Origin of the sequence: Streptomyces aureocirculatus (assembly GCF_000720475.1) — a bacterium.
In the GTDB taxonomy this organism is placed as follows: Bacteria; Actinomycetota; Actinomycetes; order Streptomycetales; family Streptomycetaceae; genus Streptomyces; species Streptomyces aureocirculatus.
The window spans coordinates 1-57406 of the sequence record NZ_JOAP01000016.1 but is presented as its reverse complement, the minus strand read 5'-3'; the positions used below and the strand labels follow the sequence as shown (position 1 = coordinate 57406).

Sequence of the window (57406 nt, the reverse complement as noted above, 5' to 3'; positions counted from 1 at the left end):
CTGGCGGAGGCCGGAGTCCCCGGAAGGGGAACTTCGCGGAAGCGGTACGAAGGTGACACGTCCGCGCAGCGCCTGCTTAACACTCGCCTGGGAGCGTTGTGGGTGTCGGCGTCGGGAACTTCCGGAGCGGCTCCCGGACCTCCCTCGGCGCCCTGGACGCGGATGCCCGGCCCTGACCCGGCCCGCGCCCCTCGCGGGGACCGCCGCCGTCCCGCCCTCCGGGGGTTCCCCTCCGCAGGTGTCGGCGGTCCCCGCGCCTGCCCTCCGGGACTGCGGCCCCCCGCCGCCCGGCGGCCGCTCCGGAGGCCCGGAGGGGCGGTGATGGTGAGCGGGGGAGAGAGCGGCGAGGTCGGGTCAGTCGTCCCAGGTGGAGGGTTTGCGGTTGGAGGGGCGGAGGAGGGAGAGGATTCCCGCGCCCCGCGCGGCATGCACCGCGTTGACGCCGACGATGCCGAACCAGGTGACGAACAGACCCGAGAGCCCCGCGTTGACCACACCGATCGCGGACAGCGGAATCGCGAGGATCAGCGAGACGATCCCGAAGCCGAACCGCTCGCCCCAGGAATCCACCCCGCTGTCGGGAGTGCGGGCACCACGCGCCACGACCATCTGTTGCTCCGCCATATGCCGGCGCATGCGCCGGTCGATCGTGCCGTCCAGGCGCTGCTCGACCTTTTCCAGGAAGGAGTCGACCAGAGCGGACTCGTACTCTTCGCCGAGGTCCTTGCGCGCGTGCAAGGCGGCGTCGAGTTCCTTCTTGAGTTCGGCGTCATGAGGGGCTTCCATAGACCGTACGGTACGCAGCCCCCGCCCCGCCCGACACTGGGGCTAACCCCCCATTATGGCCTGGGCCGAACCCCACACCCCCAGGTCAGGGCGGTTCCACGGGGATCGTCACCTCGGTGACCGGCCCAGCAGCCGCAGCGCCTCCTCCAAGGGCGCGGAGCCGTCCGGCACCGCGAGGGCGGGGCCGAAGGCGGAGCCCGGTGCGCGGTACTCAGGGTCCGCCGGTACCAGGCGGGCGACCGCCAGGGCGGCACCCCGGACCTCGTCGCTCAGTCGCAGGTCCACCCCGAGCGTGACCGCGACGTCCCAGGCGTGCACCACGTAGTCGATGAAGTGGAAGGCGATCGCCTGGAGACCGGGGAAGGTCCGGCCGAGATCCGGCAGGACGAACTCCCGCTCCGTGACGCCCGGTTCGGCGAAGGCGTCCAGAACTTCCGTCGCGGCTTCCAGGTGCACCCGGGCCGGTTCGCCCATGTCCTGCGGTTCGCGCCAGTGGGAGGCCTCCTGTCCCGCGCCGTGTGCGGCTGCCGCGAAACCGCGGTGCTGTGCGGCCATGTGTGCCACGAGCCTGCGCAGGTCCCAGCCCGCACAGGGGGTGTCCCGCTGCCAGTCGTCGTCCTTCGCCAGATCCACGACGCGCACGGCTTCGAGGACGGCGATCCGATCGAGCTCGACGAAGTCCGTTCCGGTTGTTGTCATGAGCCGAGTATAAAACTATCCGAACGGTCGTGCACAGTTAGTTCGTCGGTTTTCTCAGGTTGGCCCATATCCGACGTCTCAGGACTGGGGTGACGGCCTCTTCAGGACGGGGGGACCAGCCTGGGATCCACCGCTGTGCCGCGCAGCCGCGCTCCGATGCCCGCGCGGGCCCGACGGTAGGCGGTGTCGTCGTCATCGTGCAGTACGGAGATCATGTTGGCCGTCTCCATCAACGCGACGAGCTCGAACGCGAGCTGGCCGGCGTCCGTGTCGGGGAGCAGTTCGCCGACGGTGCGGGCCTCCTTGACGGTGCCCTCCACATGGGCCGTCCAGTCGCGCTGGGAGCGCACGACGGCGTCGTGCACCGGGCCGGAGCGGGCGTCGAACTCGGCGATGACCTCGTAGAAGAAGCAGCCGCCCGGGAAGACGCGGCCGCGCGAGTACTCCAGCCAGAGCTCGCAGAGCTGCCACACCCGGCCGACGCCGGGCGGGCTCGCGAGGGCGGGGAGTACGACCTGCTCGGTGAAGATGCGGGCCGCCTCGCGCACGGTGGCCAGTTGCAGCTCCTGCTTGGAGCCGAACAGGGCGAACACCCCGCTCTTGCTCAGGTCGAGTTCGGCGGCGAGGCGTCCGGTGGACAGGGCCTCCAGCCCCTCGACGGAGGCGATGTCCACAGTGCGGCGCAGCACCAACTGCCGGGTCCTGTTGCCCCGTTCGATTCTGCCGTCGGGCCGAGACATGGTGGGCGTCCTCCTGGTGCAGGGACGTGTGGTCGGCGACCACGCTGCGAGACTGGTGTGAGAGCGGGGAGGGGCCCGTGCCCCGGCACCGTGCGAACGGAGGCGTGGCGGTGGGCTCATCGGTGCTCAGGGCTACCAGTCTGCCAGGCGGAAGATCGCCACTGCCCCTTCGCGGGTGCGGACCCCGGACGCGGCGGCATCGGCTGACGCGGCGGCATCGGCTTCAGTGGCCCGCCCTGTCCAGGCGGGCCCGGCCGCCGTTCGCGGAGGGGTGGGCGACCGCGGGCGGTGGGGTGGAGCCGCGGGGGAGGCCGACGGCGGTGACCAGGACGACCAGGAGCCAGGCCGCGATGCCCAGGACGAAGGTGAGGGTGAACTGGCTCTCGGCGGGCAGGGCGGGTACCCCCGACGGCAGCCCGTCGAGGGTCTTGGCCGTCATCAGCGTCGTGATCACCGCGCTGCCGATCGCGCTGCCGCCGGAGCGGGAGATCGAGTTGATGCCGTTGGCGATGCCGGTCTTCTCCGGCGGGACCCCGCTGACGATGAGTGCGGGCATCGCCGCGTAGGCGAAGCTGATCGCGGTGCCGTTGACGGCGCTGGCGGCGATCACGGAGGCGGTCGTGTCGTGGGCCACGGCCAGCCAGGTGGAGCCGAGGGCGCCAAGGACCCCGCTCAGCCCCAGGACCAGTCGCGGCCCGTGGCGCTTGACGAGGATGCCGCCGAACGGAGCGGCCACGAGCGCGAAGGCCGTACCCGGCAGCAGGTACTGGACCGCGGCCCGCAGCGCGGAGGCGCCGAACCCGTACCCGGCCACCGACGCGGGGATCTGGGCGAGGAAGGACAGCGCGATGAACTGGGCGAACATCACGAACCCGACGAGCAGTCCGGCCACGTTGGTGCTCAGCACCGGACGCAGGACGAACGTCGGCAGGTCGATCATGGGCTCGCGCACCCGCTTCTCGACCATCCACCAGGCGATCGCCGCGAGCACCGCCGCGGCGAAGCAGCCGAGTGTCCGGCCCGACGTCCAGCCCCACTCCCGCCCCTGGGAGACGGGCAGCAGCAGGAGCGCCAGGGAGGCGCTGAAGGTGAGCGCGCCGAGCAGGTCGGTACGGCCACCCGGGCCGTCACGGTCCGCGGGCACCCAGAGCACCGACGCGACCAGGATGACGGCGGCCAGGCCGACCGAGAGCCAGAACACCCGCCGGTAGTCGGCGTCGGCGCCCTGGGTCAGCAGACCGGAGAGCACCAGGGCCAGCCCGCTCCCGATCCCGAGCATTCCGCTGACCAGGGCCATGGCGCCGGCGAGCCGTTCCGGGGGGACCTCCCTGCGCAGGATGGCCAGGGCGAGCGGGAAGATCGCCGTGGCGCTGCCCTGGAGCACACGGGCCACGATGAGCAGCGGCAGCGACTGCGTCAGGGCCGCGAGGAGCGAACCGGCCAGCAGGACGACGATCACCGCCACGAGGACGCGTTTCCGGCCGTGTTGGTCACCGAGGCGGCTGAGCAGCGGGGTGAAGACGGCCGCCGACAGCAGTGTGGCCGTGTTGACCCAGCTCACGGCGGAGGCCGAGCTGTGCAGCGAGGTCTGGATCAGACCCAGGATCGGCACGAGCAGCGTCTGCATCATGGACACGACCATCGCGGCGGCGGAGAGGCTCACCAGGAGGGCCGTCCGGCCCGCGGGCGCACGGGACGTGGCGGACGGAGCGGGCTGAACAGGTAGGGGCATGTCGGAAACCCTTCGCTCCTGGGGGGCGGCTGTCGGCGGTGAGCTGCCCGGGTGGTGGCGCGGGTGCGATGTGTGCGATGTAGGCGATCCGCTAGATATTAGCACGGCCGGTCGTATTAATATGCCCTCCAGTGTGGTAAACAATATGCACGGTCGTGCTCCTTGTGGGAGTGGGCGGCCATCCCGCACGCACGTGAGAAGGGAAGGCCGCACACGTGATGCGCAACGAGAGCGAACTTCGCGATAAGCGCGATAAGCCCGAGAAATCTGAAAAGTCCGTGAACCCCGCGGGGACGGATGCGGAGCGCCTCGATCCGTACTGCCTCAAGGAAGGGGAGGTGGAAGAGCTCCTCTCCGGCCACCCCTGGCGGCGGTTCGTGGCACTGGGGGACAGCGTGGTGGAGGGACTCGGTGATGCCGTGCCGGGCTACCTCGACGAGCCCTGGGTCGACAGACTCGCCGGCGCCCTGCGACAGCACGCGGGCGACCTCGTCTTCCGTAACCTGGGAAGGCGCAACACCCGCGCCGCCCTGGTCCGTTCGACCCAACTCGACAAGGCGCTGGCGTTCGAGCCGGACCTCGCGCTCGTCGCCTGTGGTGGGTACGACACCCTCGTCGCTCGATTCGACGAGCACCGGGTCGCGTCCGAGATACGGGCCATCGTCGGCGCGTTACAGGACCGCGGCAGCACGGTGATCACCGTGAGCATGATCGACAGCTCGCGTTCACCGCAGTTGCCGCCCGCCGTCCGGGAGCGGTTCGCGAGGCGCCTGCGGGCCCTGTCCGACGCCACCTCGGTGATCGCCCGCGACCTGGGCACGCTGCACATCGACCTGTTCGACCACCCGGTCGGTGACGCGGACAACCTGTTGAGCGCCGACGGCAAGCACGCCAACCGGCGCGGTCACGCCATCGCTGCCGCCGAGGCGGTGCGCGCCGTCGGCGCCCATCTGGCCCGGCCTGAGCTGAGGAACGGTGCGGCATGACGACGACTCATGACGAGCGGACGGACACCGCCCCCTCCATACGTGACCGGATGACGCTTGCGAGCATCCTGACCGGGGGCTGGCTGGCCCAGGGCTGCTACGCGCTGGCCAAGTCCGGCATCCCGGACCTGCTCGCCGACGGGCCCCGTCCGGCCGGCGACCTCGCCGCCGCGGCCGGCGCCGACACCCGCGCGGTCCGCCGTCTGCTGCGCGTCCTGGCCGCCGTCGGCCTGTTCGCCGAACCCGAGCCGGGAGTCTTCGCGCTCACGCCGGCCGGACGGCTGCTGTGCACCGACACTGTACGGTCGAGCCGATCGGCCGCGATCATGTTCGGCGAGGAGGTGTACCACTCCTTCGGCGAGATCACCCACACCCTGCGCACCGGACAGCCGGCGTTCGACTCGCTGTACGGCATGCCGTTCTACGACTACCTCGACAGCGACCCGGAGACGGCCGCCGTGTTCACCGCGGCGATGGGCACCGCGCCGGTGCCCGCCGCGCTGAACAGCGTGGACCTCACGGGCGTCGGCACCCTCGTGGACGTGGGCGGCGGCGACGGCAGTCTGCTTGCCAAGGTGCTGCCCCGGCACCCCGGGATGCGCGGGGTCCTGACCGAGCTGCCGGAGGCCCTCGAAGGGGCCCGCGAGCGACTGGGCACGCTGGGTCTGGCCGACCGGACCAACTTCACCGCGGGCAGCTTCTTCGACGCGCTGCCCCCGGGCGGCGACGTCTACACGCTCTCTCGGGTGCTGCACAACTGGAACGACGACCGGGCCGTGCAGATTCTGCGCCGGGTCCACGAGGCCATGCCCGAGCACGGCAGGCTGCTCGTTCTCGAACGACTGGAGAGGCCGGTGTCCGAGGGCGCGACGCGCTCCCGGCAGGCCGCCCAGGGCCGCCTCGTCGACCTGCTGATGCTGGTGATGATGGAGGGCTGGGACAGATCCGAGGAGGAGTACCGGGGCCTGCTCGACGCCGCCGGTTTCACGGTCCGGGCCGTGCATCCCGCCCCGTTGCAGTCCGACCGCGCCGAGCACGTCATCGAGGCGGTACCGGCCGCACGGGGCGGCGCGGCGGCGGGGGCGGCACGATGAGCGCCCCCATGATCGGCGCCGCGCCCGCACGAGCCGCAGCCGCGGCGGACCGGCTGCTCGTGCTCAGCGTCGGCTCCCGGCCGGAGTTCCACGCCGCCGTACGCACCGCGCTGAGTGACGCGGGCGACGGCCCGGGACACGGTGACGGCTGGCCGGAGCTCTACCAGGAGACCGCCCGCCGCGCGCACCGCTTCCTGGCCCGCACGCTGGAGGGCGACGAGACCACGGTCGTGACGGTCGGCACGCTCCCCGAGGCCGCTGCCGCCCTGCGCGCGGCGGCCACGGGCTCCACGACCGCCACCCTCGCGCTGCTCCTGGTGGACGCGCGGGCGGCCGGGCTGAGCACCGACCCGCTCGCGGACACCATGGACGCCGCACTGGAGGAGTTCCTCGCCTCGCTTCCCGCGGCGGTGTCGGCCGACCTGTCGGCGTACACCGTGCACGTCTACGACGAACTCGACCGGTCACCGGTCCGGCTCGGCCGGTCGTACGCGCTCAAACAACTGCCCGAGGAGCCGTGGCTCCTCGCGGCGGACGTCATCTGTGCCTTCGCGGACCAGACCCAGTTCCGGCACGTCGCCCAGGTCATCCGCGCCGGGTCCGCGCCCCGGCGCGTGCTGGCCCAGTGGCTGCACTCCTTCCTCACCGCCCGCGCAGAGGACACCTGGGGGCTGCACTACTACACGGGCTCCATCGTGACCGGGCTGATCGGCGAGCTGGAGCGGACCGCGGAGCGGTCCGGGAACCCGGTCCTGCGCGGCCCGAGCGAACACGGCCTGGCCTGCGGGGCGATGGCGCGCTGGCAACTGGACGAGGCGCCGTTCCTCATGGTCGTCACCAACGGCATGGTGGACGAGTTCAAGGGCACGCTGGCCAATCTGCGCGAGACGCACGCCCGCGGCTTCATCGTCTGCGCCGATCCCGACCCGGGCGGCTGGTTCCCCTTCCAGGGCACCGTCCACCAGGGCGAGGACGCCCGCGAGGTGTTCCGGGCCCGCGGCCTGCACACCTTCCACCTGGACGATCCCGGCCGCCTGGCCGAGGACCTCGCCGCCGCCCAGCAGGCCTACGACGCCGACGAGGGCCCGGTCGTCCTGCTGACCACCGCGGCCGTCCTGGACACGCCCGCCACCGGCGCCGGGCCCGCACCGGCCCCCGCCCCACCCGCCCGCGCCCAGGTCACCGAGAGCGCCATCGAGCCGGTGCTGCGCATGGTCAACGAGGAGCCCGCCAGGCTGCTGTGGCAATGCGGCAGGCTGGACGCGGAGGAGCGCGCGCTCACTTACGCCCTCGCGCGGACGGCCGGTATCGCGCTCGCCGACTCGCTGACCCGACCCGGCACGGTGAGCCGCTACCACGAGGGCGCCCACGTGCCCGAGTACCTGGGCACCCTCGGCATGATGGGCTGCTCGGCGCGGGTGCACGCCTTCCTGCACCACGAGGGGCGGCTGCGCGGCAGGACGGAACAGGCGCTGTTCATGCTCAAGAGCAAGATCGCCGAGCTGTCCACGCCGTTCACACCGCGCGCCCTGGCGCGCCAGTTGCGGATCGTCCAGGTCACGCACACCCCGGAGCACATGGCGCCGTACACCGACCACCCGGTGGTCGCCGACGCCCGCGGCTTCCTGCGGGCCCTGCACAACGGCCTCGCGGTCGACCCCGAGGTGGTGGCGGACCGCCGCGCGGCCATCGCCGCCACCCGGGACAGCGCCTCCGACGTGTTGCACCGACTGCCGCTGCGGCCCATGAGCCCGAACTACTTCTTCCACCAACTGGGCGACTGCCTGACCGAGTTGATCACCCGGCACGGCTACACCTACACCGGTCTGTACGACGTGGGCCGCGGCGGCATCTCGGCCGTACGGAACCTGCCGCGCACCGGGCCCGGATTCTCCGGCTGGTACGGCCGGGCCCTGATGGGCGACGCCCTCCAGGCGGTGCCCGCGGTCGCCCTGACCCGGGACGACAACGTCCTGGCCTTCGTCGGTGACGGCGCCAACGCCCTCGTACCCGACATCGTGCCGACCCTGGTGCAACAGGCGGTGCAGTACGGCAGGCGTCCGGCCGGCAACGTCAGCGTCTTCCGGCTGATCGACGGCGGCCACTCCGTCATCCGTACGTACCGCGAGACCCGGACCGCGGTGGCGGCGGACCGACAGACGCAGGTGCTGCATCTCCAGCAACCGGAGTGGACGTGCGACTACGGGCCGCTGACCGTCTCCCACCACCACCTCACCGACGTGCCCCGGGACGCGTTGCGTGAGCGGCTGCTGCGGCGCGGCACCGTCGACCTGTACTCGGTGGAGCTCGCGCACAACAACGAGGGCGACGGCATGAGCCCGGCCGGTGCGCTCGGCTGGCAGCGGGACGAGCTGGCCGAACTCACCTTCACCGTGGCCCGCACGGCTCGGCGCAAGGCCGAGCGCACGGCCCGCTGACGGAGCCGCGACTATGACGGCGACGGCGACGGCGACGGCTATGGCGATAGCGACGGCCACGGCGATGGCCATGGCGACGATGACGATGGCGACGATGACGACGATGACGACATGGACAGGATGACCATGGACCAGGCCACGGCACTGACCGGCAAGGCTCTGAACACCCTCTGCGTCGTGAGCCCCTGGCTGGCGGGCGAAGCGGCGTACCGGCTCTTCCGGCTCCCGCTCAAACGCGCCACCGTTCGCGACGAGGAACGCCTGCTGATCGACCAGGCGCAGGTCGAGAAGGTCCGCGTGGGCGGCGAGACGGCCGTCACCTACCGCTGGGGCAGCGGGGAGCGGCCGGTGCTGCTCGCCCACGGCTGGCAGTCGCGCGGCACCTGCTTCGCGCGGTTCGTGCCGGGGCTGCTCGACGCGGGGTACAGCCCCGTCGCCTACGACGCGCCCGCCCACGGCGACGCGACCGGCGGCACCACGCATGTGCTCGCCTTCCGTGACGTCATCGCCCATCTGGCCGCCGAACACGGCGAGTTCGAGGCCGTCATCAGCCACTCGGTCGGTGTCATGGCCGCCGTGCTCGCGCTCCGGTCCGGGGTGTCGGCGCGGCGTCTCGTCGCGATCAGCCAGGTGGGCGAGTTCACCTTCCTCTTTGACCAGTTCTGCGGACAGCTCGCCCTGCGGCCGCGGCTGCGCCAGGAGCTGCGGCAGCGGATAGAGAGCCGTATCTTCCCCGGCGAGAAGGACATCTGGCGGCGTTTCTCCACCACGCACGAGCCCGCGGGCATCACGGCGCCGATCCTGATCTTCCATGACGAGGGCGACCGGATGGCGGGCGTGGACCAGGCGCGGCGGATGGCCGAGGTCTTCGGTGACCAGGCGCGCCTGGTCGTCACCCAGGGGCTCGGCCACCGCAGGATCCTGGACGATCCCGGCGTGGTCGAGGGCACGCTGGACTTCGTGACGGCCGCGCAGAGCGGCCCGGCCGAGACCTGGGTGGCCGGTCGGTGAGCGGGCTGCTCGCGGGCCGGCGGGTGCTGGTCACCGGCGTACTCCTCGACTCCTCGATCGCCTTCCACACGGCCCGCCTCGCCCAGGAGGAGGGCGCCGAGGTGCTGCTCACCGGCTTCGGGCGCCTCAGCCTGGTGGAACGCGTCGCCAGGCGGCTGCCCAAGCCCGCCCCGGTGATCGAGCTGGACGTGACCGACGAGGAGCACCTGACGCGGCTGCCCGAGCGGATCGGCGAGTACACCGACGGGCTCGACGGCATCGTGCACTCCATCGCCTTCGCGCCCCCGGACGCGCTCGGCGGTACGTTCCTCGACACGCCCTGGTCCTCCGTCGCGACGGCGGTCGAGGTGTCGGCGTACTCGCTGAAGTCGCTGACGCGAAGCTGTCTTCCGCTGTTCGGCCCGCGCGGCGGCTCGGTGGTGGGGCTGACCTTCGACTCGACGGTGGCCTGGCCGGCGTACGACTGGATGGGCGTGGCCAAGGCGGCGCTGGAGTCGACGTCCCGTTACCTCGCGCGCGATGTGGGCCCCCGGGGGGTCCGCTGCAACCTGGTGGCGGCGGGGCCGATCCGGACGATGGCGGCCACGTCCATCCCCGGCTTCAGCAGGTTCCGGGACATCTGGGCCGAACGGGCCCCACTCGGTTGGGACGTGACCGATCCCGAGCCGACCGGCCGTGCCGTGGTGGCCCTCCTGTCCGACTGGTTTCCCAGGACCACTGGTGAGGTGGTGCACGTGGACGGCGGGGTGCACGCGATGGGGGCCTAGACCTCGCCACGGTCTGCTCCGGGGCCCGGTGCGTGGTGGCGCACCGGGCCCCGGGCGTGTTCCGGCATGCCGAGCGGACGTGTTCAGGCGTCCGGAGCCGAGGACTGGGCGTCGATGAACGCGGCGAGGCGCCGGACGCCCTCCTGGATCCGCGCCGGGTCCAACGCGCTGCACGAGAGCCTCAGTTGACGGTTCCCGCAGCCGTCGAGGAAGAAGCTGTCCATCGGTGTCCACAGCACACCGAAGTCACGCGCCGAGCGCTCAAGGGCTTTGACGTCGGCAATGAACGGCACGTTGAGGACCAGGAAGAAACCGCCGTCGGGCCGGTTCCAGGACAGGCCGAGGCGGTCGCGCTCGGCGGCCGGGAAGGACCTCTCCAGAGCGTCGAGCAGGGTGTTCATGTTCGCCGCGTAGTGGTCGGTGGCGGCGGTGTTCGCCTCCCGCAGCCGACAGCCCGACTCGACCAGGATGCCGCCGATGACGGCCTGGCTGATGGCCGAGGTGTTGACCGTGGTCATGCTCTTGATCTTCGAGAGGCCGTCGGCGAGCAGACCTCGGGAGCCGTCGGGCGCGAGCACCTCCTGGTCGGCCAACACATAGCCGACCCGGGCGGCGGGCAGTGCCGTCTTGGAGAACGAGCCCAGATAGACCACACGGCGGCCACCGAGGGCCTTGAGCGTGGGTGGAGTGCCGCCGGTGCGGGAGAAGAACCCGTACGGATTGTCCTCGAGCAGCAGCACGTCCTCCCGCTCGGCCACGTCGAGGAGCCGGTGGCGCCGGTCCAGGGGCATGCTCGTCCCGGACGGGTTGGCGAAGTCCGGCACGAGATACAGCGCCCTCGGCCGCCCGCCCGCCGCGCGCACCGCCGCCGCGGCGGCCGCCACCGCGTCGGGCTCCGGTCCCTCGGGGCCCTCCGGCACCGCATGGATCCTGAGGTCCAGGAGCCGGGCGGCGCCGGTGATGCCGACGTAGGCCGGTGTGCTGATCAGCAGGGTGTCCTCGGGCGCGGCGAACAGGGCACGCAGGACGAGCAGCATGGCCTCCTGGGCGCCGGTGGTGACCACGACCGCCTCGGCGGGTACGTCGATGCCCTCGTCGTTGTGCAGGGCGCGGGCGATCAGCTCGTGGATGACGCCGTTGGTGCGCCCGTACTGGAAGAGCTGGGTGCGCACCCGGGCCCGCGACCACCCCAGCTCCCCCTCCAGGTAGTCGGTGTAGGCGCGCAGATGGCGGGAGAGGTCCTCGGGCTCGAAGTCGCCCTCCCAGGGGCGGCCGGGGGCGAAGGACAGGGCTTCGGGGAAACGCGAGACGACTTCGTTGAGGAAGTTCATCGCGTCGAGGACGGGGTCGGTGAGGCTGGCGTGCAGCCCCTGGAGCACCGGGTCCGGGGCCGGTGGGCCCGGTGGGACCGGTGGGCCCGGTGGGGCTGATAGGACCGATGGAGCTGATGGGACCGATGGCAGGCCGGTGCGGGAGTCGGTCATGAGGTCTCGTCCTTGGTGTCCGTGTCGGTGTCCGTGTCCGTTGCCGGATCCGCGTCATCGGTTGCGAAGGCACTGCGCAGGAACGCGGCTGCCTCCTCCTGGGCCCGGCGACCGGCGTCCAGGGTTCCGGCCATCGCGAAGAAGCCGTGGATCATGCCGGGGTAGCGGGTCAGCGTCACGGGCACGCCCTCGTCCCGCAGGCGCGCGGCGTACTGCTCGCCCTCGTCGCGCAGGGGGTCGTGTTCGGCGGTGATGACCAGGGCCGGCGGGAGACCGCTGAGGTCCTGGGCCCGCAGCGGTGAGGCGAGCGGGTGGCGGCCGTCCTCGGGCCTGTCGAGATAGTGGTCCCAGTACCAGGTGACGGACTTGTCGTTGAAGAACGCCGGATCCGTGTTCTCCCGCCGGGACGGCGTGTCGGCGTCCCGGTCGGTGTTGGGGTAGACGAGCAACTGGGCCACCGGACGCGGGCCCTGCCGGTCCCGGGCCAGCAGGGTCACCGCGGCGGACAGGTTGCCCCCGGCGCTGTCGCCGCCGACGGCGATCCGGCCGGGGTCGGCCGCGTGCAGCGGTCCGGGCCTGCCGGACTGCGCGGCCACCCAGGTCAGGCCGGCGTAGGAGTCCTCGACGGCCGCCGGGAACCGGTGCTCGGGAGCGAGTCGGTAGCCCACCGACACGGTGACGCAGCCGACGGCGTTGGTGAGGGTGCGGCAGATCGCGTCGCAGGTGTCGATGGTGCCCAGCGTCCAGCCGCCGCCGAACAGATAGACGAGGACCGGCAGCGGGCCGTCGGCCGCAGGCCGGTAGACCCGGCCCGGAAGCGGTCCGTCCGGTCCCGGAATCACCAGGTCGGTGACCTCGTGGACCGGTTCGGGCGTCCCGGAGCCCGCGCGGATCGAGGCCAGGTCGGCCTCCCGTGCTTCCTTCAGGGACATGGTGTAGAGGGGGCGGGCGCCGTGCGCGGCGCTCTGGGCTCGGAGGGCTTTCACCTGTGGATCGAGGGAATCGAGTGCCATGGGAAACACGGTCTCCAGCTCGGTCAGGGGGCGTCGGGCAGCAGCTCGGGGTCGGTGGCGGCGGTGCGCAGCCGGTTCAGGATCGCGGTCGAGGCGTGGCCGTAGGCGCTGTCGTCCCCGTTGAGCAGGGATTCGCCGTTGGCGGTCTCCATGAAGGCGGTCAGCTCGAACGCCAACTGGCGCCTGTCGGTCTCCGGACGGATCTGGCCGGCCGCGCGCGCATCCTCGATCAACTGTTCGATGAAGCTGCGCCAGTTGGCCCGTGCCGCGGCGACCTCGTCGCGGACGGGCCCGGGGCGGGCGTCCAGCTCCACGGAGACGGAGTAGAAGAAGCAGCCGCCGGGGAAGACGCGGGTCCGTGAGTAGTCGAGCCACCTCTCGCACAAGTGGCGGATCTTCGCGACACCGTCGGGGCCCCGGCGGGAGGGGATCACGACACGGCTCAGGAAGATCGCGATCGCGGCGCGCACGGTCGCGCGCTGGAGCTCTTCCTTGGACCCGAACAGGGAGAAGACGCCGCTCTTGCTCAGTTCCAGCTCGTCGGCGAGCTGACCGAGCGACAGTCCTTCCAGACCGCGCACGGAGGCCACGTCGACGGCGTGGCGCAGGATCAACTGCCGGGTCTGGTTGCCTCGCGCGATACGGCCGTCCGTGCGCTTCCTGGCCTTGCTGGCTGCGGTGTTGTCGGCTCCCATGTCACATCCCCGGGTTCTGGCAGTGGTGGTCGCCGAGCCGCGGCCACAGAAATTTCCGCACGACCGTTTAGTATCCGCACGGTCGTATGGTTGAGATGCTATCTTACGAGCGATCGACCACAGGGAGCGCGACGGGGGTACCTCGTGAGTCGTCCGGCGTTACGCGAGTTCGAACAGGCGGCACGTGCCCGCCTGTCCAGTCATGTGTGGGACTTCATCGCGGGAGGCAGTGGCACGGGGTCGATGATCTCGGCCAACCGCCACACGCTCGACCGCATCAGACTCCGCCCGCGCGTCCTGATGGACGTGTCCCGGGTGGACACCGGCACCACGCTGCTCGGGGATCAGGTCCGCGCACCCGTGGGCATCGCTCCCATGGCCTATCACCAACTGGTGCATCCCGAGGGGGAGGTGGCCGCGGCCCGTGCCGCGGGGAAGGCCGGGGTGCCGCTGACGGTGAGCATGTTCGCCAGCCGCACGCTGGCGGACATCGCCGCGGCCGCCACCGGGCCGCTGTGGCTGCAGCTCTACTGGCTGCGCCGGCGCGATGTGCTCCTCGACCTGGTCCGGCGCGCGGAGGAGGCGGAATTCCGTGCCCTGGTCCTCACCGTGGACGCGCCGCGGATGGCCCGGCGCCCGAAAGACGTGCGCAACGGCTTCGCCATCCCGGACGGCATCCGGGCGGTCAATATCGACGAGACGCTCATGTCCGCCTCGTACGGCGGACAGGTGGGTGAGTCGGCTGTCGCCCGCCACGCGCGCGAGCAGTTCGACGCCTCCATCGGCTGGGCCGACCTCGCCTGGCTGCGCGAGCGGACCTCGCTGCCCCTCGTACTGAAGGGCATCCTCACGGCCGAGGACGCGCTGCTCGCGGCCGACCACGGTGTCCGCGCCGTGATCGTCTCCAATCATGGCGGACGTCAACTGGACTCCGCCCAGCCCGCCTTCGCTGCCCTGGCCGAGGTCGCCGACGCCCTCGACGGCCGGATCCAGGTGTTCGTCGACGGCTCGGTCCGGTACGGCACCGACGTCGTCAAGGCGCTGTGCCTCGGCGCCGACGCCGCTCTGCTCGGCAGACCCTTGCTGTGGGGTCTCGCCGATTCGGGAGACGAGGGCGCGTCCCTGGTCCTGGGAGGCCTCGCGGAAGAGGTCGAGGAGGCCATGGCGCTCATGGGCGCCTCCGGCGTCGGCTCGCTGACCCGGGCCGGAGTGGTCTGTCCACGCGCTGAATAACACTCACAAATCAATCCTCCCGGCTTTGTTTTCGAAATAAGCGGGGAGGTTGACCAGTGCTGCCCGAAAGATAATCCTCCGCTAGAGGATTCCTCGTGCCATAAATCTGCCAGAAGTTTTTACTTGTGCCGCTCCTGCGGGTCTGCTGTGATGGAGACAAGGTTAGCTCTCAGTGATCGTCCGTAAGTGATGGGGAATCGCTGCGCACCTCCAACGGGGAGTAATTCTTGTGAATGGCGAATGGGTCGACGAGTTTCTGCTCTCCGGTCCGGACCACGAAGCGGTGCTGACATTGGGTGCCGTCGTGACCAGGGGTGAACTGCGGGCGGAGGTGCAGCGGCGCCAGCAGCCGCTCAGGTCCGCGGGGCTGACCTCCGGAGGCGTCGCTGTACTGCGACTTCCCCCTTCTCTGACGCTGGTTGCCACGCTCCTCGCCGGCTGGCGCGGCGGGGCCCAGTGCGCTCTCGTCGACCATCGGCTCACCAGCAGCGAGGCCGACGCGGCGATCGAGAGAATTAATCCGCAGGTCGTTGTCACGGCCGACCGCGAGATTCGCGGAAGGCTGCGCGGCTATTTCGAAACGGATTCCGTGATCACCGCCCGGGAAAGTGGTGAACCGGCACACACGGAACATGTGCTGTTACAGCTCAGTTCCGGATCGACCGGCCCTTCGAAAGTGATCGGGCGGACCGCGGAGAGCCTCATGGCGGAAGTGGAACGTTATGGGCTGCTGACTGCCTATCCGAAAAACGGTGGGCGTATTGTTGTCCTCGCCTCGGTTATCCATGTGCTCGGCCTGGTCGGTGGACTGCTGTACGGTTTGCACAACCGGATTCCACTGACCCTGCCGAGCAGTCACACCGCGGACTCCCTCCACGGCGCGGTGGCGGCAGACCCCGCACCGACCACCCTGCTCGGTGTTCCGTCGCAGGCGGCCCTCCTTGCCACGGTGCAGTCACCGCCCCGACTGCCGCAGCTCACCGGCATGATCACGGGCGGCGAGACCGTCAAGGCGAAGACGTGGGAGTTCTTCACGACCCGGTACGGTGTCCCGCTCGGCGGCATGTACGGCATGACCGAGGCCGGGATGATCGCTACGGACCTCCTCGGCACCACCCGGCCCGGCCTCACCCCGGCCCCCGGTATGGCCGTCGAGATCGCGGACGGCGAGATCCTGCTCCGGCTGCCCGCCAGTCCCTACGTCGGCCGTGCCGACCCGACGCGCTACGCCGACGGCCGGCTGCGCACCAAGGACGCCGGGACCCTGGACCCAGGGACCGGGCTGCTGACCGTGCACGGCCGTCTCGACCAACAGGTGTCGGTCGGGGGACTCAAGGTCGACCTCACCGAGGTCGAGGAACTCCTCAGCAGGCTGCCGGGGGTCCGTGAGGCCGTCGTGGTGCAGGGCTCCGGCATCGAGGCCTACGTGGCCGTGACCGACACGATGGTCACCGGCGAGGAGCTCAGCCGTGCGGCCGCGGTCCGCCTCGCGGCGTACAAACGCCCCCGCCGCCTGACCGTACTCCCAGCGATTCCCCGCACCCCCACCGGCAAGCCGCTGCGCAGCCCCGACGCGCTGCGCGCCGCGGCCCGGGCACAGGTGGCGCGATGACCCGGCCGACGTCAGCCGACGACCGCGGGCCGATGCCGTACGCGGACCGACAGCCGCTCGAACAGGTCGCTGTCGTCCACACCCCGCACGGCCACACCCACCACGTGCCTGCCACCACCCACGAAGGCCGCCGTACAGGCCGTGGCGGCGTCACCCGGCACCGCGACCGGCGCCCGCGGACCGCCGTCGGGCGGCGGCCACACCGCGGGCAGGGGCATCGGGCGACTCATCCCGCCCGCGCGCAGCCCGAGCCCGAGCGCCTTGCCCACCGCCTCCTTCTGCGTCCACAACCACAGGAACGCCCGGCTGCGTTCGGCCGCGGCGAGACCGTCCAGCCAGTGCGCCTCGGCAGCCGCCAGGTAACCGTGCGCCAGGGCCCGTGCCGCCAACGGCCGGACCGTCTCCACATCGACGCCCAGATGGACACGAGGAGATCTGCATAGCGCGACCGCGGCCGTACCCCGGCCGTGACTGACACTCACCTGCGTTCCCCGGCCCGCCCCGTTCAGCAGCGGCCGGCCGCTCGCAGCGTGGGACATCCACACCTTGGACGGCTCGACGCCGAGCAGCTCCGCCGCGCTCCGCACCGCCAGGAAACGCGCCACGCGCCGTGCGTCACCGTCCGCCGCAGACCACAGCACCGTAACCGAGACCGGGTCCGAGCCCGGCTGACGCCCCATGAGATCGGAGTCAAGCACATGCAGAAGGACGAGGTCACGAAGTTCATCCTCGACGCCCTGTCGACCATGAACTACGACGTGTCCGAGGTATCCCCCGACAGCCCTCTCGGCCCTTCCGGGCTGGATCTGGAGTCTCTTTCCGTGGCCGAGATCGCGATCCAGATCGAGGACACCTACGGCGTGCGCTTCGAGGAGGACGAGATGGAGAGCCTCGCGCTGCTCACGATCTCCGGTCTCGTCGACGAGGTCGTCAAGCGCGCCTCCGCCGCCGCCACCGCCGCCCACTCCGGCTGAACCCGGCTCTTCACGCCACCGAACCCGGCACACGAGGAGTCGCCCGGATGAAACGCACCAACGACCGCGCCCAACTGGCGGCCGATCAGGAACTCGGCATAGGCAACGTGCTGACTTCCCTGGCCGGCCGCGGGACGGGCCTTGACCGCCCGGCCCTGACGTTCGACACGGACGTCGAGGACCATCCCGCCTGGCAGCCACTCACCCTGCACGAACTGGACCAGCGGGTGGCGGCACGCGCCGCCGCCCTGCACGCCCTCGGCATCGCCCCGCGCGACTGTGTGGCGGTCTTCGTCAGCACCGGCGCCGACATGGTCCTCAGCTATCTCGCCCTGGCCCGTATCGGCGCGATCCCGGCCCTGATCAACGCACGGGTGGCGGGGGCGACGGCGGCCGAGTACATCCGCAGGCTGCGCGCCACCGGAGTGCTCGCCGACGAGGCGCACCGCGCCGAGCTGGCCCCGCACGGGCTCGACACGCCCCTGCTCGCCGACGTGGCCGACCTCGGCAAGGGGGATCCGGCGAAGGCCCCGCCGGTCTACCGGCACCACGCCGACGAGCCCGTGGTCATCACGCACTCCTCGGGCACGACCGGTCTGCCGAAGGCCGTCGGCCACTCCCACCACGCCCTCTTCGCATCCATCCGGCACCGTCTGACCCTGCCCAAGCCCCAGGGCCTCGACCGTATGCTCGCCGCCCTGCCGACCGCGCACGCGGCCATGGTGATCGCGGTGAACCTCGCCCTGACCAATCGGGTCGAGCTGGCCGTGCTCTCCGAACAGAGCGGCTCCGGCGTCCTTCAGGCCATCGAACGCTGGAAGCCGCAGAGCGTGCTCGGCTTCGCCGCCACCTGGTCGGAGCTCGCGGGCGAGGACCTGTCCCAGTGGGACCTCGACTCGATCAGCGTCTGGTGGAACACCGGTGACTGCGCCCACGAGGCGCACATCCGGCGCCTGGTCGCGGTGGGCAGCCGCAGGTCGCTGACCCCGCAGGGCATCAAGCGGACCAAGGGCTCGCACTTCGTGGACGGTCTCGGTTCCACCGAGATGGGCCACTCGCAATTCTTCATCACCCACACCCCCACCACAGACCGCTACGGCCGGTGCATCGGGCGCCCGCACGCCTTCTCCACGGTGGCCGTCCTCGACGACGACTACGAGCCGCTCGGCCCGGGTGAGGTCGGCCAGCTCGGCATCAACGCGCCGACGCTCTCCCTGGGCTACTGGAACGACTCGGTGACCACCTACCGGACCCGCAGGAACGGCTTCTTCCTCACCGGGGACCTCGTCTACCAAGACGAGGACGGCTGGTTCTACCACGTCGACCGCGCCGTGGACGCCGTCGAACTCCCGGACGGCCGGAAGCTGTTCTCCGCCATGAGCGAGGAACGCGTCCTCGCCGCCTGCGACGACATCCGGGAGTGCACGGTCGTCGCCGTACGGGAGGGCGGGAGGGTCACCACCACGGTGCTGCTGATCCCGGTGGACAAGGCCGACATCGAGACCGACCGGACCGCTCAGGTCCTGGCCGCCCTGGAGGACCATGTGGCCGCCACCGTGGACCGGATCGTCGTGGTCGACCCGGAACTCATCCCGCTCGGCCCCACCGGAAAGGTGCGCAAGGTCCTGCTCCGCGAGCGGTTCCTCGCGGGCGAGCGGTTCGAGGCCGGGGGGTCCCGCACCGGTGACGGGGCGGTGCTCGCCTCATGAGCCCGACCGCCGCCCGGCACGGCGCCACCGTCACCGGCCTGGGGACGTTCACTTCCCTGGGCCGGGGCGCCGCCGAGATGTTCGACGCGCTGTGCAGCGGGAAGTCGGGGCTCACCACGCCTCCCGCGGCGCACCTCCTGTCCGGCACCCTGGACGTGGCGGGCATCGCCCCGGACCTGGACCCGGCCGAGGTGCTCCCGCCCGGGGAGCGGATGGTCGACCGGTACGCGCTGATGGCGCTGGCCGCCGCCGCGGACGCCGTCGCCGACTCCGGCCTCACCATCGGCAGCGACGTCGACCCGACCAGGGTGGCCGTGGTGCTCTCCAGCGGCGCCGGCGGCCTCACCACGTACGAGGAGCAGGCGCACGCCCGGCGCGACCGGGGCCCCACGGCGGTCAGCCCCTATCTGCTGCCCGGCATGCTGCCGAACATGGCGGCGGCCCGGGTCGCCATCAAGTACGGCATCCGTGGCTGGAGTTCGGCGATGGCCACCGCCTGCTCGGCCGGTGCGCACGCGGTCGTCGAGGCCGCCCGGCTGATCCGCCACGGCGAGGCCGACGTGGTGATCTGCGGAGGCGCCGAGGCACCTCTCAACCCGACGTCCGCCCTGGCCTTCAAGCACGCCAGGGCCCTGGCGCACGGGTGGGAGGATCCGACGGCAGCCAGCCGCCCGTTCGACACGGGGCGCAACGGCTTCGTCCTCGCGGAAGGCGCCGGAGTGCTCGTCGTGGAGCGCACCGACGTCGCCGACGCCCGCGGCGCCGCCGGCTACGCGGACCTGCTCGGCTGGGGCGTCTCCACCGACGCGTACAAGCCGACCGCGCCGCGGCCGGACGGCGAGGGCGCGGTACAGAGCATGCGGTCCGCCCTGGCCTGTGGCGGCCTTGCCCCCGACGACATCGGCTACGTCAACGCGCACGGCACCGCCACCAAACTGGGCGACATCGCCGAGGCCCGTGCCGTGCGCACCGTCTTCGGCACGGACGGCGGCCCCGCGGTCAGCGGTACGAAGTCGATGACCGGCCACCTGCTGGGCGGCGCCGGAGCCGTGGAGGCGGCCGTGTGCGCGCTCGCCCTCAGCACCGGGCGACTGCCGCCCACGCACAACCTCCAGGACGTGGCCCCCGACTGCGAACTGGACCATGTGCGCGGCGCCGCCCGGCCGAGCGGGACGGAGGCCGTGCTCTCGAACTCCTTCGCGTTCGGCGGGCACAACGTGAGCCTGCTGCTCGGCCGGGCCCACACCCGCAGCAAGCGTGGGCGATGACCCCGCGACCAGGCACGACGCCATGACCGAGCAGAAGACCAGTGACGCGAAAGGACATCTTGTGAACATCGACGGCATCGACCATGTCGAGTTCTATGTGGGAGATGCCCAGCAATGGGCGTTCTCCCTGTGCACCGCCTTCGGGTTCCGACTGGCGGGCCAGGCGGGCCCGGAGACCGGGCTCGACGGCCGCCGTTCGCTGCTGCTGAGCCAGGGCGGCACCTGGATCGTGCTCACCTCCGCGCTGACCGCCGACGATCCGGTCGCCGACTACGTCAGCCGGCACGGTGACGGAGTCGCTGGCATCGCCTTCGAGGTGAGCGACGCGGCCGGGGCCCACGCCGAAGCGGTGCGGGCGGGCGCCGTCTCCGTCACGGCGCCCGCCGTCCACGCCCGTGGCGCCACCGAGGTCACCACCGGCACGGTGGCGGGCTTCGGCGACATCACCCACACCTTCGTGCAGCGCGAGGGCGACCGGGCCGAGTTCCTGCCCGGCGTGATGGACATGTTCGCCGCCGACCCCGACGGGCCCGAGGCCCTGATCAGCGTCGTGGACCACGCGGCGGTGTGCCTGCCCGCCGGGGAGCTGAACGAGACCGTCGCCTTCTACGAGAAGGTCTTCGGCTTCTCCCAGATCTTCGAGGAGTTCATCGAGGTCGGCGAGCAGGCCATGGACTCGAAGGTGGTCCAGAGCCCCTCGGGGAAGGTCACCTTCACCCTGATCCAGCCGGTGGTGGACCGTCGCCCCGGCCAGATCGACGACTTCCTCGCCCGTCACGGCGGCGCCGGAGTGCAGCACCTCGCGCTGCTCAGCGACGACATCATCGCCACCGTGGAGACGCTGCAGAACCGCGGCGTCCGGTTCCTCGAGACACCCGCGGGCTACTACGACGAACTTGAACAGCGCCTTGGCCGCACCGACCTGCGCCTGGACGACCTGCGCCGGACCAACGTCCTGGTCGACCGCGACCACTGGGGCCAGGTGTTCCAGATCTTCACCCGCTCCATGCACGTGCGCCAGACGTACTTCTGGGAGGTCATCGACCGGCACGGTGCCCGCACGTTCGGCAGCGGCAACATCAAGGCCCTCTACGAAGCGGTCGCCCGCGAGGAAACCGCCCCGGTCTGACCGGCACCTTCCCCACTCTGGAGCAGAACTGTGATCCATCAGGAACCGAGCCGCTTCGCGCTCACCGAAGCGGAACGCGCACTGCTGCCCACCGAGACCGAGATCGACCACTACCTGGATCACGGCTGGTACCTCTCGAAGAAGCTCCTCACCGACGAGGAGACGGAAGCGCTCGTCGAGGCCAGCGAGCGTTTCTACGACGGCCACCGTGACCGCACCCTGCCGGCCCGCCCGCCCAAACTCGCCTACTGGGAGCCGTCGGCCGGACCCGTGCAGCGGCACAACGACTACATCCACTACGAGGACGACACCATCGGCCGCATCCTGCGCAAGCCGCTGATCGGGGCCGTGGCCGCGAGGCTCGCCGAGGCCGAGGAGATACGGATCTTCCAGTCCACCCTCATCCTCAAGCCGCCGCGGCCCGAGGAGCAGAGCAACGTCGTGCCGTGGCACTTCGACCGGCACTACTGGGCCACCTGCACGTCCGAGAACATGCTGACGGCGTTCATCCCGTTCCACGACTGCGACGAATCCCTCGGCACCATCACGATGGTGGACGGCAGTCACCGATGGAAGGAGACCTCAACCAACGACCAGACGTCGCTGCACTTCGCCGAGCGCAACCGGGACGAACTGGAGGCGATGCTGGAGGAGAACGCCGCGTTCAACAACGCCGAGGTCCGCAAGGTCCCGATGAACATCCCGCGCGGCCACATGAGCTTCCACCACTGCCGCACCTACCACGGCAGCGGCGCCAACCTCGCGGACCGCCCGCGCCGGGCCGTCTCCCTCCACTTGCAGGACGGCGCCAACCGCTACCAGGACTTCCGTCGTTCGGACGGCTCGTGGGTCTCGTACAACCACGATGGGCTGGTCCGTCGTACCGCCGACGGCAGGCCCGACTACTCCGACCCCGAGTACTGCCCGGCGCTGTGGCGCTCCTGACCGCCGGCCCGCGGGAGAGGACCGTGTTGCGCACCGCCGTAGTGGTCGGGACCGGCATGATCGGCACCTCGGTGGCCCTCGCCCTGCGGTCCCGGGGCGTGACGACCTACCTCGTGGACCGGGTCGCGGAGGCGGCCAGGACCGCGGAGACGATCGGCGCGGGAATCGCCGGACTGCCGCCCAGGCCGGTGCAGTTGGCCGTGCTCGCGGTACCGCCGAGCAGTACGGCGGACGCGCTCGCCGAGTGGCAGGGCCGGGATCTGGCCGAGAGCTACACCGACGTGGCGAGCGTCAAGGCAGGACCGCACCGGGAGATGACCGCGACCGGCTGCGACCTGACCCGGTTCGTCGGCGGACACCCGATCGCCGGCAGTGAACGGTCCGGTCCGACGGCGGCCCGGGGCGACCTCTTCCACGACCGGCCCTGGGTGCTCACCCCCTCCCGGCAGTCCGGGGACGCCGCCCTGTGGCGCACGCGGCAACTGGTGCGGCTGTGCGGGGCCCGGCCGCTCCTGATGGACCACGCCGAGCACGACCGCGCGGTGGCCCTCGTCTCACACACCCCGCACCTGGTGTCCAGCCTGCTGGCCGCCCGCCTCAATGACGCAGGCCCGGCCCAGCTCCAGTTGGCGGGGAAGGGACTGCGGGACACCACCCGGATCGCCGCGGGCGACGTCGGGCTGTGGACGGACATCCTCGGCAGCAACGCCGAGGCCGTGCATACGGTCCTCACCGGTCTGGCGGCCGACCTGGGCGAGGTCCTGGCCGTCCTGGACCGCCTCGGCCCGGGCGGGGCGGAACGGGACACGGCCGTGGCCACCCTGCGATCCGCCCTCGCCCGTGGCATCGAGGGCCGCGAACGGCTCGACCCGCGGGCACCCGACACCGCGACCGCGGTGCCCGGTGCCAGTGACGGCGGCCCGCGGGACGCCGGTCGCGCACCGGCGGAGCCGTTACTGACCGTCCCGGCCCTGCACACGTGACACCCGAACGGCCCGCGCCACGGCAGAGGACCACCGGGGAGACCCCGACGCCCCCCAACCCAGTGGAGAAAGACCCATGAACACCCGACGGTTAGACGTCTGCCTGATCGGCGCGGGCCCCCGCGGGCTCGCGGTACTCGAACGGATCTGTGCCAACGCGGAGGAGGTCGCACCCGGTACCGAGGTGACCGTGCACGTCGTCGACCCGTTCCCGCCCGGCGCCGGGCGGGTCTGGCGCACCACCCAGCCCCGGCGGCTGCTCACCAACACCGTGGCCTCCCAGACCACCGTGTTCACCGACGAGAGCGTGGAGATGGCGGGGCCGCTCGTGCGGGGCCCCAGCCTGTACGAGTGGGCGCGTTTCCTCGCTCTCGGCCTGGAGGACGAGGACGGCCCCGACTGCCCGGAGTCCGTGCTCGCCGAAGCCCGTGCCCTGACCCCCGACTCCTATCCCACCCGCGCCTTCTGCGGCTACTACCTGAGGTGGGTGTTCCAGCGCGTGCGGAACACCGCCCCACGACAGGTGACCGTGGTCGCGCACCGGACCAGAGCGGTGGCCCTGCGGGACGAGAGCCCCGGGGGCACCCAGTGGGTGCGCCTGGAGAACGGCATCGTCCTGACCGCCCTGCACGCCGTCGTGATGGCCCAGGGCCATCTGCCGCTGCGCTCCACCACCCGCGAGGCGCGGCTCTCGGTCTTCGCCGACCGGCACGGCCTGCGCTACATCGCCCCCGCCAACCCGGCGGACGTGGATCTGTCGGGCGTGCGCTCCGACGACCGGGTCGCCCTGCTCGGGCTCGGTCTGAACTTCTTCGACTACATGGCACTGTTCACCGAGGGCAGGGGCGGCACGTACCGAAGACGCGAGGGCAAGCTCGTCTACGTCCCCTCGGGTCTGGAGCCGAGGCTGAGCGCCGGATCCCGCAGGGGGCTGCCGTTCCACGCGCGCGGCGAGAACCAGAAGGGCCCGCACGGCAGGCACATTCCCTTCCTGCTGACCCCAAAGACCCTCGCCGACCTGCGGGCGCGGGCCGAGACCCGGGGCGGCCTCGACTTCCGCGCGGCGATCTGGCCGCTGGTCGCCAAGGAGGTCGAGACCGTCTACTACGCGACCCTGCTCACCGCCCGCGGCCGCGCCGAGGAGGCCGAGCGGCTGCGGGCGGCCTACCCGGCCGCAGCCGCCGGGGGAGCGGAGGAGGAGCGTCTGCTGGCCGCGGCCGGGATCGGACCGGGCGAGCGCTGGGACTGGGAACGCCTCGCCCGGCCCTTCGACGGACTGTCCTTCGCCTCGCCGGAGGAATTCAAGGACTGGCTCCTCGGCCATCTGCGCGCGGACGTGGACGCGGCCCTGGCGGGCAACGTGGACGGCCCGTTGAAGGCCGCCCTGGACGTGCTGCGCGACGTGCGCAACGAGGTGCGCCTGCTGGTGGACCACGGCGGACTCGCGGGCGCGTCCCACCGCGACGACCTCGACGGCTGGTACACGCCGCTGAACGCGTTCCTCTCGATCGGCCCGCCCGCCCGGCGCATCGAGGAGGCCGTCGCACTCATCGAGGCGGGGATCCTGGAGGTGCTCGGCCCGGACACGACTGCCCGCGCACATGCCGAGGAGGGGGTGTTCGTCCTGGAGTCCGCGCGGGTGCCCGGCTCCCGGCGCGCGGCCAACGTGCTGGTCGACGCCCGGCTGCCGGCCGTCGACCTGCGCACTACCGCCGATCCGCTGTTGACCTCGCTGCTTGAGCGGGGCCGGTGCCGTCCGCATGTGCTGACCGGTGCCGACGGCGTGCGGTACGAGACCGGCGGCCTCGCCGTGTCCCCGCGCCCCTTCCATCTCCTGGACGCCGGGGGCGTGCCCCATCCGCGGAGGTTCGCCTACGGCGTGCCCACCGAGTCCGTCCACTGGGCGACGGCGGCGGGCATCCGCCCCGGGGTGAACTCCGTGACGCTGGCCGACGCCGACGCCATGGCCCGCGGTCTGCTCGCGCTCGGCGGCGTGGGCGATGTGAGCGTCGAGACCGCGGAGGTGGTGGTGCCGTGACCGGAACCGCTCGTGACCGGCCCCTGGCCACCGGCCTCGACGCGGGGCTGCTCAGCCCGGTGTCGGCGGGCACCGCGGCGGCGGCCGCGACCACCGACGAGGCCTGGCTGCAGGCGCTCCTGGACGCCGAGGCCGCGCTGGTACGGGCCCAGGCGGCACTCGGGGTCGTCCCCGAGCGGGCCGCCCGGACGATCACCGAGCTGGCCCGGGCCGAGCACCTGGACCCGGTCGCGCTCGCCCGGCAGGCGCGCGGCGCGGCCAACCCCGTGGTGGCGCTGGTCCGGGCGTTCACCGAGGTGGTGGCCGCCAAGGACGCGGCGGCCGCGGAGTATGTGCACCGCGGGTCCACCAGCCAGGACATCATGGACACCGCGGCGATGCTGGTGGCCCACCGGACGCTGGGGCCGCTGATCGACGACCTCGACGGCGCGGCGGTGGCCCTGCGGGGACTCGCCGCCGCCCACCGCGACACCGTCATGCCGGGACGCACTCTCGCCCTGCACGCCGTCCCCGTCACCTTCGGGCTCAAGGCGGCGGGCTGGCTCCGGGGCGTGGTCCAGGCCGCGGACCGGCTGCGGGCGTTGCGGACCGAGCGGCTGCCCGTCCAGCTCGGTGGCGCGGCCGGCACCCTGGCCGGGTACGCCGAGTACGCCCGCCTCGACGGCGCGGGCGGCTCGGAGGCGTTCGTCGCGGAGCTGTTCGCGCGGCGGCTGCCCGCCGAGTACGCCCGCGAGACCGGCCTGGCCGAGCCGGTGCTGCCCTGGCACACCGAGCGCACCCCGGTGGCCGCGCTCGGCGCCGAACTCGCCCTCACCACGGGCGTGCTGGGTAAGATCGCGGTGGATGTGCAGAGCCTGTCGCGCACCGAGACGGCCGAGCTGGCCGAACCGGCCGCGGCCGGCCGGGGGGCGTCGTCGGCCATGCCGCACAAGCGCAATCCGGCGCTGGCCACCCTGATGCGCGCCGCCGCGCTCCAGGTTCCCGCCCTTGCCTCGGTGCTCGCTCAGGCGATGCTCTGCGAGGACGAGAGGTCGGCCGGCGCGTGGCACGCCGAGTGGCTGCCGCTGCGCGACTGTCTGCGCCTGACCGGGGGCGCCGCCGAGACCGCCCGTGAACTGCTCGAAGGGCTGCGGGTGTTCCCGGACCGGATGCGGGACAACCTGGACCTGACCGGCGGACTCGTCGTCTCCGAACGGCTCGCGGTGGTGCTGGCCCCGCAGCTCGGCAAGGTGCGGGCCAAGGACGTGGTGAGCCGCGCCGCGCTGCGGGCCGCGGCGGAGCGACGCCCCTTCGCCGAAGTGCTCGCCCAGGCCCCGGAGGTCGCCGGGGCCCTCACCGGGGAACAGATGGCGGAGCTGCTCGACCCGGCGCACTACACCGGGGTGGCGGGGGAGTTGGTCGACCGGGCGCTGCGGTGCGGGCCGCACGGCGCCCGGCAGCCCGTGGAGCACTGAAAGGGGGGGCACGTGCGGGGCCGCGAACGAGACCGGTCCCGCACGACATCACGAACACCTAGGGGACGGGGGGAGACACCCAATTCCCGGTACGTACGTACGGCCGGGATGACCCAAGGAGTCGTTATGCGCACAGCTTTGGTTCTCGGTGGCGGTATGGCGGGCCTGGTCGCGGCCCGGGTGCTGGCCGACCACGCCGAGGAGGTGATGGTGCTGGAACCCGACGACGTCGCGGTGGATCAGCCGCGGCAGCGGCGTGGTGTGCCGCAGAGCGCGCACGCCCACATCCTGCTCGGCCGTGGCCGGCAGATCCTGGGGGACCTCTTTCCCGGACTGTTCGACGTGATGATCGGTCACGGCGCGGAACTGCTCGACTTCGAGCGGGACGGTGGCTGGTACGCCGACGGGCTGCGCCGGGTGGCGGTGCCGGGTGACGACATGCTGAGCATGACCCGCCCCTTCCTGGAGTGGCATCTGCGCCGCGACGTGCTCAGGTCGGGGCGGGTACGGTCCGTGCGGGCGAAGGCGACCGGGCTCACCCTCACCGGCTCCCGGGTGGACGGGGTGCGGATCGCACGGGTGGACGGCGGCGGCGCGGGGACCCCCGGCGGGCCGGGGGAACGGATCGCCGCCGATCTCGTCGTCGACGCCACCGGACGGTCGAGCCGACTCGGCGACTGGCTGCGGGAGAGCGGTTTTCAGGAACCGCCCCGCCGCCGCGTGGGCTCGGACATCGGCTACGCGACCTGTCTGTTCCGCCGTGAGCCGGGGCAGCGCCTCGCCGGTGTCCGGGCCGCGCACTCCACCCGGACGCTGCGCTCCGGGCGGCCGGGGGCCAGCTCCCTCAGCCCCGTCGAGAACGGCCGGTGGATCGCGCTGACGACGGGCTTCGCCGATGACCGACCGGGGCGCTGCTACGACGAGTTCGTGGCGCGCTGCATGGCGGACGTGGAGCCGATGCGGGAACTCGTGCGTGCGTGCAAGCCGATCGGGGAGGTGGCGGTGTACCGCTTGCCGGCCAGTGTCCGCCGGGACTTCCACCTTCTCGGCGACGGCTTCCCGGCCGGACTCGTCGTGTTGGGCGACGCCGTGGCCTCGTTCAACCCGGTCTACGGCCAGGGCATGACCGCGGCGGCGCTGCACGCCGAGGCGCTCGGCCAGTGGCTGCGGTCCGCTCCGGACCTGCGCCGGCCGGCCGGTGCGTACTTCAAGCGGATCGCCGCCGTCGTCGACAACGCCTGGGAGACATCCGCCCAGCAGGATCTCTTCCTGCCGCACGTCGCCGGGAAGCTGACCGTGGGGCAGAAGGCCCAGCTCTACCTCCGGGACCGGCTGATCGACGGCTGCATCACCGACATGAAGGTGCACCGGAGTTTCCTCGACGTGGTGAACATGCGGACCGGACCGCGTACGCTGCGGCGACCCTCGATCCTGTTCCGCGCGCTGCGCGCGCCACGACGACAGCCGACACTGCGGTGACTGATAGGCTAAAAAAGCACGGCCGAGCGTACATATTTCCTGCGAACATACCGCACTATGCGGCTGCCAGTCAGGCAGACGGCGACGCACAGGAGGCTCCGAGGATGCCGGACCGCACATGGTTGATCACGGGTACGTCGACCGGCATCGGGCGCGCCCTGACCGAGACTCTGCTGGAGCGCGGCGAGCGGGTCGCGGCCACGGTCCGTGCGCCCGAGGTGCTGGCCCCGCTCGTCGAGGCCGCGGGTGACAGGTTGCTGCCGCTCATCCTGGACACCACCGACCCCGAGGGTGTCACGCGGGCGGTGGAACGGGCCCACGCCGCCTTCGGACGGATCGACGTGGTGGTCAGCAACGCCGGATACGGCCTGTTCGGCGCCGCCGAAGAAGTCACGGACGAGCAGATCGAGCGGCAGCTCGCCACCAATCTGCTCGGCCCGATCCGGCTGGCCCGCGCCGTGTTGCCGCTGCTGCGAGCCCAGGGAGGCGGCCGGTTCGTACAGATCTCCAGCGTGGGCGGCCTTGTCGCCCTGCCGCACCTGGGCGTCTACCACGCCTCCAAGTGGGGCGTGGAAGGGTTCTTCGAGTCCCTGCGTGCCGAGGTCGAGCCGTTCGGAGTCCAGGTCACGCTGGTCGAACCCGGCGCCGTCCGCACCGACTTCGCGGGCCGCAGCGGGGAGCTTGCGCCGGCGCTCGCGGAGTACGCCGACACACCGGCCGGGCAACTGCGCCAGGCGTTCGAGCACGGCGTCATCCCGGTACCCGGCGACCCGCGCAAGGTCGCCCGCGCCGTCGCGGACCTGGCCGACCGCGAGCGGGCCCCGCTGCGGCTCGTGCTCGGCAGTGACGCGTTCGCACTCTTCCAGGGCGCGCTCCGCGACAGGCTCGGCGAACTGGAGGAGCAGAAGGACACGGCGCTTTCGACGGACGCCGACGCCACGGTCTGAACCGCACACCACTCCGGTTCGGACCGGACACCACTCCGGTCCGAGCCGCACACCCTTCCCGTATCCGTATCCGTACCCTTCCGCATCCGCACACCGACCGTACGATTGCCGAGGCGTCCCACCATGGTGAATCCCCTCAACACCAAGGCCACACTGTTCCGTTCGTTCCACGCCGAGGGCGAGCTGCTCGTGCTGCCCAACGCCTGGGACGCCTGTAGCGCCGTCGTGATGGAACGCGCCGGCGCAGCCGCCGTCGGCTCCACCAGCGCCGGTGTCTCCTGGTCCCTGGGCCGCCCCGACGGCCAGCGGCTGACCCGGGACGAGATGGTCGCCGCGGTCGGCCGGATCGCCACCGCAGTTCAGATCCCGGTCACCGCCGACATCGAGGGCGGATACGGCCCGACCCCCGAGGACGCGGCCCTGACCGTCACCGCGGTCGCGGCCGCCGGCGCTGTGGGCGTCAACCTGGAGGACGCCCCGGGCGCGGACGGCGCACCGCTGATCACCCCGCCCGCGCAGGCCGAACGGATCGCTGCCGTCCGGGAGGCGGCCGTCGCGGCCGGTGTGCCCGACCTCGTGATCAACGCCCGTACCGATGTGTACATGGCGCAGGTGGGCGAGGCGGACGGACGCTTCGACCTCGTCCTTGAGCGCGCCAAGGCCTACGCCGAGGCGGGCGCCGACGTGCTGTTCGTGCCGCTGCTCCTCGATCCGGGAACCCTGACCCGCCTGGTGGCCGAGGCACCGCTGCCGATCAGCGTCATGGCGTGGCCGGGCGGACCCACCGTCGCCGAGCTGAAGGCGACGGGCGTCCGCCGGATCAGCGTGGGTACCGCGCTGGCGCAGGCGGCCTACACCGCCGCGGATCGCGGGACGCGTGAGCTGCTGACCGAGGGCACCTATGAGACCAGCGTGAACTCGCTGAACGTGTTCGAGCTGAACACCTTCCCCCATCTGTCCGACGAGTGAGGAGGCAGCGGGCGGCCGGGTTCGTGTGACGTCCGGCTTTCCCGAGTGCCCTCTCTCCTCGCGCGCGGCAGCACCCCGTGGCCGGTCACCCCGGCCACGGGGTGCTGCTCGTCGTCCGGCCGACGCCGCTGCGCGACCACCCTCGCGGGGCTGTATATCGTTATGCGGAGTCATTGGCGCCTGAATGGATTGTCGATGCCCCGGTGTGCGTCGGCGGCCGTGCGGCGGGCGGGCCGGGGAGCGGTCCCGCGTGGGAGACGGCATGAGGAGTACGGCATGAGTGACAGTCCCGCGGCGCGGCTTCAGGTGCTCTTCGAGGGGCACCGGCTGACACCGACCCAGCGGCGCATCGCGCACTGCATGGTGCGGCGTGCCGCCGACGCGCCCTTCCTCTCCAGCGTCGAGCTCGCCGACCTCGCCGGCGTCAGCCAGCCCTCCGTCACCCGCTTCGCCGTCGCGCTCGGCTTCGACGGCTATCCGGCGCTGCGGCGGCACCTGCGCGAGGTGGCCCCCGCGGAGGCGGGTGCCGAGGCCGATCTGAACGAGTACCAGCAGGCGGTCGAGGCGGAGATCGAGAACCTGCGGCACCTGGCGGAGCTGCTCGCCGACCCGGCGCCGGTGGAGCGCGCGGGGCATCTGCTCGCCGCCTCCCGGCCGCTGCCCGTGCTCGGCCTGCGGGCCGCGGCGTCCCAGGCGTACGGGTTCTCGTACTTCGCCGCCAAGGTCCACCCCGACGTACGCCTGCTGGACGAGGGCGGCACCATGCTGGCCGACCGCGTCGACGCCGCGGTGCGGGCCGGGGCGACGGCGCTGCTCTGCTTCGCGCTGCCCCGCCATCCGCGCGAGGTCGTCGCCGCCCTGGAGTACGCCAGGGCGGCGGGCCTGACCGTGGTCACCGTCGCGGACTCCGCGTTCGCTCCGGTCGCCGCCCACTCCGACCTGCTCCTGCCCGCCGCCGTCGGCACCGGCCTCGCCTTCGACACGGCCTGCGCGCCCATGCTGCTCGGCCGCGTGCTGCTCGAAGCCCTGTGCGACGGGCTTCCGGATGCCCAGGCCCGCCTGGAGGAGTTCGACGCGGGGGCGGCGGAGCGTGGGCTTTTCGTGGAGTGAGTGGTCCTCTGGCCGGAGGGGGAGCCGTTGATCGCGCTGCGCGCTCGTCCTCAAGCGCCGGACGGGCTTTATTTGTCCGTCTCACGCCGCAGCACCAGCTTGTTCACCGCCCACAGGGCGATGCCGATCAGGAGGAGCACGCCCGCGCGGATGTAGACGTCCGCCGGGCGGTCGGCGAGGGGGCTGGCCAGGGTGAGGGCGGTGATGGCGCCGAGGACGGGGAGGACGGTGGGGGTGCGGAAGTGGTGGTGGTCGACGGGGTCGCGGCGCAGGACGAGGACCGCGACGTTGACGACGGCGAACACGCACAGGAGCAGGAACGCCGTGGTGTCGCCGAGGCCCTCGATCTCGCCGGTGGAGACCAGGCCGACGGCGAGCAGCGAGACGAAGACGATGCCGACGATCGGGGTGCGGCGGCGCGGCAGGACACGGCTCATCGCGCGCGGCAGGATGCGCTCGTTGGCCATGCCGTAGCAGAGGCGTGAGGCCATCATGATGTTGATGAGGGCCGAGTTGGTGACCGCGAACAGGGCGATGAGCGCGAAGAGTTTGTGCGGGAAGTCGACGCCACCGGCCTTCACCACCTCCAGGAGGGGGCCGCTGGAGCCCGACAGGGTCCTGTAGTCCACGAGGAGGGAGGAGACCAGGGCCACCAGGACGTAGATGGTGCCGGTGACGGCGACCCCGATGAAGATCGCCTTGGGGAACGTACGCGTCGGGTCCTTGGTCTCCTCGGCCATGTTGACCGAGTCCTCGAAGCCCACGAAGGCGAAGAACCCGAGCGCCGTGGCCCCGAGCACGCCGGTCATCAGGGCGTACCCGGTGCCGGACGCCTCGAACTCGGTGAGCCTCGCGGGCTCCCCGTCCCCGCTGAACACCGCCCACGCGCCGATCGCGAGGATGATCATCAGGCCGGTCAGCTCGACCACCGTGAGCACGACGTTGGTCTTCACGGACTCCGAGACCCCGCGCAGGTTCAGCGCCGCGAGCACCAGGATGAAGGCGATGGCCACCAGGGTCGGGGGCAGCGCGTCACCGGTCAGCTCGGCCAGATAGTCGCCGCTGAAGGCGCGGGCCGCCGCGCTCGCCGACGAGAGCCCGGAGGCCATCACCATGAACGCGACGATGAAGGTGAGGAAGGGGACCTTGAACGCCTTCTGCGTGTAGAGGGCCGCGCCCGCCGCCTTCGGGTACTTGCCGACGAGTTCCACGTACGAGGCCGCCGTCAGGATCGCCACGACGAACCCGATCGCGAACGGCACCCACAGCGCGCCGCCGACCTTCCCCGCGACCTTGCCCGTGGTGGCGTAGATGCCGGTGCCGAGGATGTCGCCGATCACGAAGAGGATAAGGAGCTTGGGGCCGAGTACGCGCCGCAGGCCCGGATCCTCGGCGGCCGGTGGTGCGGTGGTGCCACTCGTTCCTGACGTCGTCACAGGAGCCTCCCCCGAGGGTGACGGTGAGCCGCTGCCGGCTGGGGAGGACCTTCTGCCCGCCCCGGGCGCCGGTGAAGCGGGAGTTGAGCATCCTCAGAGCTCGTTGTCGAGCGATCTCATGATTCGTTGTCCCGTGCTCTCAGAGCTCGCGCAGCGCGTCCCGCACCCCGCCGCCCGCCTCGGCGACGACCTCCGCCACGCTCTGCGGCTCCCGCACCACGCCGAACCGCACCGTGCCGCCCGCCTCCTGCGGATCGGCCACGAAGCCATGGATACCGGGCCTGACCAGGCTGTTGTACGAGTAGTGGTGGGCGAAGCAGTAGGCGCCGGTGTCCAGGACGGCCACGTAGTCGCCCTGTTCGAGTGGCGGCAGCTCCCGGTCCCTGGCGAGCAGGTCACCGGCGAAGCAGGCCGGGCCCGCGATGTCCTGGCGGACGGCGGGACCGGACTTGGGGCGCCCCTTGGCGTCGTACGCGGCGATCCTGAGGGGCCAGGACTCGGGCACGTACACCGTCCGCGTCGCCACCTGCACGCCCGCGTGCGTCAGCGCGATGCCCCGGCCGCCCGCCGACTTCACGTACTCGACGCGGGCGAGCAGCGTCCCGTGCTTGGCGAGCAGCGACCGGCCGAACTCGGTGACCAGGCCGTAGCGTCCGTCGAAGAGCCCGGGCACCTCGCGCCGGAGGAGCCGCGCGTAGTCGGCGTACGTCGGCGTCTCCTCGTCCGACGCGAAGTTGACGGGGAGCCCCCCGCCGATGTCGAGCGTGTCGATCTGGCGCCGCCCCGCGCGGGCGTTGATCTCCTCGGCGAGCGCGTACGTGGCCGCGACACCGCCCGCCATCAGCTCCAGGGGCATGCCCTGCGAGCCGGAGTGCGTGTGCAGTCGGGTCAGCCACGGACGGTCCAGGTACGCGCGCACCAGCCACTCCCGGGCGCCCTCGTCCCGTAGCGGCACCCCGAACTTGGAGGTGGCGGTCGCCGTCGAGAGCGCCTCGATGGCACCACCACCGACCTGCGGGTTCACCCGTATCCCGACGGGTGAGCGGGTGGGCGCGGAGCGCACGAGCGCGTCGATGCGGGCCAGCTCCTGCGCGTTGTCGGCGTTGACGGCGATGCCGAGCGCGAGGGCCTCGCGCAGTTCGGCCGGGGTCTTGGCCGGGGAGTCGAGGACGGTGTGCGTCGGGGGCGTGCCCGCGGCGCGGGCGAGAGCCAGCTCACCAGGGCTCGCCACCTCGGCCCCCACCCCGGCGGCGGCGAGCAGCCGCAGCACCGGGACCAGCGGGGCCGCCTTCACCGCGAAGGCGTGCAGGACGGGGGTGCCGGGCGCGGTGACCTCGTCGAAGGCGGCGCGCAGCGCGGCGGCCGAGGCCCGTATCCCCGCCACGTCGAGCAGCCCGGCGAGCGGCAGGTCGGGGCCGACGAGACCCTGCTCGACGGCGGCGCGGACGGCCTGGTCGCGGCGGAGGGCCTGGTCGCGGCGGGCGGCGGGGTCGGGGAGAGCGGTGGGGGGAGCGGAGGGGAGTGCGGTGGGCGGAGTGGAGGGGAGAGCGGAGTTGTCTGGACCCATGTGATCCAGACAATCACCCGTACGCGGCGACCGCTGCCCCATGACGCTATTGACTAGTTCTATTCACGGCAGCAGGATGTGAATAACAACGTCACAGCAGGACAGCATGCGAGGAGGCACCCCCATGTCAGGACCCCGCCCCGTACGGGCCCCGCGCGGCACTGAACTGAGCGCCCTGGGATGGCAGCAGGAAGCGGCCCTGCGCATGCTGCAGAACAACCTCGACCCGGAGGTCGCCGAGCACCCCGACAAGCTCGTCGTCTACGGCGGCACCGGCAAGGCGGCCCGCGACTGGCGCTCCTTCGACGCGATGGTGCGCACCCTGAAGACCCTCAAGCAGGACGAGACGATGCTCGTCCAGTCCGGCCGCCCCGTCGGCGTCATGCAGACCCACGAGTGGGCGCCGCGCGTGCTCATCGCCAACTCCAACCTGGTCGGCGACTGGGCGAACTGGGAGGAGTTCCGCCGCCTTGAGGCGCTCGGCCTCACCATGTACGGCCAGATGACCGCCGGTTCCTGGATCTACATCGGCACCCAGGGCATCCTCCAGGGCACGTACGAGACGTTCTCCGCCGTCGCCGCCAAGAAGTTCGGTGGCACGCTCGCCGGGACGATCACCCTCACCGCGGGCCTCGGTGGCATGGGCGGCGCCCAGCCGCTCGCCGTGACGATGAACGACGGCGTCGCGATCTGTATCGACTGCGACCCGCGCGCCATCGAGCGCCGCATCGAGCACAAGTACCTGGACGTCAGGGCCGACTCCCTGGAGCACGCGCTCCAGCTCGCCGTCGAGGCCCGCGACGCCCGCCGTCCGCTCTCCATCGGCCTGCTCGGCAACGCCGCCGACCTGCTGCCGCGGCTGCTCGCCGAGGGCGCGCCGATCGACATCGTGACGGACCAGACCTCCGCCCACGACCCGCTCGCGTATCTGCCCTCGGGCGTCGACTTCGACGACATGGCCGCGTACGCCGCCAAGGACCCGGCGGGCTTCACCACCCGCGCCCGTGAGTCCATGGCCAAGCACGTCGAGGCCATGGTCGGCTTCATGGACGCGGGCGCGGAGGTCTTCGACTACGGCAACTCCATCCGCGGCGAGGCCCAACTGGCCGGATACGACCGGGCCTTCGCCTTCCCCGGCTTCGTTCCCGCCTACATCCGCCCCCTCTTCTGCGAGGGCAAGGGCCCCTTCCGCTGGGCGGCCCTTTCCGGCGAGGCCTCCGACATCCACAAGACGGACAAGGCGATCCTCGACCTCTTCCCGGAGAACGAGTCCCTGGCCCGCTGGATCAAGATGGCCGGTGAGCGCGTCCACTTCCAGGGCCTGCCCGCCCGCATCTGCTGGCTCGGCTACGGAGAGCGCGACCGCGCGGGCGAGCGCTTCAACGACATGGTGGCGTCCGGCGAGCTCCAGGCCCCCCTCGCCATCGGCCGCGACCACCTGGACTGCGGCTCCGTCGCCTCCCCGTACCGCGAGACCGAGGCCATGCTCGACGGCTCCGACGCGATCGCCGACTGGCCCCTGCTCAACGCGATGGTGAACGTGGCGTCCGGCGCGAGCTGGGTCTCCCTGCACCACGGCGGCGGCGTCGGCATGGGCCGCTCGATCCACGCGGGCCAGGTCTCGGTCGCCGACGGCACGAAGCTCGCGGGCGAGAAGGTGCGGCGCGTGCTCACCAACGACCCCGGCATGGGGGTCATCCGGCATGTGGACGCCGGGTACGAGTCCGCGGACGCGGTGGCCGACGACCGGGGTGTGCGCATCCCCATGCGGGAGGGCGAGTGACCGCGCCGTCGCATCGGCCTGCGGCCTCGTCCTCAAACGCCGGACGGGCTGCAACCTTCACGCACATGTGGGATGACCTGCGCCCCATCGGGCGCGACCCCGAAACCGGCGGCTACCGTCGCTATGCCTGGACGGGCGCGGACGCCGACTGCCGGACCTGGTTCCAGGAGCAGGCCGAGGCCCGCGGCCTGACGTACGAGACGGACCGCAACGGCAACCAGTGGGCATGGCTCGGCGACCCTGCCGCGGGGGACGCCGTCGTCACCGGTTCCCACCTGGACTCCGTCCCGGACGGCGGCGCGTTCGACGGCCCCCTCGGCGTGGTGTCCTCCTTCGCCGCCCTGGACGAACTCCGGGCCCGCGGCGCCGAGTTCACCAAACCCCTCGCCATCACCAACTTCGGTGACGAGGAGGGCGCCCGCTTCGGCCTGGCCTGCGTGGGCTCCCGGCTCACCGCGGGCAAGCTGACCCGCGAAGCGGCGTACGAGCTGCGGGACGCGGACGGCGTCAGTCTCCCGCAGGCGATGGAGGCAGCGGGGTACGACCCGGCGGCCATCGGCCCCGACCCCGAACGCCTGGCCCGCATCGGCGCGTTCGTCGAACTCCACGTGGAACAGGGCCGCGCCCTCGCCCTGTCCGACAACGGCTCCGGGGAGGGCTCCGGCGCCCCGGTCGGCATCGCGAGCGCCATCTGGCCGCACGGCCGCTGGCGCTTCGACTTCCGCGGCGAGGCCAACCACGCGGGCACCACCCGCCTCGTGGACCGCAGGGACCCCATGCTGTCGTACGCCGAGACGGTCCTCGCGGCCCGCCGCGAGGCGGAACTCACGGGTGCCCTCGCCACCTTCGGCAAGATCGCCGTCGAGCCGAACGGCGTCAACGCCATCCCCTCCCTGGTCCGCGGCTGGCTGGACTCCCGGGCCGCCGACCAGGACACCCTGGACACGGTGGTGACGGCGATCGAGAAGGCGGCCCGCGAGTACGGGGACCGGCACGGCATCGACGTGGACGTCGTCCGGGAGTCCTTCACGCCCGTCGTCGAGTTCCAGCACGCGCTGCGCGACGAACTGGGCCGGGTCCTGCGCGAGCGCACCGGGCGCGCCCTCCCGGTGCTCGGCACCGGGGCCGGACACGACGCGGGTATTTTGTCCGAGTCGATCCCGACCGCCATGCTGTTCGTACGCAACCCCACGGGCGTCTCGCACTCGCCCACCGAGCACGCCGACGAGGACGACTGCCTGGCCGGGGTGCACGCCCTCGCGGACGTACTGGAAGGTCTCGCGTGCCGATGACGCCACAGACGCCGAAGTCGACGTACTGGCTGGAACACGCCTGGCTTGACCCGGTCGTCGAGCCAGGCGTCGCCCTCGACATCGACACCGGCGGCCGGATCGCCGCCGTCCGGCGGGGCGTCGAGACCCCGCCGCCCGGCGCGACGGTGCTGCGCGGCCTGACCCTGCCCGGCCTCGCCAACGCCCACTCGCACGCCTTCCACCGCGCGCTGCGCTCCACCGTCCAGGTCGGCAGCGGCACGTTCTGGACCTGGCGCGAGGTCATGTACTCGGTCGCCGACCGGCTCACCCCCGAGACGTACCACGCCCTCGCGCGGGCCGTTTACGCCGAGATGGCGCTGGCCGGGATCACGGCCGTCGGCGAGTTCCACTATCTGCACCACGCGCCCGGCGGCACCCCCTACGCCGACCCGAACGCGATGGGTGAGGCGCTGATCGCCGCCGCGGCCGACGCGGGCATCCGCATCACCCTGCTCGACACGGCGTACGTGGCCGCGGGCCTCATCGACGCCACGCGGGGCGTGGCCCCCAACCGCCACCAGCTCCGTTTCTCCGACGGCACGACGCAGGCGTGGGCCGAGCGGGTGTCGCTGCTGTCGGACCACGACCACGCCCGTATCGGCGCTGCCGTGCACTCCGTACGGGCCGTCCCGGCACGGCAACTGGCGACCGTCGCCGAGTGGGCCTCCGTACGCGGCGCCCCGCTGCACGTCCACCTCTCCGAGCAGAAGGCCGAGAACGAGGCCTGTATCGCCGCCCACGGCCGCACCCCCACCCGCCTGCTCGCCGACCACGGAGTCCTCGGCCCCCGCACGACCGGCGTGCACAACACCCACCTCACCGACGAGGACATCGCCCTCATCGGCGGCTCCGGCACCGGCACCTGCATGTGCCCCACCACCGAACGGGACCTCGCCGACGGCATCGGGCCCGCGCCCGCCCTCCAGCGCGCCGGCAGCCCGCTGTCCCTCGGCAGCGACAGCCACGCCGTCATCGACCTCTTCGAAGAGGCCCGAGCCATGGAGCTCGACGAGCGCCTGCGGTCCCACACCCGTGGGCACTGGACCGCCGCCGCCCTCCTGCGGGCCGCCTCCGCCGACGGCCACGCCGCCCTCGGCTGGCCCGACGCCGGCACCCTCGAACCCGGCGCCCTCGCCGACTTCACCACCATCGCCCTCGACTCCGTCCGCACCGCGGGGGCCGTGCCCCGCCTCGGCGCGGAGGTGGCCGTCTTCGCCGCCTCCGCCGCGGATGTCCGGCACACCGTGGTGGGCGGCCACCAGGTCGTGCGCGACGGGGCGCACACGGCGATCCCCGATGTGGGGGCGGCGCTGGGGGAGGCGGTGGCGGCGTTGCACTGACCTTCGCGGGGCGCCCCAGTCCCGCCCCTTCTCCGATCCTGGGGCTCCGCCCCAGACCCCGCTCCTCAAACGCCGGAGAGGCTGAATTTCTCGCCGGTGCTGCGAGAAATTTCAGCCCGTCCGGCGTTTGAGGACGAGGCGCGGAGCGCCGATACGGGGTCTGGGGCGGAGCCCCAGTTTCGGGAAAGGGGCGGGATTGGGGAGCCCCCGGCAGGGCCCCCGGCCAGCACCCCTATCTCCGGACAGGACAATGACCACCACCGCCATCACCAACATCGCCACCCTCGTCACCAACGACCCCACCCTGGGAGAGGGCCCCCTCGGCCTCATCGAGAACGCGGCCCTCGTCCTGGAGGGCGAAACCGTCGCCTGGGCGGGCCCGACCGCCAAGGCGCCCGCGGCGGACGACACGTACGACGCACAGGGCCGCGCGGCCATCCCCGGCTTCGTCGACTCCCACAGCCACCTGCTCTTCGCGGGCGACCGCACCAAGGAATTCAACGCCCGCATGGAGGGCCGCCCCTACGAAGCGGGCGGCATCCGCACCACGGTCACGGCGACCCGCGCGGCCACGGACGCCGAACTCGAAGCGAACGTCACCCGCTACCTCCGAGAGGCCCTGCTCCAGGGCACCACCACGTTCGAGACGAAGTCGGGCTACGGCCTGACGACGCAGGACGAGGCCCGCGCCCTGCGCATCGCGGCGCGCCACACCGACGAGGTGACGTTCCTGGGCGCCCACATCGTGTCGCCGGACTACGCCGAGGACCCGGCGGCGTACGTGGAACTCGTCACCGGCGAGATGCTGGAGGCATGCGCGCCGCACGCCCGCTGGGTGGACGTGTTCTGCGAGAAGGGCGCGTTCGACGGTGACCAGGCGCGGACGATCCTGACGGCGGGCAAGGCGAAGGGCCTGCACCCCCGCGTCCACGCCAACCAGCTCTCCTACGGCCCCGGCGTCCAGCTTGCCGTGGAGCTGGACGCGGCCTCGGCCGACCACTGCACGCACCTCACCGACGCGGACGTCGACGCCCTCGCGAACAGCGGCACGGTGGCGACCCTCCTGCCCGGCGCCGAGTTCTCCACCCGCGCCGAGTGGCCGGACGCACGGCGCCTCCTGGACGCGGGCGCGACGGTGGCCCTGTCCACGGACTGCAACCCGGGCTCGTCCTTCACGTCGTCGGTCCCGTTCTGCATCGCGCTTGCCGTACGGGACATGGGCATGACCCCGGACGAGGCACTGTGGGCGGCGACGGCGGGCGGCGCGGCGGCCCTGCGGCGCACGGACGTGGGCCGCCTCTCCCCGGGTGCGCGCGCGGACCTGGCGCTCCTGGACGCCCCGAGCCATGTGCACCTGGCGTACCGGCCGGGGGTGCCGCTGGTGGCGGAGGTATGGCGCCGAGGCACCCGTACGAACTGAGCTGGGACCCGAGGTTCTGGTGTCAGGCCCACATGCCGCCGTCGACCCGCAGGACCGTGCCGGTGACGTAGGAGGAGCGGTCGCTGAGGAGCCAGGCGGCGGCCTGGGCGATCTCGTCCGGGTCGGCGGCGCGGCCCAGCGGCGTCTGGGCGTTGAGGTGGTCGATGGTGCCGGGGGACTTGTCGTCCCACTCGCGGAGCATCTCGGTGAGCGTGGTTCCGGGGGCGACGGCGTTGACGCGGATGCCCTCCGGGCCGTAGGTGACGGCGGCGGACGCGGTGAGGCTGTTGACCGCCCGCTTCGTCGCTCCGTACGCGGGCAGCGCGGGGTTGGCGAGGAGGCTGCCGACGCTTGAGGTGTTGACGATGGCCCCGCGGCCCGCCGTGGCGCGGATGGCGGCGACCTCGGCGTTCATGGCCAGCCACGGGCCCTTCAGGTTCACGGCGCAGACGCGGTCGAAGTCGGCTTCCGACAACTGGTCCATAGGGCCGGGCGGCTGTCCCGTCGCGCCGTTGTTGAAGGCGACGTCGAGCCGCCCGTACAGCTCCACGGCCCGGTCGACGGCGCCCCGGACGCTGTCGGCGTCGCCGAGATCGCACACGGCGTGGTCCGCGATCCCGCCACCCGCACGAACCTCCTCACTCACCCTCTTCAACTGGTCCTCCGTGCGGGCGGCGAGGAGCACGCGGGCGCCTTCGCGGGCGAAGAGCCGCGCCGCCGCGGCGCCGATGCCGCGACCGGCCCCGGTGATGAAGGCGACCTTGCCGTCGAGGAGGCCGGCGCCGGGCAGGACTGATGTGGTGTCGTTCATGCCGAGGAGCCTGTGCCGGCCCGCCGGAGCCGTCCAGGCACTGGCAGTACCTGGCTGCGCACCCCGTGACCAGCGCACACTGGACAAGTGAACCGACAAGAACTGGCGGGCTTCCTGCGCAGCAGGCGTGAACGCATCGCGCCCGACGAAGTCGGCCTGCCCGCGGGGCCGCGCCGCCGCACGCCGGGGCTGCGCCGCGAGGAGGTGGCGCAGTTGGCGTTCATCTCGACCGAGTACTACGCGCGCCTGGAGCAGGCCAGGGCTCCGCACCCGTCCCGCGAGGTGCTCGCCCAGTTGGCGCGCGCCCTGCGCCTGTCGGACGCCGAACGCGACCACCTCCACCACCTCGCCGGAGCCCCGCCGGGACCTCCGCCCGGCCCCTCGCGGGAGGTGCGCCGGAGCATCATCGACCTCCTGGACCGGTTGCCGGAGACGGCGGCGCTCGTGGTGTCGGCGACGTACGAGGTCATCGCCTGGAACGCGTTGGCCGCCGCCCTGATGGAGGACTTCTCGGCCCTGCCGCGCCGGGACCGCAACCTCGTCCGGCGCGCCTTCCTGGGCCCCCACCGGGACGGCCGACGGCTCTACGGCGTCTCGGACGCCGACACGTTCGCGCGGACCGCGGCCCAGCACCTGCGCGCGACGGCGGCCCGCTACCCCGGTGACCCGGAGGTGTCGGCCCTGGTGGACGAACTCCTCACCGCCAGCGAGGACTTCGCCCACATCTGGGCCGCCCACGAGGTCTCCCCCCGCCCCACCCTCTGCAAAACCTTCCACCACCCCCTGGTGGGCCCCGTAGCCGTCAACTGCGACGCCCTGGACATCACCGACCGCGACCAGCGGGTCTTCTTCTACACGGCAACCCCCGGCACCCCTTCGGAACAGGCCATGCGGCTGCTGTCGGTGGTGGGGACGCAGCGGATGGATGTGCCGGGCTGAGGGATGGCCCTGCGGGCAAGTTTCGGCAAGTTCACTGTGCCGAAGGGGGAGGACGGTGCACGGTTGCTCACACAGACCGTCGACTCTGACCGAGGAGGACATCATGGCCCTGCGTAAGCTCGGCAAGGACCCCGAGAGCCCCAGCGGGGGGTCTCCAACGATCTATCTCGACGACACCAAGGACACTTACCTCGTCCAAGGGGTGAAGGTCGATGATGCGGAACGTCTGGCCATGATGGACCTGCCTGACCATGAGACGGTGGTCGAGATCCCGAGGCGGATGGTGCAGTTCTTCCTGGAGGTGAAGCGTGCCGAAGGTCCCGGCGTTTGACGAGTTGTTTCACCACAGCCAAGAGTCAGCAGTCCACTTGGAGATGCGTGACGGCTACATGCGATCGGACCCCGCATTCATCGACTGGGCCGCGGGCAAGGAACTCGATCCGGTCGAGCGTTGGAGTGACTGGCTCGCCACCGTGAAGAAGGCCACCAGCCGAGGTGTCGTTGTTCGACGCGCTCGCATCGTCTCCGAACCAGTGTCGGACTACATCCGCTTCGAGCACTCGGTCACCGAAGGGCTCAACATCGACGCGGGGGAAGACGTCCGCTGGTTGCCGCGACGGCAGGCGACCTCCCTGGCCCTGCCGGGCAACGATTTCTGGGTCTTCGACCGGCGGATGGCGCTGATCAACCACTTCGACGGGGACGGTGACTCGTTGGAGCACGAGTACACCGACGACCCTCAGCTCGTGTCCTTCCTCTCCGGGGCTTTCGAGTCGGTCTGGGAGAAGGCCCTGCCGCACGCCGAGTACCGATTGGCGTGACGGGCAGAACAGGCTGATCTTCGGTGACTACGCCATCCTCCTCGGTCCAGGAGGCGCGTTTTGCGTTCGGTCGGCGCCTGCGCGAGATCCGGAAGGACTCAGGGCTCTCCGCGCGGGCGCTGGCTGCTCTTGCAGGCTGGCACGAATCCAAGTGCTCACGGCTTGAGAACGGCTCCAGGCCGCCATCATTCGATGACATCCGTGCCTATACGTGCCATTGCGGAGCAGCGCATCTGACCGAGGATTTGATTGCCACCGCACGAGGCATCGACGGCATGTATGTCGAGTGGCGTCGACTTGAACGCTCTGGACTCCGACGGGTTCAGGAATCAGTGATCCCGGTCTGGGAGCGAACTCTTCGGTACCGCATCTATTCCTCCTGGCTCATCCCAGGACCCATGCAAACAGAGGCCTACATCAGATCGCTGTTGACCTCAATCCGCGTCCGTCGCCGGCTCGTCGACGACGTGGACGAGGCCGTGCCCATCCGAGTCGCCAAGCAACACATCGTGTATGAGGGTAATCACCGCTTCTCGATCATCCTGGAAGAGGCGGCACTCAGATACCGCATCGGCGGCATCGAGACCATGGCCGCTCAGCTCGGGCATCTGCGCTCTGTCTCCACGCTGCCGTCAGTCAGCCTCGGCATCATCCCGCTCGACACCGACCGCTCCGCTCTATGGCCCGTAGAGGGCTTCTTCCTCTTCGATGAAGCACAGGCCAATGTCGAATTGGTCTCGGCCCACCTGACCATTGTCCAGCCCCACGAGATCAACATATACGCCGAGACGTTCGCGACGCTGGCAGAAATGGCTGTGTACGGTCCCGCGGCACGCTCTCTCATCGCGAAGGCGATTGAGGCTCTCAGGTGATCGTCGGCAAGTTCCGGCACATTCGTTGAGCCCCGCAACCTCGCGGTCCGATGCTCTTGGTGTCCCCGGCTTCCATAGAAGAAGGGAAGAGACGTCATGTCTCTCGCTCTGCAGCATTCGGTCAAGACACGGCAAGGCCGAGACCTCGTTCCGCAGGACCTGTTCCGGCGTCTGGTGGATTTCTGCGCCGACGAGTACGGGCTCGAACACAGCGTGGCTGACCGGATCATGGATCAAGGACTGGCGTTCCTGTGGACCATGGGAACGACCCACACGGAAGGCACTCTCGCTCCGTCGAAAGAAGTCGATCCGGCCTGGCACACCTTCATGCTCCACAGCGTCGAGTACGCCGAGTGGTGCCGCACGAACTTCGGACGTTTCCTGCATCACAAGCCCAACTCGAAGGTGCGCTCCCGAGGCCTGATGGTCTCGGTCGTGGAGCACATCGAAAGGGCGGGGTTCCAAGTGGACAAGCGATTGTGGCAAACAGCCGCCGCGTGCAACGAACCGGCCTGCTGCGGCGATGGCCCCTGCTGCTAGGTGATCAACCTTTGGCGCCCGGACCCGAGAGTCCGGGCGCTGTCGACTCTGTAGAGGGAATCCCATGCCGGAAGCTGCCCACAAAGGGCAAGGGCGAGTCGCAGCCTTCAGCTTGTTCGGACCAGTTTTCGGCTATACGTCGAAGCTTGTGGAGGATCAGCAAATCGCCTACATCGGTCCGGTGACACCGGGTGTCCAGTGGGAGAAGCTCTGGCAGATGGCGAATCGATGCTGCCGCTCGACTGCGCAGGAAGGCGAGAAGGCGCGTTGGATCATCACTCAGGCAACTCGTGCCGTCATCATGGGTGCCGACCTCGTCGCGAAGCTCCCCCGTGGGGAGTGGGGGCTGCAGCGTGGCGGCCGTCGAGCCGATGTTGGCAACTGGTCACATCATGATGTGTTGGTCACGGGCAACATGACTGTGCCCGTCCTCACGCCCGAGCAGATCTCGATCAAGCACACCCGTTATCCCCAGTACTACGTGGGAACTCCGTGACCATCAACAACTGCCCAGTTCGCGCCTCGCGACTGCCGTGACGAAGGGAACCCACGCGGGCGCGGTGATCACAAGGGCGGGGCCGTCCGGGACCTTGGAGTCCCGGACGGGGACGGTTCCGGGGAGGTTGGGGGCTATCTCGACGCATTCGCCGCCGGTACCGTTGCTGTAGCTGCTCCTGCGCCACACGGCGTCGCTCAAGTCGGTTTCATGGCTTGTCATTTCGGTGTTCCTCAGCCGCATCCTCGACCATGGCCAGGGACGCCTCAGGCGGCAGTGCGGCGGCCCTGAGCAGATCGTACGACGCTCGGTACTGCTTCACGAGCGGTGGAAAGTCGATGAGTTGGCCGCTGTGCAGGCTCTCGGTGTACACCACCGGAGGCGCGTCCGCGAAGGTCATGGCCCTGGTCATGCCCATCATGAACGGATGGGCCGCGGTGGTTTCCGGGACGATCTGCAAAATGGAGCGGGTCCCCCTGACCACCTCGGCGATGTGCTCCAGCAGTTCGGTCATCCCCTCTGGCGGAAGGATCCGGCGGCGAATCGCCGACTCGTCCAGGATGGCCCAGAACTCCGGGGGCGACTCCCGCTGGAAGAGGTCGCCCCTCTTCACCCGTGCGGCAACCTTCTTCTCGACTTCGTCGACCGATGCGCGAGGCATCGCTGCCCGTACGATCGCTCGCGCGTAGGCGGGCGTCTGCAACAACCCGGGGACGATCATCGGCGCCCAGTCCTCGATGGACTCCGCAAACCGCTCCATCTCGACCACGTCCGCGAAGTACTCGGCGTGGCCCTCCTGCCGCGCCTTGCGGGCGTCTTCACAGCGGCGCTGGAAAAAGCCGTCCGTCCCCAGCTTCGCGTCGACGTGCTGGGCCAGGTCGAACGGCATGCGGCGCTCGCCGCGCTCGATCTGGCTGAGGAACGGGACGCCCCGGTAGCTGCCCTCCGCCAGGCGTTCGAGGGTAAGGCCCGCAGCCTCCCTCTTGAAACGCAACTCCGCGCCGTAGAAAGCCGGCACGCTCGCCGACGCGTCGGTGTCCTTGCGAGGAGGCACAACGCACCACCGCCCTTTGCCAGTTCCCCTGCGCAACTCGAACCTCTGTCACGTTACGTGCCGTGACGTCACTGTGTGACCAGAACGTCACAGAGAGCGCACGGAAGAAGGCGTACCCCCATGCACGATCAGGATCCGCACCCCGCCCCCACCTTCGAGGTGGCACTCCTCGCCGTCCCCAAGGCGGTGCCCGAGCTTCGGCGCGTGCTGGGTGGCCACCCCGGCGTACAGCTATGCGTCAGTGAACTGCTCAGCAACGTGATCCGGCACCTCGGTGCGGGGACGCCGGTGACCGTCCGGCTCACGAGGGCGGGGGACGGGCGGACCCGCGTGGCCGTCACCGATCCCGACCCCCGGGCCTGGCCGGTGCTCCGGAACGCGGGGAGTGGCGACGAGGCCGGGCGCGGTCTTGCCCTGGTCGACGCGGTATCGCTGCGGTGGGGCGTGGAGCAGGGGGCCGACAGCAAGACCGTCTGGTGCGAGGTGGGGGAGGGGTGAGGCCGGGCACGGAACACACGCGTGGGGCCGCCCACTGGGGGCGGCCCCACAACGATGTGCCGTCAAAACCGTTTGCTCGCGGAGCGCCTGGGCACCCGACAGAACAGGAACGCGAGACGGTCGGCCTACTCCTCCAGGGTCAGCCCCTTGCGGAGGCGCGTGAGAGTGCGGGACAGCAGACGGGACACGTGCATCTGGGAGATGCCGAGTTCCTCGCCGATCTCCGACTGCGTCAGGTTGGCGACGAAGCGCAGGGAGAGGATCTTGCGGTCCCGGGCGGGCAGTTCGGCGATGAGCGGCTTCAAGGACTCGATGTACTCGATGCCCTCCAGGCCGTGGTCCTCGTAGCCGATGCGGTCGGCGAGGGCGCCCTCGGAGTCGTCCTCCTCCGGCTGGGCGTCCAGCGAGCTGGCGGTGTAGGCGTTCGACGCCGCCATGCCCTCGATGACCTCGTCGTTCGAGATGCCGAGGCGCTCGGCGAGTTCGGCCACTGTCGGCGCGCGGTCGAACTGCTGCGCCAGCTCGTCGCCCGCCTTGGCGAGGTCGAGGCGGAGCTCCTGAAGCCGGCGCGGCACCCGCACCGACCACGAGGTGTCGCGGAAGAAGCGCTTGATCTCACCGACGATCGTCGGCATCGCGAAGGTGGGGAACTCCACGCCGCGGCTCAGTTCGAACCGGTCGATCGACTTGATCAGGCCGATGGTGCCGACCTGGATGATGTCCTCCATCGGCTCGCTGCGGGAGCGGAACCGGGAGGCGGCGAACTTGACCAGGGCCAGGTTGAGTTCGACGAGGGTGTTGCGGACGTACGCGTACTCGTACGTGCCCTCTTCGAGGGATTCGAGCCGTTCGAAGAGGGTCTTGGAGAGGGCGCGCGCGTCCAACGCCCCCACCTCGTCGTAGGGGGGAATCTCGGGGAGCCCGGGCAGGCTCTCGTGCGGTTCGCCGATACCGGCGGACGGGCGCACGGCGGTAGTCGCGATCGGCGCGGCCTCGTCGGCGGGAGCCGAGGGCGCCGGAATCACTGTGATCTCGGTCTCGGTGCGGTTCGTGCGGTTCGTGCGGTTCGGCGGGAGTGTCGACGTCGCCTGGTCAGTATGCGATTCGTCGAGCCGGGGTGACATGGTCTCCTCCATCGTTCTCGGCATATGGCTGCCGATGCCACTACGTGTACTGCGGTGTGCGGCGCCTCCATGGCCGTCCGTGTCGATTGATGTCTCTTCTACCCCTACCCGCTTCCGCGCCGGAGTCGCAAGTGCGTTCCGTTCCGAAATGTCCGAATTCAGGAGGATGTTCGGGTACCCCAAGGCGCAAGGAAGGCGTAGTGTTCAGGGGCGTCATCGCGTCTCACAGCGCGCAAGGAACAGCCCACGACTTGTCGGGAAGAGAGTGACGGCATGGACCGCGGGACGGTCGGCAGCGCACACAGGGGCCGGCTTCTGGTCGAAGTCCGGAAAGAGGGCCACAGTGCCGTCGTGACTCCGGCGGGTGAGTTGGATCACCACACCGCCGATTTGTTGCGCGAGCCGCTGGAGGCCTGCGTCGACGACGGCTTCACACGCCTCGTGGTCGACTGTTCGCGGCTTGAGTTCTGTGACTCGACGGGGCTCAATGTGCTCCTCGGGGCCCGGCTCAAGGCCGAGGCCTCCGGAGGTGGCGTCCATCTGGCCGGGATGCTGCCGGTGGTGGCGCGGGTCTTCGAGATCACCGGTGCCGACGCCGTCTTTACCGTCCACGAGACGCTCGAAGCGGCGCTGGCCGACTGAGTCGGGTGACTCTCCGTGTGCGGCGCGTAGTGTTACGCGTCAGTTGTCGCTATGTGATCGATGCGTTATCAGCGTCACACGGTTCCTCCCAAATCCATGGGTGTTCCTGCGGAACTGCCGGGCAGGAGACAACCTGGATCTGTCGTCGGCTCGGCGTCGATTCGGCGTCGGCTCGGGTCGGCGTCAGTTCAGTCAGTCAGCAAGTAAAAGTCAGAGCGGTAGGCGGCCAGGAGGCAGCCCGCGGGCAGGGGTCCGTCGGGGCCCCGCACCCTCGTCACTTGTCCAGTCCTCTTGTCGGTGAGGTGAAGTGCTGATGAGCACCACCCGGCCTTGCTCGCCGGGCGACCGTGGCCCGGAGCCGGAGGCCGCGGTCGCGGCTGCTCCCGCGCCCGCGACCGCCCCGGAGTCCGGGGCCCGTCAGGTTCGCAGGCTGAGCCTGAACGGGGAGAGCGGCGTCGTGCCGCTCGCACGCGACTTCACCCGGGAGGCGCTGCACGCCTGGGGCTGGCTGCCCGCGTCGGGTGCGGATCGCCGTGCCGCCGCTGAGGATGTGCTGCTCGTTGTCTCCGAGCTGGTCACCAACGCGTGCCTGCACGCCGAGGGGCCTGACGAGCTCTGGCTCTCCAGTGACGGAAAGGTCCTGCGCATCGAGGTCTCCGACCGTGGCGCCGGCCAGCCCGCTCCCCGGACCCCGCATCGTGCGGGGCGGCCCGGCGGGCACGGCATGTTTATCGTGCAGCGGCTCTGTCTCGACTGGGGGGTTGTGCGGGCGGCTGATTCCGCGGGTAAGACGGTTTGGGCGGAATTGGGCGCCCCCGGTTAGTTGGGGGGCCGGGCCGCTTTTGCCTCTCCGGCTTGGGGGGGAGGGGGTCCGCCTTTTCCTCCTGGGGGGTGTGGTTGGCGTTGATCGCGCTGCGCGCTCGTCCTCAAGCGCCGGACGGGCTGGAACCCCTCGTCCTCGTTCGCTTGTGCTCTGGCTGAGCTGAAACCCCCGCGCTTCGCGCTTGTCCTCAAGCGCCGGACGGGCTGGAACCCCTCGTCCTCGTTCGCTCGTGTCCTGGCTGAGCTGAAACCCCCGCGCTGCGCGCTTGTCCTCAAGCGCCGGACGGGCTGGGACGGCTGCGCCGGACGGGTTGGAACGACCGTGCCCGACGGGGTGGGTCCCCGCGCCGGGCGAGGTGGAAAGCTCGGGCCGGGCGGGGTGGGGTCCCCGCGCCGGTTCGTCCTCCGGGTGGGTTGTCCCGTACATCTCTCGCGCGTCGGATCACCACAGATCCGGCGCGTCCTTTGTCTTCCCTCGGCAAGGTCACGGGCGTACCTTGAGCGCCCAATCTGATGTGCCGTCAGTAAAAGCGCATGTGCGGCACGGACTCGCCCGCACCACGGCATGAGGGGAAAACGAGGTGTCGTACCAGAAACAGACGGCCGCGCTCGTCCTCGCCACGGCTCTGGCCGGATCGGCTCTGCTCCTTGCCGCACCTGTCGCACAGGCCGAGGTCCAGGACGTGGACTACCAGTGCAAGACGCCCATCGGCAACAAGGGGGCGGTCTCCCCGATCGACATCAAGAGCGTCAAGAGCGGCAGCGGCTACAAGCTCACCATGTCCTTCCAGAAGGGCGTCTCCTCCAGCCCCGTCGAGCTCGGCAAGGGCGCGATGAAGCCCAGCGCGCTGATCAAGCTCGGCGGCGCGGAGAGCGGGACGGTCCCGGTCTCCGGGCCCACCAACTCGGCGGCGATTCCGGCCAACACCCCCATCAAGATCAGTGACCTGTCGGGTACGTACACACCGAAGGAGTCGGGGAAGGTCACCTTCACGGCCGGAGTGCTGACCATCAAGGCCCTCGGAACCACCACGACGTGTACACCCGCGAACAACCCAGAGCCGTCCCTGACGCTCGACGTCAAGGGCTCGGGCGGCGGTGGTTCGGGTGGCGGTTCCGGTGACACCGGCGCGGGATCCGGTTCGGACGCTGGCTCCGGCACGGGTGACGCCTCCGCGGGGTCCCAGGGCGCCGGGGGCGGCGGCGACGAGCTGCCGCAGACCGGTCCCGCCGACTCCGCCATCGCCCTCGGCACCCTCGGCGGCACCGTGCTGCTCGCGGGCGCGGCCGGAGTGCTGTGGCTGACCCGGCGGAACCAGGCTGCGCGGTCCCGCTGACATGTGAGGAGACCTGGTACGAGTGCGGAAGCCGCCGATGCCGCCGGAGTCGCCGATGCCGCCTACACCGCCTACGCCTTCGGCGTGGGGGAGGCGCGGGGCGCGTGTGGTGTGCGCGGGTGCCGTCGTGCTGCTGGGGTGGTGCGTGGGGCCGGTGCCGGGCGCGGGGGCGGCGGGCTCCGCGGATGCCTGGTCCGTGGCGCCCTCCGCCGGGGCCGGGGCCGGGGCCCGGGCCGCGGGGGGCGGCGGGCGGCCCTGTTTCTACCTGGAAGGCACCCCCGGAGCCGTACTGAAGGACACCGTGGCCGTCACCAACCCGGGCACAGGGCCGCGCACCGTGACGCTGCGGGGGGCAGGGCCCGGCGGCACCGGGAAGTGGCTCGCCTTCACCGAGCGCGAGGTGACGGTGCCGCCGCGCACCCGCGCCGAGGTGCCCTTCACCGCGACGGTGCCGCGGGACGCCGCTCCCGGCGACCACCTCGGCGAGGTCGTCGCGCGCGGCGGTGGCCGCGACGAGCGGGTTCCCGTACGGCTGCGGGTCAGCGGCCCCGCGCTCGCGGCGCTCACCGTGGAGCGGGTGCGGGTCGACGCGGCGGCGGGGCGGATCTCGTACGACCTGGTCAACCGCGGCAACACCGTCCTGGAACCGCGGATCGCGGTACGGGCCGAAGGGTTGTTCGGCGAACTGCTCGACCGCAAGGCGCGGAAGCTGCCCCTCCAGTTGGCGCCCGGACGGCGGGTCTCCCTCACCGAGCCATGGGGTTCGGTCCCGGCGCTCGACTCGGTGGACGTGCGGCTCACGGTGACGGCGGCGGGCGGGGTGCGCGAGCGCGGGGACGCCTCCGCCCGGCTCGTGCCGTGGCCCGCGGTCGGGGGAGGCGCGGCGGGAGCACTCGCGCTCACCGCGGGAGGCGTTGTTGCGGTACGTCGGCGTCGACGGGCGGAGGCCAGCGGTGAAGGGTGAGGCGACGTGCGCCCTGCGGGGTGTGGTGGGTGGCGGCCTCGCGGTAGCCCTGTGGGGTGTGGTGAGGGGCGGTTCTGCGCGGGCCCTGCGGGGTGTGGTGGGTGGCGGCCTCGTGGTTGCCCTGTGGGGTGTGGTGGGTGGCGGTCCCGCGCGAGCTCTGCGGGGAGCGGTGAGCGGCGGCATCGCGGTCGCCCTGCGGGCTGTGGTGCGTGGCGGCATCGCGGTCGCCCTGTGGGGTGCGGTGAGGGGCGGTTCCGCGCGAGCCCTGCGGGGTGCGGTGAACGGTAAGGGGGCGCGGGGCCGCCGGTGTGCGGCTCGCAGCGTCCGGCCGCGCGCCCGGCGCCCGCAGCCTCGTCACCGTGGGCGAGAGCGTGCCCCGGTCGCCGCGCTCACCGTCGCCCTCTTCGCCGCCCTGCTCGGCGGCGCCTTCGCCGCGTCTCCGGTAGCCCGCGCCGCCGACGGGCCCCTCGGCGTTCTCACCGCGCCTCCGGCGCCCCCCGCCGCCGACAAACCCACCGTCACCCTCTCCACCCCCCAGGCCGGTGCCGGTGGTTCGGTCAGCGTTGAAGGGGAGGGGTGGCGGGGTGGGGCCCTGCTGATGGTGCTTGTCTGCGGGCAGGCGGCGCCCGGTGTCGGGGTGCCGGGGGGTACCAACTCCTGTGCCAACTCCCAAGGGCGTGCCGTCACCGCCGACGGTGACGGTGGCTTCCGTAAGAAGCTGCCCGTCGCCGAACCCCCGCAGCCCTGCCCGTGCGTCGTGCACGTCGCCACGGTGACCGGCACGAAGGCCACCGCGGACGCGGAGTTCAAGGTCGCGGGGCACCCGGTGCAGCCGCTGCCCGAGCGGCGCCCGGGCGGCAGGCTCGCCGTCCTCACCGACACCCGGCTCGACGGCTCCAGCGGCCTCCTCACCTGGTTCGGCGCCCCACCGGCACGCAAACTCGCCTTCACCGCCGGCAACGTCGGCTCCGCCCCGATCAAGGACCCGGTCTTCCAAGTCGGCACCTCACACGGTGTGTTCGCCCCCCAGTGGGAGGAACAGCAGTGGCGCGGCACCATCGCGCCGGGCAAGAAGACCCGGATCGAACTGCCGGTCGAGCTGTCCGCGGGCGCACACGGCGACTACCTCGTCTCGCTGCGGTTCGGCGACAAGGTCCTCGCCGAGCAGCCCTGGGGCGTGGGCCGCCCCTGGGGCGTCACCCTCTTCTGGGTGCTGCTCTGCCTCGTCGTACCCGCCGCCGTCTTCCGCGTCGGCATGGTGGTCGTCGACCGGCTGCGCCCCGACCGCGGCAGCGGCCGCCGCACCTCTGGCCGCGGGAGTGGCCGCCGCAGCCCGGGCCGCCACCGTACCGACCCCCTCCGCGCATCGACCGTACGACGGCCGAATCTGCGCCTGCCGACAGCGCGCCTGCCGACAGCGCGACCGTCGACAGCGCGACCGTCGGCAGCGCGACTGTCGAAGCTGCGCCTGCCGAGGCTGCGTCTCCCGCAGTCGGCCGTGGCCGAGGGGCGCGGAACCGGGGGCCGGGGAGCCGAGCGGCGCGATGCGGGGCGCGGCGCGCAGGCTTCCGCCGCCCGGCCCGCCGCGCCCCCCTCATCGACCCTGCCCTGGTTCAGCCCGGACACCGACCCGGGCGCCCCCGCCCCGCAGCTCTCCGCACCGTCCGACCAAGGCCTCAACAGCCCCACGACGAAAGGAGAAACATGAAGAGGACGCGGATGACGACGCGGAGGACGTGGCGGTCGCGGAGGACGTGGTGCGCTCGGGGTCCTGGGAGTCCACCTCTTCGTACCAGAGCCACCGCGGTCGGTGTCGCGCTGACGCTCGGCGGCACCGGCCTCGTCCTGATCGCCGCCGCGGGACCCGCGCACGCCGCCGAGGTCGCGTACAGGACCGAGTGCGTCCCGCCGCCGATCTCCAATCTGCCGCCGGTGCACGGCACCACGAAGGTGGAGCTCAGGGCGCCCGCGGAGGCGAAGGCCGGTGACGAGGTCGAGGTGGTGTGGAAGACGGTCGAGGCCGCCTCCAAGAACCCCGACATCCTCGACCTCGGCAAGGACACCGTCCTGCCCACCGGCACCGTCAAGCTCGGCGGTGCCCTGAGCGGCGAACTGAAGCTGGCGGGGACGCGGAGCAACCCGCCCATCCCCAAGGGCGGCGCGATGGTCCTGTCCGACATGAAGGGCACGCTGAAGCTGACGGAACCGGGTGAGGTGACGCTCACGCCGGACGCGTACGACATCAACGTCAACAAGCCGATCTCCACCGACACCAAGTGCAAGCCGGAGGAAGCCGTGAAGGCCGCGGCGACCATCAAGGTGACGGCGGGCGGGGGGAGTTCGGGCGGGACGACGACGTCCGGGGGCAGCACGTCGGGAGGTACCACGTCCGGCGGCACCACCTCGGGCGGGAGCACTTCCGGCGGGAGCACCGGCGGTACCGCTTCCGGTGGGAACTCCGGCGGCACGACTTCCGGCGGCACCACCTCCGGTGGGAGTTCCGGCGGTGGTGGCGACGACCAGACCGACTTCACCGGCAAGGAAGTCCAGGTGCCCTACAAGTGCAAGACCCCCATCGGCGACAAGGAAGCCACCTCGCCGGTGCAGATCAACGCCAGGAAGGACGGCGGGAGTTACGGCCTCACCGTACGGTTCAAGAAGTCGGTGATGGACAGCCCTGCCGACATTCCCGCGAACTCCGTCATCCCCTCGATGGCGGTACGGCTCGGCGGTGCCGACAAGGGCACGGTGGCCGTGGAGGGCCCCGCGAACAAGGAACCGATCAAGTCCGGCGCCCCGATCACCGTCCCCGACCTCAAGGGTACGTACAAGCCCGGCGCCGACGGGAAGTCGACGCTGTCGCCCGGCACCCTGACCGTGAAGGCCCTCGGTACGACCACGACCTGCACCCCGGCGAAGACCCAGGTGTCCCTGGAACTCGACACGTCGGCGCAGCCGGGCGGCGCCTCCGGCGGCTCGTCGGCCGGCGGCGTAAGCGGCGGCAGCGGCAGCGGGGGGAGTGCCGGGGGCGGCGCGGCGGGCGGCTCCGCGTCCGGTTCGGCGGGCGGTGCCGCGGCGTCCGGCGGCGGCCTCGCGGACACCGGCGCCGACGACAACGGCGGCCTGCGGGCGCTCGGCCTCATCGCGGGCACGGCGATCCTGCTGGGCGGCGCGGTCTTCACGTTCCTGCCGAGGTGGCGCCGCGACACCTGACGCCGCGGTACTCCCCGCAGGGGGAGGAGGCTGAGGCAGGTGGCTGCGCGTGCCCTAACGCGCCCGCAGCCACCGCAGCACGTCCTCCGCGAGGCCGGGCGCCCGCAGGAGCGGGCCGCCGTGCGCGGAGCCGGGCAGCGTCCGCAGGGTCACGTCCCGCAGACCGGCGTCGCCCTGGGCGGCGGCGAGTTCGGCGGAGTGCGCGGGCGGTACGAAGTCACCGGCGGAGTGGACGAGGTACAGCGGGGCGTCACGCGCGCCCGAGGCGTGCGAGGCGGCCGACATGTCGCTCCACCGCTCCCGACAGCGCAGCCCCGCCCGGCCAGGGTCGCTCTGCCCCGCCCGGCCCGGGTCGCACCCGGCGAGACGTTTCGCCGCCCGGGCAAGCCCCCGCTGTGCGCAGCTCGCGCCCGGCCGGGTCCCGTCCCGCCAGGCCCGGAGGGGCGACGCCACGGGGGAGAGGGCGACGACCCCGCGGGTGTACGCGCGGCCCTCCCCGTACGCGCCCACGCTCACCGCCAGGTGCCCGCCCGCCGACGAGCCGAGCAGCAGTGGGCGCGGGGCGCCAGGGCCCTCGCGGCGGGCGGTCCACCGCAGGGCCGCGAGGACGTCGGTGCGCTGCGCGGACCACACCGCGTCCGACGAGAGCCGGTAGTCCGTGTCGTACACGGTGAAGCCGCGGGCCGCGAACCAGCGCGACCAGCCGCTCCAGTCGGTGTCCCGCGCCCACGAGCCGCCGTGCAGGACGACGAGGGCCGGACGCTTGCCGCCCGGCGGCCCGTACACGGTCACCGTCTGGCGCGGATGCGCGCCGTAGGCGAAGACCCGCCCAGATGGGGCGGGGGCGGCGGCCGCCGACGCCTCGGTGACGGCGAGCGAGGGCGCGGCGACGGATGGCGGGGTGGCGGCGCCCGCGGAGAGGAGCGTTCCGCACAGGGTCAGGGTCAGTAGCGCACGGCGTACGGTCATGCGGCGATGGTCCACCGGGCGCCGGTGCCGTGCCCGGTGAAACGCCAAGGGCCACCGCACCGTGTGGTGCGGCGGCCCTCAGTTCGTACGAACCGTACGAGATCGCGTTCAGGCGGGGGGTGTCAGTTGACGTCGCCCATGAGTGCCTTGACCTTCTTGCGGTACATGTAGACCGAGAGGCCCGCGACGACGGCGAGGGCGGCTTCCATGGCGACCACGCCGGTCTTGTTCAGATCGACGCCCGCGGTGGACAGCAGGCTGGTGGTGCAGTCACCGGCGGTGACGGCGAGGAACCAGACACCGAGCATCTGTGAGGCGTACTTCGCCGGTGCCATCTTCGTGGTGACCGACAGGCCGACCGGGGAGACGCACAGCTCACCGACGGTGTGCATGAAGTAGATCGCGACCATCCAGTACGCGCCGACCTTCTCGCCGTCGCCCGCCATGGTCAGCGGGATCAGGAAGACGAAGAACGAGGCACCGGTGATGACCAGGCCGACGGCGAACTTCACGACCGTGGTCGGCTCCTTGTCGCGGCGGTTCAGCGCCAGCCACAGGACGGCGACGATCGGGGCCAGGGCCATGATCAGGACCGGGTTGACCGACTGGTACCAGGAGACCGGGAAGTCGAAGCCGAGGATCGAGGTGTCGGTGGAATTCTTGCCGAACAGGGCCACCGTGGAGGCGCCCTGGTCGTAGATCATCCAGAAGACGGCGGCGGCCACGAAGAACCAGATGTAGGCCGTCATCCTGGACTGCTCGGCCTGGTCGAGCTCCTTGTCCCGCTTGATACGGGCGAGCACCCAGATCGGGATGACCAGACCGGCGACCGTGATCGGGACGATGGCCCAGTTCAGGGTGTAGACGCCGGTGGCGATCGTGACGCCGTAGAAGACCACGGCGGCGATGACCCACAGCATGGCCTTGCGAAGCAGGCCCATCAGGACCGGCTTCTCCACCGGCTTCGGTACGACGCTGCTGCGCTCGCTCAGGTGGCGGCTGCCGAGCAGGAACTGGACCAGGCCGAGGGCCATGCCGAACGCGGCGAGGGCGAAGCCCAGGTGCCAGTTGACCTTCTCGCCGACGGTGCCGATGGCCAGCGGGGCGAAGAAGGCGCCCAGGTTGATGCCGATGTAGAAGACCGTGAAGCCACCGTCGCGGCGCGGGTCGTCCGGGCCGTCGTAGAGGTGGCCGACCATCGTGGAGATGTTGGCCTTCAGCAGGCCGGAGCCGATGGCCACCAGGACGAGGCCGAAGAAGAACACTCCCTGGCCGGGGAGTGCGAGGGTGACGTGACCTGCCATGATCACCAGGGCGGCGATCGTGATCGTCTTGCGCGGGCCCCACACGCGGTCGGCGAACCAGCCGCCCGGCATGGCGAGCAGGTACACCATCGCCATGTAGATCGAGAAGACCGCTGTGGCGGTCGCGGCGTTCATGTTCATGCCGCCGGGCGCGACCAGGTACAGAGGGAGCAGGGCCTTCATGCCGTAGAAGCTGAAGCGCTCCCACATCTCGGTCATGAAGAGAGTGGCCAGGCCGCGGGGGTGGCCGAAGAAGGTCTTCTCGGAACCAGGAGTGCTGGCCGAGTCCTTCGTCAGGCTGGACGCCATGGGTCGATCCTCGTGGTTCGGGACGCGTCCGACGGCGCGGGGCCGCGGGCACGCCCGGTGGGGGGCGGTCGGCACCGGCGTCGGCGTCCTGCCCTCACGCCTGAAGAGGGATCAGTGCCACGGAGTCCGTGGGGCACCGGGGACGACGACTCCGAGATCCACACCCCGGGACGCGACTTCGCGTGCGGGGCCCGACCACAGGTCATTCCTTCGAGGCCGGTGAACGAGCACCGGCCCACACACCGAAAAGACCCTTGGCGCGCAATAGCGGGCCAAAGGTCCTTGAGTAGTGCTACAGGCGTCTCGCCACCATACGCCACGACAGAGCGGCATTTGAAAGGACTTGAGAGATGGATCACAGGTGACGCTGGAACCAATCTCGCACATTCCAAGGTGTACGCAGGGTACTTCCGAGGATCACACTGTTTGCGTGACGGGGATCGCATCCCGCGGGGGCGTGCGGTGGGGGTGGCTGGGGGCGCTGCTCGGGGGCGGTTGCGGCCCGGCGGTGGGGCGGGTGTGGGCGGGCGGTGGTGA

Annotated in this window: 52 protein-coding genes; 36 read left to right on the top strand and 16 right to left on the bottom strand. The window is 71.4% G+C overall.

Annotated features, from left to right (window positions below; translation table 11 throughout):
* Nucleotides 1-354: 354 nt before the first annotated feature.
* The 4 genes from IG78_RS0116380 to IG78_RS0116365 form a co-directional block, all read right to left on the bottom strand.
* On the bottom strand, nt 355-786 hold the full coding sequence (locus IG78_RS0116380) for a membrane protein (protein ID WP_030563714.1): 432 nt from the start codon (nt 784-786) through the stop codon (nt 355-357).
* A 108-nt stretch (nt 787-894) separates the two neighbouring features.
* Nucleotides 895-1485 carry a TIGR03086 family metal-binding protein gene (locus IG78_RS0116375; protein WP_030563712.1) on the bottom strand — a complete coding sequence of 197 codons (591 nt, stop codon included), beginning with the start codon at nt 1483-1485 and terminating at the stop codon, nt 895-897.
* Nucleotides 1486-1586: 101 nt separating this feature from the next.
* Nucleotides 1587-2225, bottom strand: coding sequence for a TetR/AcrR family transcriptional regulator (locus tag IG78_RS0116370; RefSeq protein ID WP_030563710.1), 639 nt, complete (start codon nt 2223-2225; stop codon nt 1587-1589).
* A gap of 223 nt (nt 2226-2448) precedes the next feature.
* The gene (locus IG78_RS0116365; protein WP_051852694.1) at nt 2449-3957 is read right to left on the bottom strand and encodes an MFS transporter; all 1509 of its coding nucleotides are present in this window, start codon (nt 3955-3957) and stop codon (nt 2449-2451) included.
* Nucleotides 3958-4295: 338 nt separating this feature from the next.
* On the opposite strand from IG78_RS0116365, the gene IG78_RS0116360 reads away from it, so the two are divergent.
* From IG78_RS0116360 to fabI, 5 genes are all read left to right on the top strand, one after another.
* The gene (locus IG78_RS0116360; protein ID WP_199813269.1) at nt 4296-4943 is read left to right on the top strand and encodes an SGNH/GDSL hydrolase family protein; all 648 of its coding nucleotides are present in this window, start codon (nt 4296-4298) and stop codon (nt 4941-4943) included.
* The gene (locus IG78_RS0116355; protein ID WP_051852693.1) at nt 4940-6037 is read left to right on the top strand and encodes a methyltransferase; all 1098 of its coding nucleotides are present in this window, start codon (nt 4940-4942) and stop codon (nt 6035-6037) included. Before IG78_RS0116360 ends, IG78_RS0116355 begins: the two co-directional genes overlap by 4 nt.
* Nucleotides 6034-8475, top strand: coding sequence for a hypothetical protein (locus tag IG78_RS49210; protein ID WP_157855804.1), 2442 nt, complete (start codon nt 6034-6036; stop codon nt 8473-8475). Before IG78_RS0116355 ends, IG78_RS49210 begins: the two co-directional genes overlap by 4 nt.
* Nucleotides 8476-8586: 111 nt before the next feature.
* A complete protein-coding gene (locus tag IG78_RS0116340) occupies nt 8587-9486 on the top strand; it encodes an alpha/beta hydrolase (RefSeq protein ID WP_225882098.1) in 900 nt (299 codons plus the stop codon).
* Nucleotides 9483-10253 (top strand): enoyl-ACP reductase FabI, encoded by a 771-nt coding sequence (gene fabI / locus IG78_RS0116335; RefSeq protein WP_030563697.1) that lies wholly within the window; start codon nt 9483-9485, stop codon nt 10251-10253. The genes IG78_RS0116340 and fabI overlap by 4 nt, the downstream gene beginning before the upstream one ends.
* 83 nt (nt 10254-10336) lie before the next feature.
* Here fabI and IG78_RS0116330 read toward each other — a convergent pair whose 3' ends face one another.
* The 3 genes from IG78_RS0116330 to IG78_RS0116320 form a co-directional block, all read right to left on the bottom strand.
* Nucleotides 10337-11632, bottom strand: a complete 1296-nt coding sequence (locus IG78_RS0116330; protein ID WP_030563695.1) for an aminotransferase-like domain-containing protein — start codon at nt 11630-11632, stop codon at nt 10337-10339.
* A 101-nt stretch (nt 11633-11733) separates the two neighbouring features.
* The gene (locus tag IG78_RS0116325) at nt 11734-12750 is read right to left on the bottom strand and encodes an alpha/beta hydrolase (RefSeq protein ID WP_030563693.1); all 1017 of its coding nucleotides are present in this window, start codon (nt 12748-12750) and stop codon (nt 11734-11736) included.
* A gap of 23 nt (nt 12751-12773) precedes the next feature.
* The gene (locus IG78_RS0116320) at nt 12774-13445 is read right to left on the bottom strand and encodes a TetR/AcrR family transcriptional regulator (RefSeq protein WP_051852691.1); all 672 of its coding nucleotides are present in this window, start codon (nt 13443-13445) and stop codon (nt 12774-12776) included.
* A 144-nt stretch (nt 13446-13589) separates the two neighbouring features.
* On the opposite strand from IG78_RS0116320, the gene IG78_RS0116315 reads away from it, so the two are divergent.
* Complete coding sequence (locus IG78_RS0116315) at nt 13590-14678, top strand: alpha-hydroxy acid oxidase (RefSeq protein ID WP_030563689.1); 1089 nt, start codon at nt 13590-13592, stop codon at nt 14676-14678.
* Between the two features lie 229 nt (nt 14679-14907).
* Nucleotides 14908-16290 (top strand): class I adenylate-forming enzyme family protein, encoded by a 1383-nt coding sequence (locus tag IG78_RS0116310; protein WP_225882097.1) that lies wholly within the window; start codon nt 14908-14910, stop codon nt 16288-16290.
* An 11-nt stretch (nt 16291-16301) separates the two neighbouring features.
* On the opposite strand, the gene IG78_RS44065 is transcribed toward IG78_RS0116310, so the two are convergent.
* Nucleotides 16302-16895 carry a 4'-phosphopantetheinyl transferase family protein gene (locus tag IG78_RS44065; protein WP_199813268.1) on the bottom strand — a complete coding sequence of 198 codons (594 nt, stop codon included), beginning with the start codon at nt 16893-16895 and terminating at the stop codon, nt 16302-16304.
* Nucleotides 16896-16988: 93 nt separating this feature from the next.
* Here IG78_RS44065 and IG78_RS0116300 point away from each other — a divergent pair, with 93 nt between their 5' ends.
* From IG78_RS0116300 to IG78_RS0116245, 12 genes are all read left to right on the top strand, one after another.
* Nucleotides 16989-17264, top strand: a complete 276-nt coding sequence (locus IG78_RS0116300; protein WP_030563683.1) for an acyl carrier protein — start codon at nt 16989-16991, stop codon at nt 17262-17264.
* Nucleotides 17265-17311: 47 nt separating this feature from the next.
* The gene (locus IG78_RS0116295; RefSeq protein WP_051852689.1) at nt 17312-18973 is read left to right on the top strand and encodes a class I adenylate-forming enzyme family protein; all 1662 of its coding nucleotides are present in this window, start codon (nt 17312-17314) and stop codon (nt 18971-18973) included.
* Nucleotides 18970-20241 (top strand): beta-ketoacyl-[acyl-carrier-protein] synthase family protein, encoded by a 1272-nt coding sequence (locus IG78_RS0116290; RefSeq protein ID WP_030563679.1) that lies wholly within the window; start codon nt 18970-18972, stop codon nt 20239-20241. The genes IG78_RS0116295 and IG78_RS0116290 overlap by 4 nt, the downstream gene beginning before the upstream one ends.
* A 22-nt stretch (nt 20242-20263) precedes the next feature.
* On the top strand, nt 20264-21370 hold the full coding sequence (gene hppD, locus IG78_RS0116285; protein WP_199813267.1) for a 4-hydroxyphenylpyruvate dioxygenase: 1107 nt from the start codon (nt 20264-20266) through the stop codon (nt 21368-21370).
* Between the two features lie 30 nt (nt 21371-21400).
* Nucleotides 21401-22315 carry a phytanoyl-CoA dioxygenase family protein gene (locus tag IG78_RS0116280; protein ID WP_225882096.1) on the top strand — a complete coding sequence of 305 codons (915 nt, stop codon included), beginning with the start codon at nt 21401-21403 and terminating at the stop codon, nt 22313-22315.
* A 23-nt stretch (nt 22316-22338) separates the two neighbouring features.
* Nucleotides 22339-23298 (top strand): prephenate dehydrogenase, encoded by a 960-nt coding sequence (locus tag IG78_RS0116275; RefSeq protein ID WP_225882095.1) that lies wholly within the window; start codon nt 22339-22341, stop codon nt 23296-23298.
* Nucleotides 23299-23374: 76 nt separating this feature from the next.
* Entirely contained in the window at nt 23375-25336 is a 1962-nt protein-coding gene (locus tag IG78_RS0116270) for an FAD/NAD(P)-binding protein (protein ID WP_037685617.1), read from the top strand.
* The gene (locus IG78_RS0116265) at nt 25333-26790 is read left to right on the top strand and encodes a nitrosuccinate lyase (RefSeq protein ID WP_225882094.1); all 1458 of its coding nucleotides are present in this window, start codon (nt 25333-25335) and stop codon (nt 26788-26790) included. Before IG78_RS0116270 ends, IG78_RS0116265 begins: the two co-directional genes overlap by 4 nt.
* Before the next feature lie 126 nt (nt 26791-26916).
* Nucleotides 26917-28269: an FAD-dependent oxidoreductase gene (locus IG78_RS0116260; RefSeq protein WP_030563668.1), complete on the top strand. Its 1353-nt coding sequence runs from the start codon at nt 26917-26919 to the stop codon at nt 28267-28269.
* A 104-nt stretch (nt 28270-28373) separates the two neighbouring features.
* Nucleotides 28374-29216 carry an SDR family oxidoreductase gene (locus IG78_RS0116255; protein WP_030563666.1) on the top strand — a complete coding sequence of 281 codons (843 nt, stop codon included), beginning with the start codon at nt 28374-28376 and terminating at the stop codon, nt 29214-29216.
* A gap of 123 nt (nt 29217-29339) precedes the next feature.
* Complete coding sequence (locus IG78_RS0116250; RefSeq protein WP_030563664.1) at nt 29340-30185, top strand: isocitrate lyase/PEP mutase family protein; 846 nt, start codon at nt 29340-29342, stop codon at nt 30183-30185.
* Between the two features lie 276 nt (nt 30186-30461).
* The gene (locus tag IG78_RS0116245; protein WP_030563662.1) at nt 30462-31295 is read left to right on the top strand and encodes a MurR/RpiR family transcriptional regulator; all 834 of its coding nucleotides are present in this window, start codon (nt 30462-30464) and stop codon (nt 31293-31295) included.
* A 68-nt stretch (nt 31296-31363) separates the two neighbouring features.
* On the opposite strand, the gene IG78_RS0116240 is transcribed toward IG78_RS0116245, so the two are convergent.
* Entirely contained in the window at nt 31364-32731 is a 1368-nt protein-coding gene (locus tag IG78_RS0116240; RefSeq protein WP_030563660.1) for an APC family permease, read from the bottom strand.
* 139 nt (nt 32732-32870) lie between these two features.
* Nucleotides 32871-34298 carry a type III PLP-dependent enzyme domain-containing protein gene (locus IG78_RS0116235; RefSeq protein ID WP_169749697.1) on the bottom strand — a complete coding sequence of 476 codons (1428 nt, stop codon included), beginning with the start codon at nt 34296-34298 and terminating at the stop codon, nt 32871-32873.
* 124 nt (nt 34299-34422) lie between these two features.
* On the opposite strand from IG78_RS0116235, the gene hutU reads away from it, so the two are divergent.
* The 4 genes from hutU (at nt 34423) to hutI (ending at nt 40154) form a co-directional block, all read left to right on the top strand.
* Entirely contained in the window at nt 34423-36081 is a 1659-nt protein-coding gene (hutU, locus tag IG78_RS0116230; RefSeq protein WP_030563656.1) for a urocanate hydratase, read from the top strand.
* Nucleotides 36082-36146: 65 nt separating this feature from the next.
* Nucleotides 36147-37373, top strand: a complete 1227-nt coding sequence (locus tag IG78_RS0116225) for an allantoate amidohydrolase (protein WP_030563654.1) — start codon at nt 36147-36149, stop codon at nt 37371-37373.
* Nucleotides 37370-38734: a formimidoylglutamate deiminase gene (locus IG78_RS0116220; RefSeq protein WP_030563652.1), complete on the top strand. Its 1365-nt coding sequence runs from the start codon at nt 37370-37372 to the stop codon at nt 38732-38734. The genes IG78_RS0116225 and IG78_RS0116220 overlap by 4 nt, the downstream gene beginning before the upstream one ends.
* 250 nt (nt 38735-38984) lie before the next feature.
* Nucleotides 38985-40154, top strand: a complete 1170-nt coding sequence (gene hutI / locus IG78_RS0116215) for an imidazolonepropionase (protein WP_030563650.1) — start codon at nt 38985-38987, stop codon at nt 40152-40154.
* Between the two features lie 22 nt (nt 40155-40176).
* Here the strand turns inward: hutI and IG78_RS0116210 are convergent, their stop codons facing one another.
* Nucleotides 40177-40965: an SDR family NAD(P)-dependent oxidoreductase gene (locus IG78_RS0116210; RefSeq protein ID WP_030563648.1), complete on the bottom strand. Its 789-nt coding sequence runs from the start codon at nt 40963-40965 to the stop codon at nt 40177-40179.
* 87 nt (nt 40966-41052) lie between these two features.
* Here IG78_RS0116210 and IG78_RS0116205 point away from each other — a divergent pair, with 87 nt between their 5' ends.
* The 6 genes from IG78_RS0116205 (at nt 41053) to IG78_RS0116180 (ending at nt 44633) form a co-directional block, all read left to right on the top strand.
* Nucleotides 41053-41904: a helix-turn-helix transcriptional regulator gene (locus IG78_RS0116205; RefSeq protein WP_030563646.1), complete on the top strand. Its 852-nt coding sequence runs from the start codon at nt 41053-41055 to the stop codon at nt 41902-41904.
* Between the two features lie 103 nt (nt 41905-42007).
* Nucleotides 42008-42235 (top strand): hypothetical protein, encoded by a 228-nt coding sequence (locus IG78_RS0116200; protein ID WP_030563644.1) that lies wholly within the window; start codon nt 42008-42010, stop codon nt 42233-42235.
* A complete protein-coding gene (locus IG78_RS0116195) occupies nt 42213-42725 on the top strand; it encodes a DUF6879 family protein (protein ID WP_030563642.1) in 513 nt (170 codons plus the stop codon). Before IG78_RS0116200 ends, IG78_RS0116195 begins: the two co-directional genes overlap by 23 nt.
* 23 nt (nt 42726-42748) lie before the next feature.
* Nucleotides 42749-43597 carry a helix-turn-helix domain-containing protein gene (locus IG78_RS0116190; RefSeq protein ID WP_030563639.1) on the top strand — a complete coding sequence of 283 codons (849 nt, stop codon included), beginning with the start codon at nt 42749-42751 and terminating at the stop codon, nt 43595-43597.
* A gap of 96 nt (nt 43598-43693) precedes the next feature.
* Entirely contained in the window at nt 43694-44137 is a 444-nt protein-coding gene (locus tag IG78_RS0116185) for a glycine-rich domain-containing protein (RefSeq protein WP_030563637.1), read from the top strand.
* A gap of 64 nt (nt 44138-44201) precedes the next feature.
* Complete coding sequence (locus IG78_RS0116180) at nt 44202-44633, top strand: hypothetical protein (RefSeq protein WP_030563635.1); 432 nt, start codon at nt 44202-44204, stop codon at nt 44631-44633.
* 3 nt (nt 44634-44636) lie between these two features.
* Here IG78_RS0116180 and IG78_RS0116175 read toward each other — a convergent pair whose 3' ends face one another.
* Together IG78_RS0116175 and IG78_RS0116170 are read right to left on the bottom strand one after the other, a co-directional pair.
* A complete protein-coding gene (locus IG78_RS0116175) occupies nt 44637-44855 on the bottom strand; it encodes a DUF397 domain-containing protein (protein WP_030563633.1) in 219 nt (72 codons plus the stop codon).
* Nucleotides 44842-45687: a helix-turn-helix domain-containing protein gene (locus IG78_RS0116170; protein ID WP_030563631.1), complete on the bottom strand. Its 846-nt coding sequence runs from the start codon at nt 45685-45687 to the stop codon at nt 44842-44844. Before IG78_RS0116170 ends, IG78_RS0116175 begins: the two co-directional genes overlap by 14 nt.
* A gap of 120 nt (nt 45688-45807) precedes the next feature.
* Between IG78_RS0116170 and IG78_RS0116165 the strand changes: the two genes are divergently transcribed.
* Nucleotides 45808-46185, top strand: a complete 378-nt coding sequence (locus IG78_RS0116165) for an ATP-binding protein (RefSeq protein WP_051852686.1) — start codon at nt 45808-45810, stop codon at nt 46183-46185.
* A gap of 125 nt (nt 46186-46310) precedes the next feature.
* On the opposite strand, the gene IG78_RS0116160 is transcribed toward IG78_RS0116165, so the two are convergent.
* On the bottom strand, nt 46311-47321 hold the full coding sequence (locus tag IG78_RS0116160; RefSeq protein ID WP_404827697.1) for an RNA polymerase sigma factor SigF: 1011 nt from the start codon (nt 47319-47321) through the stop codon (nt 46311-46313).
* Nucleotides 47322-47582: 261 nt separating this feature from the next.
* Between IG78_RS0116160 and IG78_RS0116155 the strand changes: the two genes are divergently transcribed.
* The 6 genes from IG78_RS0116155 (at nt 47583) to IG78_RS49205 (ending at nt 54287) form a co-directional block, all read left to right on the top strand.
* Nucleotides 47583-47951, top strand: coding sequence for an STAS domain-containing protein (locus tag IG78_RS0116155; RefSeq protein WP_030563625.1), 369 nt, complete (start codon nt 47583-47585; stop codon nt 47949-47951).
* A 313-nt stretch (nt 47952-48264) separates the two neighbouring features.
* Nucleotides 48265-48774 carry an ATP-binding protein gene (locus IG78_RS0116150; protein ID WP_030563623.1) on the top strand — a complete coding sequence of 170 codons (510 nt, stop codon included), beginning with the start codon at nt 48265-48267 and terminating at the stop codon, nt 48772-48774.
* Between the two features lie 580 nt (nt 48775-49354).
* On the top strand, nt 49355-50110 hold the full coding sequence (locus tag IG78_RS0116145) for an LPXTG cell wall anchor domain-containing protein (RefSeq protein WP_030563621.1): 756 nt from the start codon (nt 49355-49357) through the stop codon (nt 50108-50110).
* A gap of 127 nt (nt 50111-50237) precedes the next feature.
* Nucleotides 50238-51074 (top strand): COG1470 family protein, encoded by an 837-nt coding sequence (locus IG78_RS0116140; protein ID WP_318657867.1) that lies wholly within the window; start codon nt 50238-50240, stop codon nt 51072-51074.
* Nucleotides 51075-51486: 412 nt separating this feature from the next.
* Nucleotides 51487-52782, top strand: coding sequence for a hypothetical protein (locus tag IG78_RS0116135; RefSeq protein WP_051852701.1), 1296 nt, complete (start codon nt 51487-51489; stop codon nt 52780-52782).
* On the top strand, nt 52779-54287 hold the full coding sequence (locus IG78_RS49205) for a hypothetical protein (protein WP_157855803.1): 1509 nt from the start codon (nt 52779-52781) through the stop codon (nt 54285-54287). Before IG78_RS0116135 ends, IG78_RS49205 begins: the two co-directional genes overlap by 4 nt.
* 54 nt (nt 54288-54341) lie before the next feature.
* On the opposite strand, the gene IG78_RS0116125 is transcribed toward IG78_RS49205, so the two are convergent.
* Together IG78_RS0116125 and IG78_RS0116120 are read right to left on the bottom strand one after the other, a co-directional pair.
* Complete coding sequence (locus IG78_RS0116125; protein ID WP_030563614.1) at nt 54342-55256, bottom strand: alpha/beta hydrolase family protein; 915 nt, start codon at nt 55254-55256, stop codon at nt 54342-54344.
* 122 nt (nt 55257-55378) lie between these two features.
* Entirely contained in the window at nt 55379-56869 is a 1491-nt protein-coding gene (locus tag IG78_RS0116120; RefSeq protein ID WP_030563612.1) for a peptide MFS transporter, read from the bottom strand.
* Nucleotides 56870-57406: the final 537 nt, after the last annotated feature.

Coding starts and splice junctions, on each gene's coding strand:
- IG78_RS0116380 (WP_030563714.1), bottom strand. CDS start 786: ATGGAAGCCCCTCATGACGCCGAACTCAAGAAGGAACTCGACGCCGCC.
- IG78_RS0116375 (WP_030563712.1), bottom strand. CDS start 1,485: ATGACAACAACCGGAACGGACTTCGTCGAGCTCGATCGGATCGCCGTC.
- IG78_RS0116370 (WP_030563710.1), bottom strand. CDS start 2,225: ATGTCTCGGCCCGACGGCAGAATCGAACGGGGCAACAGGACCCGGCAG.
- IG78_RS0116365 (WP_051852694.1), bottom strand. CDS start 3,957: ATGCCCCTACCTGTTCAGCCCGCTCCGTCCGCCACGTCCCGTGCGCCC.
- IG78_RS0116355 (WP_051852693.1), top strand. CDS start 4,940: ATGACGACGACTCATGACGAGCGGACGGACACCGCCCCCTCCATACGT.
- IG78_RS49210 (WP_157855804.1), top strand. CDS start 6,034: ATGAGCGCCCCCATGATCGGCGCCGCGCCCGCACGAGCCGCAGCCGCG.
- IG78_RS0116340 (WP_225882098.1), top strand. CDS start 8,587: ATGGACAGGATGACCATGGACCAGGCCACGGCACTGACCGGCAAGGCT.
- IG78_RS0116325 (WP_030563693.1), bottom strand. CDS start 12,750: ATGGCACTCGATTCCCTCGATCCACAGGTGAAAGCCCTCCGAGCCCAG.
- IG78_RS0116320 (WP_051852691.1), bottom strand. CDS start 13,445: ATGGGAGCCGACAACACCGCAGCCAGCAAGGCCAGGAAGCGCACGGAC.
- IG78_RS0116300 (WP_030563683.1), top strand. CDS start 16,989: ATGCAGAAGGACGAGGTCACGAAGTTCATCCTCGACGCCCTGTCGACC.
- IG78_RS0116295 (WP_051852689.1), top strand. CDS start 17,312: ATGAAACGCACCAACGACCGCGCCCAACTGGCGGCCGATCAGGAACTC.
- IG78_RS0116290 (WP_030563679.1), top strand. CDS start 18,970: ATGAGCCCGACCGCCGCCCGGCACGGCGCCACCGTCACCGGCCTGGGG.
- hppD (WP_199813267.1), top strand. CDS start 20,264: ATGACCGAGCAGAAGACCAGTGACGCGAAAGGACATCTTGTGAACATC.
- IG78_RS0116270 (WP_037685617.1), top strand. CDS start 23,375: ATGAACACCCGACGGTTAGACGTCTGCCTGATCGGCGCGGGCCCCCGC.
- IG78_RS0116260 (WP_030563668.1), top strand. CDS start 26,917: ATGCGCACAGCTTTGGTTCTCGGTGGCGGTATGGCGGGCCTGGTCGCG.
- IG78_RS0116255 (WP_030563666.1), top strand. CDS start 28,374: ATGCCGGACCGCACATGGTTGATCACGGGTACGTCGACCGGCATCGGG.
- IG78_RS0116250 (WP_030563664.1), top strand. CDS start 29,340: ATGGTGAATCCCCTCAACACCAAGGCCACACTGTTCCGTTCGTTCCAC.
- IG78_RS0116245 (WP_030563662.1), top strand. CDS start 30,462: ATGAGTGACAGTCCCGCGGCGCGGCTTCAGGTGCTCTTCGAGGGGCAC.
- IG78_RS0116235 (WP_169749697.1), bottom strand. CDS start 34,298: ATGGGTCCAGACAACTCCGCTCTCCCCTCCACTCCGCCCACCGCACTC.
- hutU (WP_030563656.1), top strand. CDS start 34,423: ATGTCAGGACCCCGCCCCGTACGGGCCCCGCGCGGCACTGAACTGAGC.
- IG78_RS0116225 (WP_030563654.1), top strand. CDS start 36,147: ATGTGGGATGACCTGCGCCCCATCGGGCGCGACCCCGAAACCGGCGGC.
- IG78_RS0116220 (WP_030563652.1), top strand. CDS start 37,370: ATGACGCCACAGACGCCGAAGTCGACGTACTGGCTGGAACACGCCTGG.
- hutI (WP_030563650.1), top strand. CDS start 38,985: ATGACCACCACCGCCATCACCAACATCGCCACCCTCGTCACCAACGAC.
- IG78_RS0116210 (WP_030563648.1), bottom strand. CDS start 40,965: ATGAACGACACCACATCAGTCCTGCCCGGCGCCGGCCTCCTCGACGGC.
- IG78_RS0116200 (WP_030563644.1), top strand. CDS start 42,008: ATGGCCCTGCGTAAGCTCGGCAAGGACCCCGAGAGCCCCAGCGGGGGG.
- IG78_RS0116185 (WP_030563637.1), top strand. CDS start 43,694: ATGTCTCTCGCTCTGCAGCATTCGGTCAAGACACGGCAAGGCCGAGAC.
- IG78_RS0116180 (WP_030563635.1), top strand. CDS start 44,202: ATGCCGGAAGCTGCCCACAAAGGGCAAGGGCGAGTCGCAGCCTTCAGC.
- IG78_RS0116175 (WP_030563633.1), bottom strand. CDS start 44,855: ATGACAAGCCATGAAACCGACTTGAGCGACGCCGTGTGGCGCAGGAGC.
- IG78_RS0116165 (WP_051852686.1), top strand. CDS start 45,808: ATGCACGATCAGGATCCGCACCCCGCCCCCACCTTCGAGGTGGCACTC.
- IG78_RS0116160 (WP_404827697.1), bottom strand. CDS start 47,321: ATGGAGGAGACCATGTCACCCCGGCTCGACGAATCGCATACTGACCAG.
- IG78_RS0116155 (WP_030563625.1), top strand. CDS start 47,583: ATGGACCGCGGGACGGTCGGCAGCGCACACAGGGGCCGGCTTCTGGTC.
- IG78_RS0116150 (WP_030563623.1), top strand. CDS start 48,265: ATGAGCACCACCCGGCCTTGCTCGCCGGGCGACCGTGGCCCGGAGCCG.
- IG78_RS49205 (WP_157855803.1), top strand. CDS start 52,779: ATGAAGAGGACGCGGATGACGACGCGGAGGACGTGGCGGTCGCGGAGG.
- IG78_RS0116125 (WP_030563614.1), bottom strand. CDS start 55,256: ATGACCGTACGCCGTGCGCTACTGACCCTGACCCTGTGCGGAACGCTC.
- IG78_RS0116120 (WP_030563612.1), bottom strand. CDS start 56,869: ATGGCGTCCAGCCTGACGAAGGACTCGGCCAGCACTCCTGGTTCCGAG.